This is a genomic window from Bacillus spongiae, assembly GCF_037120725.1.
In the GTDB taxonomy this organism is placed as follows: Bacteria; Bacillota; Bacilli; order Bacillales; family Bacillaceae_K; genus Bacillus_CI; species Bacillus_CI spongiae.
In genome coordinates this window covers 1-49,919 of the sequence record NZ_JBBAXC010000023.1, presented here as the reverse complement: position 1 = coordinate 49,919, position 49,919 = coordinate 1, and the positions used below count along the sequence as shown (strand labels likewise).

The 49,919-nt window shown below is 34.6% G+C and carries 48 protein-coding genes and 2 pseudogenes; 30 read left to right on the top strand and 20 right to left on the bottom strand.

Annotated features, from left to right (window positions below):
- Positions 1-689: 689 nt before the first annotated feature.
- On the top strand, positions 690-3,155 hold the full coding sequence (locus WAK64_RS19990) for a M4 family metallopeptidase (protein ID WP_336588774.1): 2,466 nt from the start codon (positions 690-692) through the stop codon (positions 3,153-3,155).
- A gap of 158 nt (positions 3,156-3,313) precedes the next feature.
- Here the strand turns inward: WAK64_RS19990 and WAK64_RS19985 are convergent, their stop codons facing one another.
- From WAK64_RS19985 to WAK64_RS19950, 8 genes are all read right to left on the bottom strand, one after another.
- Positions 3,314-4,621, bottom strand: a complete 1,308-nt coding sequence (locus WAK64_RS19985) for a glycosyltransferase family 4 protein (protein WP_336588773.1) — start codon at positions 4,619-4,621, stop codon at positions 3,314-3,316.
- A gap of 18 nt (positions 4,622-4,639) precedes the next feature.
- The gene (locus WAK64_RS19980) at positions 4,640-5,707 is read right to left on the bottom strand and encodes a protein kinase family protein (protein ID WP_336588772.1); all 1,068 of its coding nucleotides are present in this window, start codon (positions 5,705-5,707) and stop codon (positions 4,640-4,642) included.
- Positions 5,708-5,712: 5 nt separating this feature from the next.
- Positions 5,713-6,885, bottom strand: coding sequence for a carboxylate--amine ligase (locus WAK64_RS19975; protein ID WP_336588771.1), 1,173 nt, complete (start codon positions 6,883-6,885; stop codon positions 5,713-5,715).
- On the bottom strand, positions 6,878-8,188 hold the full coding sequence (locus WAK64_RS19970; protein WP_336588770.1) for a glycosyltransferase family 4 protein: 1,311 nt from the start codon (positions 8,186-8,188) through the stop codon (positions 6,878-6,880). Before WAK64_RS19970 ends, WAK64_RS19975 begins: the two co-directional genes overlap by 8 nt.
- Positions 8,185-8,841, bottom strand: a complete 657-nt coding sequence (locus WAK64_RS19965; protein ID WP_336588769.1) for a PIG-L deacetylase family protein — start codon at positions 8,839-8,841, stop codon at positions 8,185-8,187. Before WAK64_RS19965 ends, WAK64_RS19970 begins: the two co-directional genes overlap by 4 nt.
- A gap of 891 nt (positions 8,842-9,732) precedes the next feature.
- Positions 9,733-10,287 carry a kinase gene (locus tag WAK64_RS19960; RefSeq protein ID WP_336588768.1) on the bottom strand — a complete coding sequence of 185 codons (555 nt, stop codon included), beginning with the start codon at positions 10,285-10,287 and terminating at the stop codon, positions 9,733-9,735.
- 295 nt (positions 10,288-10,582) lie between these two features.
- Positions 10,583-10,978 (bottom strand): VOC family protein, encoded by a 396-nt coding sequence (locus WAK64_RS19955; protein WP_336588767.1) that lies wholly within the window; start codon positions 10,976-10,978, stop codon positions 10,583-10,585.
- Positions 10,979-11,108: 130 nt separating this feature from the next.
- Entirely contained in the window at positions 11,109-11,462 is a 354-nt protein-coding gene (locus WAK64_RS19950) for a VOC family protein (RefSeq protein ID WP_336588766.1), read from the bottom strand.
- 257 nt (positions 11,463-11,719) lie between these two features.
- On the opposite strand from WAK64_RS19950, the gene WAK64_RS19945 reads away from it, so the two are divergent.
- The 7 genes and pseudogenes from WAK64_RS19945 (at position 11,720) to WAK64_RS19915 (ending at position 19,603) form a co-directional block, all read left to right on the top strand.
- Positions 11,720-12,634, top strand: coding sequence for a hypothetical protein (locus WAK64_RS19945; RefSeq protein WP_336588765.1), 915 nt, complete (start codon positions 11,720-11,722; stop codon positions 12,632-12,634).
- A 539-nt stretch (positions 12,635-13,173) separates the two neighbouring features.
- Complete coding sequence (locus WAK64_RS19940) at positions 13,174-14,154, top strand: bile acid:sodium symporter family protein (RefSeq protein WP_336588764.1); 981 nt, start codon at positions 13,174-13,176, stop codon at positions 14,152-14,154.
- On the top strand, positions 14,138-14,638 hold the full coding sequence (locus WAK64_RS19935; protein ID WP_336588763.1) for a mismatch-specific DNA-glycosylase: 501 nt from the start codon (positions 14,138-14,140) through the stop codon (positions 14,636-14,638). Before WAK64_RS19940 ends, WAK64_RS19935 begins: the two co-directional genes overlap by 17 nt.
- 315 nt (positions 14,639-14,953) lie before the next feature.
- Positions 14,954-15,739: pseudogene (locus WAK64_RS19930) on the top strand (nucleotidyltransferase domain-containing protein).
- Positions 15,740-15,909: 170 nt separating this feature from the next.
- Positions 15,910-16,404, top strand: a complete 495-nt coding sequence (locus tag WAK64_RS19925; RefSeq protein WP_336588762.1) for a hypothetical protein — start codon at positions 15,910-15,912, stop codon at positions 16,402-16,404.
- A gap of 171 nt (positions 16,405-16,575) precedes the next feature.
- Positions 16,576-17,865, top strand: coding sequence for a neutral/alkaline non-lysosomal ceramidase N-terminal domain-containing protein (locus WAK64_RS19920; RefSeq protein ID WP_336588761.1), 1,290 nt, complete (start codon positions 16,576-16,578; stop codon positions 17,863-17,865).
- Between the two features lie 1,018 nt (positions 17,866-18,883).
- Positions 18,884-19,603: a YwiC-like family protein gene (locus WAK64_RS19915; RefSeq protein ID WP_336588760.1), complete on the top strand. Its 720-nt coding sequence runs from the start codon at positions 18,884-18,886 to the stop codon at positions 19,601-19,603.
- A gap of 620 nt (positions 19,604-20,223) precedes the next feature.
- Here the strand turns inward: WAK64_RS19915 and WAK64_RS19910 are convergent.
- Positions 20,224-20,357, bottom strand: a pseudogene (locus WAK64_RS19910) (IS1595 family transposase); the annotation flags it as partial.
- Positions 20,358-20,741: 384 nt separating this feature from the next.
- Between WAK64_RS19910 and WAK64_RS19905 the strand changes: the two are divergent.
- From WAK64_RS19905 to WAK64_RS19885, 5 genes are all read left to right on the top strand, one after another.
- A complete protein-coding gene (locus WAK64_RS19905) occupies positions 20,742-21,098 on the top strand; it encodes a hypothetical protein (RefSeq protein WP_336588759.1) in 357 nt (118 codons plus the stop codon).
- A 446-nt stretch (positions 21,099-21,544) separates the two neighbouring features.
- The gene (locus WAK64_RS19900; protein WP_336588758.1) at positions 21,545-21,724 is read left to right on the top strand and encodes a hypothetical protein; all 180 of its coding nucleotides are present in this window, start codon (positions 21,545-21,547) and stop codon (positions 21,722-21,724) included.
- A 73-nt stretch (positions 21,725-21,797) separates the two neighbouring features.
- Positions 21,798-22,253 carry a GNAT family N-acetyltransferase gene (locus tag WAK64_RS19895; RefSeq protein WP_336588757.1) on the top strand — a complete coding sequence of 152 codons (456 nt, stop codon included), beginning with the start codon at positions 21,798-21,800 and terminating at the stop codon, positions 22,251-22,253.
- A gap of 165 nt (positions 22,254-22,418) precedes the next feature.
- Positions 22,419-22,574 (top strand): hypothetical protein, encoded by a 156-nt coding sequence (locus WAK64_RS19890; protein WP_336588756.1) that lies wholly within the window; start codon positions 22,419-22,421, stop codon positions 22,572-22,574.
- Positions 22,575-24,185: 1,611 nt separating this feature from the next.
- Positions 24,186-25,283, top strand: a complete 1,098-nt coding sequence (locus tag WAK64_RS19885; RefSeq protein ID WP_336588755.1) for a GerAB/ArcD/ProY family transporter — start codon at positions 24,186-24,188, stop codon at positions 25,281-25,283.
- Between the two features lie 157 nt (positions 25,284-25,440).
- Here the strand turns inward: WAK64_RS19885 and WAK64_RS19880 are convergent, their stop codons facing one another.
- Both WAK64_RS19880 and WAK64_RS19875 read right to left on the bottom strand, forming a co-directional pair.
- The gene (locus WAK64_RS19880; RefSeq protein ID WP_336588754.1) at positions 25,441-25,695 is read right to left on the bottom strand and encodes a hypothetical protein; all 255 of its coding nucleotides are present in this window, start codon (positions 25,693-25,695) and stop codon (positions 25,441-25,443) included.
- A gap of 280 nt (positions 25,696-25,975) precedes the next feature.
- Complete coding sequence (locus WAK64_RS19875) at positions 25,976-26,860, bottom strand: GNAT family N-acetyltransferase (protein WP_336588753.1); 885 nt, start codon at positions 26,858-26,860, stop codon at positions 25,976-25,978.
- Positions 26,861-27,371: 511 nt separating this feature from the next.
- Here WAK64_RS19875 and WAK64_RS19870 point away from each other — a divergent pair.
- From WAK64_RS19870 to WAK64_RS19845, 6 genes are all read left to right on the top strand, one after another.
- Complete coding sequence (locus WAK64_RS19870; RefSeq protein WP_336588752.1) at positions 27,372-27,908, top strand: histidine phosphatase family protein; 537 nt, start codon at positions 27,372-27,374, stop codon at positions 27,906-27,908.
- A gap of 389 nt (positions 27,909-28,297) precedes the next feature.
- Entirely contained in the window at positions 28,298-29,467 is a 1,170-nt protein-coding gene (locus WAK64_RS19865) for an oxalate decarboxylase family bicupin (protein ID WP_336588777.1), read from the top strand.
- Positions 29,468-29,595: 128 nt separating this feature from the next.
- Entirely contained in the window at positions 29,596-29,727 is a 132-nt protein-coding gene (locus WAK64_RS19860; RefSeq protein WP_336588751.1) for a hypothetical protein, read from the top strand.
- Between the two features lie 195 nt (positions 29,728-29,922).
- On the top strand, positions 29,923-30,420 hold the full coding sequence (locus WAK64_RS19855; protein WP_336588750.1) for a hypothetical protein: 498 nt from the start codon (positions 29,923-29,925) through the stop codon (positions 30,418-30,420).
- 28 nt (positions 30,421-30,448) lie between these two features.
- Entirely contained in the window at positions 30,449-32,182 is a 1,734-nt protein-coding gene (locus tag WAK64_RS19850; protein WP_336588749.1) for an anti-sigma factor domain-containing protein, read from the top strand.
- A 579-nt stretch (positions 32,183-32,761) separates the two neighbouring features.
- Positions 32,762-33,694 carry a cation diffusion facilitator family transporter gene (locus WAK64_RS19845; protein ID WP_336588748.1) on the top strand — a complete coding sequence of 311 codons (933 nt, stop codon included), beginning with the start codon at positions 32,762-32,764 and terminating at the stop codon, positions 33,692-33,694.
- Positions 33,695-33,808: 114 nt separating this feature from the next.
- Here WAK64_RS19845 and WAK64_RS19840 read toward each other — a convergent pair whose 3' ends face one another.
- Together WAK64_RS19840 and WAK64_RS19835 are read right to left on the bottom strand one after the other, a co-directional pair.
- Positions 33,809-34,111: a hypothetical protein gene (locus WAK64_RS19840; RefSeq protein WP_336588747.1), complete on the bottom strand. Its 303-nt coding sequence runs from the start codon at positions 34,109-34,111 to the stop codon at positions 33,809-33,811.
- Between the two features lie 192 nt (positions 34,112-34,303).
- On the bottom strand, positions 34,304-34,963 hold the full coding sequence (locus tag WAK64_RS19835; RefSeq protein ID WP_336588746.1) for a hypothetical protein: 660 nt from the start codon (positions 34,961-34,963) through the stop codon (positions 34,304-34,306).
- A gap of 429 nt (positions 34,964-35,392) precedes the next feature.
- On the opposite strand from WAK64_RS19835, the gene WAK64_RS19830 reads away from it, so the two are divergent.
- Positions 35,393-36,424, top strand: a complete 1,032-nt coding sequence (locus WAK64_RS19830) for a serine hydrolase domain-containing protein (RefSeq protein WP_336588745.1) — start codon at positions 35,393-35,395, stop codon at positions 36,422-36,424.
- A gap of 70 nt (positions 36,425-36,494) precedes the next feature.
- Here the strand turns inward: WAK64_RS19830 and WAK64_RS19825 are convergent, their stop codons facing one another.
- Complete coding sequence (locus WAK64_RS19825; RefSeq protein ID WP_336588744.1) at positions 36,495-37,388, bottom strand: alpha/beta fold hydrolase; 894 nt, start codon at positions 37,386-37,388, stop codon at positions 36,495-36,497.
- A 567-nt stretch (positions 37,389-37,955) separates the two neighbouring features.
- Between WAK64_RS19825 and WAK64_RS19820 the strand changes: the two genes are divergently transcribed.
- Positions 37,956-38,498 carry a DUF2179 domain-containing protein gene (locus WAK64_RS19820; protein WP_336588743.1) on the top strand — a complete coding sequence of 181 codons (543 nt, stop codon included), beginning with the start codon at positions 37,956-37,958 and terminating at the stop codon, positions 38,496-38,498.
- 266 nt (positions 38,499-38,764) lie between these two features.
- Here the strand turns inward: WAK64_RS19820 and WAK64_RS19815 are convergent, their stop codons facing one another.
- Together WAK64_RS19815 and WAK64_RS19810 are read right to left on the bottom strand one after the other, a co-directional pair.
- Entirely contained in the window at positions 38,765-39,283 is a 519-nt protein-coding gene (locus WAK64_RS19815) for a DUF6143 family protein (RefSeq protein ID WP_336588742.1), read from the bottom strand.
- Positions 39,284-39,334: 51 nt separating this feature from the next.
- On the bottom strand, positions 39,335-40,360 hold the full coding sequence (locus WAK64_RS19810) for a YncE family protein (RefSeq protein WP_336588741.1): 1,026 nt from the start codon (positions 40,358-40,360) through the stop codon (positions 39,335-39,337).
- A 367-nt stretch (positions 40,361-40,727) separates the two neighbouring features.
- Between WAK64_RS19810 and WAK64_RS19805 the strand changes: the two genes are divergently transcribed.
- The 7 genes from WAK64_RS19805 to WAK64_RS19775 all read left to right on the top strand — a co-directional run bounded on the left by WAK64_RS19805 (position 40,728) and on the right by WAK64_RS19775 (position 44,779).
- Positions 40,728-41,183: a hypothetical protein gene (locus tag WAK64_RS19805; protein ID WP_336588740.1), complete on the top strand. Its 456-nt coding sequence runs from the start codon at positions 40,728-40,730 to the stop codon at positions 41,181-41,183.
- Between the two features lie 364 nt (positions 41,184-41,547).
- Complete coding sequence (locus tag WAK64_RS19800; protein ID WP_336588739.1) at positions 41,548-41,850, top strand: hypothetical protein; 303 nt, start codon at positions 41,548-41,550, stop codon at positions 41,848-41,850.
- Between the two features lie 160 nt (positions 41,851-42,010).
- Positions 42,011-42,520, top strand: a complete 510-nt coding sequence (locus WAK64_RS19795; RefSeq protein ID WP_336588776.1) for a GNAT family N-acetyltransferase — start codon at positions 42,011-42,013, stop codon at positions 42,518-42,520.
- Between the two features lie 150 nt (positions 42,521-42,670).
- Positions 42,671-43,105 carry a GNAT family N-acetyltransferase gene (locus WAK64_RS19790; RefSeq protein WP_336588738.1) on the top strand — a complete coding sequence of 145 codons (435 nt, stop codon included), beginning with the start codon at positions 42,671-42,673 and terminating at the stop codon, positions 43,103-43,105.
- Positions 43,106-43,202: 97 nt separating this feature from the next.
- Positions 43,203-43,454, top strand: a complete 252-nt coding sequence (locus WAK64_RS19785; protein ID WP_336588737.1) for a hypothetical protein — start codon at positions 43,203-43,205, stop codon at positions 43,452-43,454.
- 176 nt (positions 43,455-43,630) lie between these two features.
- Positions 43,631-44,032: a GNAT family N-acetyltransferase gene (locus WAK64_RS19780; protein WP_336588736.1), complete on the top strand. Its 402-nt coding sequence runs from the start codon at positions 43,631-43,633 to the stop codon at positions 44,030-44,032.
- 540 nt (positions 44,033-44,572) lie between these two features.
- Positions 44,573-44,779, top strand: coding sequence for an aspartyl-phosphate phosphatase Spo0E family protein (locus tag WAK64_RS19775; protein ID WP_336588735.1), 207 nt, complete (start codon positions 44,573-44,575; stop codon positions 44,777-44,779).
- Positions 44,780-45,442: 663 nt separating this feature from the next.
- Here the strand turns inward: WAK64_RS19775 and WAK64_RS19770 are convergent.
- On the bottom strand, positions 45,443-46,459 hold the full coding sequence (locus WAK64_RS19770; protein WP_336588734.1) for an LCP family protein: 1,017 nt from the start codon (positions 46,457-46,459) through the stop codon (positions 45,443-45,445).
- A 355-nt stretch (positions 46,460-46,814) separates the two neighbouring features.
- Between WAK64_RS19770 and WAK64_RS19765 the strand changes: the two genes are divergently transcribed.
- Positions 46,815-47,807 (top strand): NAD(P)-dependent alcohol dehydrogenase, encoded by a 993-nt coding sequence (locus WAK64_RS19765; RefSeq protein ID WP_336588775.1) that lies wholly within the window; start codon positions 46,815-46,817, stop codon positions 47,805-47,807.
- 158 nt (positions 47,808-47,965) lie between these two features.
- Here WAK64_RS19765 and WAK64_RS19760 read toward each other — a convergent pair whose 3' ends face one another.
- Complete coding sequence (locus WAK64_RS19760; RefSeq protein ID WP_336588733.1) at positions 47,966-48,181, bottom strand: helix-turn-helix domain-containing protein; 216 nt, start codon at positions 48,179-48,181, stop codon at positions 47,966-47,968.
- A gap of 10 nt (positions 48,182-48,191) precedes the next feature.
- Positions 48,192-48,671, bottom strand: a complete 480-nt coding sequence (locus tag WAK64_RS19755; RefSeq protein WP_336588732.1) for a DUF2975 domain-containing protein — start codon at positions 48,669-48,671, stop codon at positions 48,192-48,194.
- A 278-nt stretch (positions 48,672-48,949) separates the two neighbouring features.
- On the opposite strand from WAK64_RS19755, the gene WAK64_RS19750 reads away from it, so the two are divergent.
- Positions 48,950-49,405 (top strand): hypothetical protein, encoded by a 456-nt coding sequence (locus tag WAK64_RS19750; RefSeq protein WP_336588731.1) that lies wholly within the window; start codon positions 48,950-48,952, stop codon positions 49,403-49,405.
- Between the two features lie 166 nt (positions 49,406-49,571).
- Here the strand turns inward: WAK64_RS19750 and WAK64_RS19745 are convergent.
- Positions 49,572-49,919, bottom strand: a 348-nt coding sequence (locus WAK64_RS19745; RefSeq protein ID WP_419465974.1) for a transposase, incomplete at its 5' end; no start/stop codon positions are given.

The window sequence follows — 49,919 nt, the reverse complement described above, 5'->3', positions numbered from 1 at the left end:
CAGCTCCTATTCTACCAACTAAGTGGTCTCCAAGCTGAAGAAGAACATCGCCTGATCGGCTGCGCACTCTCGTTAACTAATTTCTAGGATTGGGTGCAAATCACAGAAAATGGTGAAGAGACTTTATTTAAAGCAATTTAAACTGGATGATCATAAGAATCGATTGTACACCACCAAAAGGGATGATACATGTTAATTTTATATTCCTTACCATATTTCTGTGGCTATTTTATTATTGTAGAATGGAAAAATAGATGAACGAAAAAATAAAAGAGTGTGATTGAAATCACACTCTTTTATATTTGAATAGTTTAAACTTTTTGAAAAATAGATAAGGAAATTGTTTTCTTTAAATCATATTATTGCCATTCGAGTTATTTGCTGCTTCTTTAAATAGAGACAATTTCTGAAGAGGTTGTGAACGGAAGCTTTCATCGACTTATAAAAGTAGAGTGAAGTACTCCTATATGCTATAAATCTTTCAAAATAATAACTGTCAACATAAAAATTTTCCTAAAATAACATCAAATGGTTGATTTAATTTTTAGAATATTGTAAAATCACAATAATATAAGAGAGGAGGTACTAACTAATATTTTTTAGTGCTTTAAACCGAGTATTACAATGTGAATATTTAAATTAAAGCATTACAAGACTAAAATCTATTGTTTATTGGAAAGGGGAAAGAAATGAAAAAGAGAAAATTTGTATCGACATTACTAGCTACTTCGCTATCTGTAGGAGCCTTTTTAACGCCAACAACAATCAGTTCGGTTTCAGCAAATTCAGTTCCAGAAACAACTTCAGCTGAAGGGAATGAAACGCTGAAGCAACAAAGTAAGCTAAAGAAAATGATTGAAAAAACAACGAAAGCAAAGAAGAAATTAAAGATTTCATGGGATGAGAAGAAAGGTGTTCCCCGCTATATTTCTGGTAAACTATCAGATGAAAATGCAGATATTTCAGCATTTCTTAAAGAGAATAAAGATCTCTTTCAAATTGAAGACGGAGAATTTAAGATTGTTGAGAGAGAAACGGATGAGCTTGGCATGACACATTATCGTACTCAGTTCACCGTAGATGGTATTCCAGTATATGGAGCTGAATTAAATGTCCATACGGACCAAAATGGTGTTGTGACATCGATAAACGGTCAAGCAGAACCAAAATTGCTTAATAAAAAATGGTCTAACTCTATTAAACTATCAAAAGAGAATGCCCTTGAAGCAGCAGAAGAACATTTAAGTTTATCACCTGAGGAAGATACGTATACGACTGAACCGAAGGTCGACCTTTATCTCTATAAGCATGAAGAAAAATGGGTGCCTGCCTATATCGTAGAGCTTCAGTTTTTAGAGCCGTATATTGGTCGCGAGCTAATCTTTATAGATGCTAAAAAGGGTGACGTATTGAAATCACAAAATCTAATTAAACATGCGACGGAAACTGGACCACAAACGGGAACAGGTACAGGCGTTTTAGGCGATAGTAAAAGCCTCAACACTTATTTTGATGCTGATAAGGGATCATATTATTTAATCGATACGACAAAATCGATGTTTAATGTGGATGAAACGGCTCCAATTTTATTGGATGGTGTGATTAGAACCTATGATTCTAACGAAATATGGAATACAGGTTCAATTGTTTCAGATAGCGATAACATCTTTGAGGACAAAGCGGCAGTAGATGCGCATTATTATGGTGGAGTCGTCTACGATTATTTTTATGATAAGCATAATCGCAATAGCTATGATGATAAAGGAAGCGATATCGTATCAAGTGTCCATGTAGAAAAGGCTTGGAATAATGCCGCTTGGGTCGGAACACAAATGGTATATGGAGATGGAGATGGAATAACTTTCAGCCCGTTATCAGGGTCTTTAGATGTAGTTGCCCATGAGTTAACACATGCCGTTACTGATTTTTCAGCCGATTTAGTGTATGAAAATGAATCAGGTGCATTAAATGAATCCTTCTCAGATGTATTTGGAATAATCGTAGAAGCAGAAAATGATACTACGGATTCTGTCGATTGGTTATTGGGTGAGGACGTCTATACGCCTAATGTAGCGGGAGATGCGTTAAGAAGTATGGAGGACCCAACGCTTTATGGACAACCTGATCATATGAATGATTTTGTTGTCCTTCCAAATACTGCTGATGGGGATCATGGCGGAGTTCATACAAATAGTGGTATTCCGAATAAGGCTTTCTACCATATTGCTAATGCAATTGACTTAAAAAATACCGTTGCCGGAGAAGATGTGAACCTTGATAAAACAGGTGAAATCTATTACCGAGCTTTAACAAAATATTTAACGTCTCAATCCCAATTTATCGATGCACGTAACGCTATATTACAGGCGACAGAGGACCTATATGGTGCGGATAGTGAAGAATACAGCGCCGTTGCGGATGGATTTGCTTCTGTTGGAATCGGTAGTGCTGCGGATTCAAATGATACATTTGAGGCAGCCTATCAATTAACAGACGATGAAGTATACACAACGACTATCTCATCTGCAACAGATAAAGATTATTACAGCTTTACTTCAGATGTTGATGGGGAGATTACAGTCAATTTAACGAATCTTACAGTAGATGTCCCGGTTGATTATGAGCTGTATTTATACGATAGTAATAAACAACTTATTGAGACATCGGTAGCTGATGAGGCCTCTAATGAGTCCATCGTCTTGTCAACTTCAGAAGCAGGAACCTATTATGTTGAAGTTGTCGGGTTAGACGACACAATCAGTGAAAGTCCATATTCTATTACGGCGACGTTCCCAGAGAACCCTGAACAAGCTGATCTAGTCGACAAAAAATGGTTTGATGAAATGGTAGAAATTCGATCTCCTCATCCATACCCAAGAAATTACAATCAAGTATTTACGTATTCAAAACCAGGAGTTGAAAAAATCAAGATTCATTTTGTTGCTATTTATACAGAACAAGGTTCTGACTTCGTCTATGTAAAAGATAAAAATGGAGATGTTGTAGCAACATATGATGGCATTAATGAAGATATTTGGGTGGAAGTCGAAGGCGATGAAGTGAATATCCAATTAGTGTCTGATCGAAAAAGACAATTGGACGGATTTTTAGTTGATCAAGTGAGTTATTTACATGACTCCTTAATCCTAGACTAATTGGTTTTCGAATCTTTGACATTTCTTAAAGAAATAGGTTAAGTCATAGAATTTTTTAATCATAATGAAAAGGAGAGACCAAATTTACATGGTCTCTCTTTCTTTAAGTAGGCTCTAGTATCTCCGGAAAATCTCCACATACGACCGTTTGACAGTGCTCATTCGTTAATCGTTTCAATATAGGATTTATAAACCTTCTCCATTTTTGTCGCCATCACACTTGAGGTAAAATGGTCGGTAGCGTAAGCTTTTGCTGCTAAGCCTAGCGTTTGGCGTGCATTTTCGTTTGAAAGGAGATAACGAATGGCGTTTGTTAACTCCTCAACATTTCCTGGCTCGCAGAGAAGTCCTGTTCTCTCATGTTGAATCATTTCTGGAATTCCTCCACAAGTCGTTGTAATAATGGCTTGCTGAGAAAGCATGGCTTCAATAAGGGCTAATGGAAAATTATCATTTAAGGTTGGGAGAACATATATATCAGAATGTGAAAGAATCTCAGCAATGTCAGTTCGTTTTCCTAAAAAAAGTACGTTTGAAAGCTGTAAATCATTCACTTGTTTGATGAGTGTCTCTTTCATTACTCCGTCTCCAATAATCCAAAGCTCAACATTAGAGGCTTCTTCTCCTAGTAAGGCAAAAGCGTGTAACAACCCTTCATGTCCTTTGCGCGGAGAAAGTCTGGCTACACAGCTAATAATGACTTTTTCTTTATGTTGTAATTTTGGAAGTGGGTTGAACTCAACTCCTGAATGTATAGTGGTCATCTGTTCTTCTTTTGCATCAAATGAAGCTAAAGGCGTACGGAAGGCATCCGCGATGATGATGATTTCATTTGCTGCTCTCAATCCTTGCTTTTCAATTTCTGTAAAATATAATTCTTCAAGAGATCCAGCTTGAATTTTTTTGAATTTTAAACGGCTTTTTGTAAATAAGCCATGTGGAGTAAAAAGCAACGGCTTCTTATATCGGTGATTTAGACTACTTAAAATAAAGAGAGCAAATAAATCTTGGGCGTGAATGACATCATAGGTGTCGATTTGTTTTCTTTCAAGAAATAACGTATAGACGTGAAGAAAGCTCAAGTTTTTGACGATTTTTTCATGAACGACACCGTACCGATTATGCATAAATGATCTTGCTTGCTCAGCTGCAAAAGGGATATGGTTATTAAATTCAGCCTGTGACATTTGGAGTGGCGAGAGGACATCTACGTGATGACCTAACTTCTCGCATCCAGATTTCAATGAGGTAATATAGTTTGAAAGTCCGCCTGTGTTTGGATATTTAAGAAATGTTACATATAAGATGTTCAATTTGTTTAAAATAGAGGAGCTTTTCCGTCCAAATGACTGCAAGTTGGACGGAATTGGACTTTTTGTTGGGACATCGTAAAATCGATCCATAACAGACAAGAGAGTGGGGTGAATGAAGAGGGGCTCCAATTGCTCATTGTTTTTTTCACTCATTTTTCTCACTCTTTCCTTCTATTTGTAAATCCCCAAATCTTTGCCCCACGTTTCAATTTTGGTAAGGTGATAAAGCAGAAGCTCCCCTCCACGATTATCAAAAAGACGACGGAGCTGAGTTTGTAGCCCTTTTTCCAGTGTCCGTTGCAAATAGGCCATCTTATACAGATCTAGTGGTTTCTCATCAAACTGAATTCCGCGTTTTTGCATTTCGTTTGCGTACACGTTAATGCAGTGCGTTCGAATTTCCTCGGCATGAGGCTGCCAATCTTTTCGGAAGCCTAATAAAATTTCCACTAACACAATCATGTCAAACCAGCCAGAAGCGAACTTTGCTCCTTCCCAATCAATCAATTGAATATCCCAGGCTCTTTCCTTGCTGACGTCTTTTGAACAAATATTTTGCATATGAAGGTCACCGTGTGTAATGGATGAACCACTTTCCATTAATTCAGGAAAAAAATCAGGTCCACGATCGTACGTTTTCATAAGTGCCTTGTAGCGAGGTGCAATAATCCTTTTTAAATGTTTATCCTTTGCTGCGTCCTGTAAAAAAACCATCGTTTTGGAGATGGATTTTCGACGCCTCGTTCTCATTTTTTTGGAATCATATATGGGAAGCCATGGTTGGAACGTACTTTCCTCTTGATGAAAATTGTCTTCATACGTGTGAGCATGCAGCTGGGAAATGGACGGGATAATGTAGTCAAAATGCTTTGGGGTAAATGTAAGCTGTCCCCGGATTTGCTGTAGACATTCCATGAAAATCCATGTTTCTCCACCGTTAATGAAAGACTCTACAACGTGGATTTTTGGTAGGAAGGATTCAAGGAAAGGGTAAGCCTTCGTATAAAGATTAATTTCAATTTCGTTTTTATAGTTTGTAGACGAATAGATTTTAAAAATGATAGGGTAGTTGCTTTTCGATGATTTGACTTGCAATTTATAAATGCTGCTGCGTTGGGTTGACTTCAAGCATTCAATTGATGACGGAACAATTCTCACTGATTCTTCTAAGGAAGTGGATAGCTTCTCCTCAATCTTATGTTTTTTGAATAAAGAATACAGTTCTTTCGGTTGGTACACACAAATCACTCCTTTTTTTTCCGATTCCATGCATTCCGTAAATGAGATAGTGAGCTTCTAATAAAAGGCATTGGATCACGCCAGGAAAAGAGAGCATAGACGTTTTTTCCTTTAAAACCTGATGTGAAATCCTTTATCTTCATGAGTCCCCGTTTCCGTTTTTCAAGGAAAGTTAGAAAATAACGAACGAGATAGATCCATTGAACCCCATCGATTTGTTCAAGTTGTGCTGACGGCTGCTGCCCTGTTAAATATTGATAATATAAATAGACAAAATCTACACCTGCTGCTCCTGTTAAACTATGTGTTAACCAAAAACGAGGATTGATCTCAATCAGCTTATATTCTCCGTCACGTGGATCTTTTTTGTATTCAATCATCCCAATCCCTTTTAGTTGGAGCGTTTCTAATAGTGGCACGCCTAAATTTACTAATTCGGGAATTCGTTTTGATACGATGTGTGCTCCTGTCCCAAATTGTATGGGAAACTGGTGATTTTTTTGGAGTGTGAATAAGGCAATTAAATTCATTTCGTCATCAAAGAAAGTGGCTAGTTTGTAAAACGTTTGATTGTCTCCTGGAATAATCTCTTGAATGACGATTTCCCCCACATTTTGATAAAGAGGAAACTCTTCTCGTAGTTGGGTCGCATTTTCGATTAAGATGGCCTTCGTATTTAAATGTTTCCGAAATTCATGACCAGCAACGGGCTTTAATATACAAGGAAATTCTAGTTCGTCTATAGTGGCTTCTAATTGGTCTTCATTTTCAACAAAAAATGTTTTGGCTGTTGGGACATTGTGTTCTTTCGCGATGTCATATGTTTTCTTTTTATCTAATAAATCTTCTACAAGGGAGTGTTCAGGAAATATAAATAGGAAATATTCAGCCAGTACACCCCGGTATTTTGAAACGAAAATAACATAATCGTCGGCTCCGACGAATAGAACAGGTTTTTCGTCAAAATCCTTGGCGAATTTAATCAAAAAGGAAAGTAGCTCTGCTTCTTCTGTTAGTGGACTTGGGCAAATAGCACATGAAGCTAAGCGAGATTTCCCTTTTTGATACGGACCTTCTGTATCAAATGCATACACATCAATTCCTTTATCCGCTAATATATGAATCATCCCTACACCATTTGCGCTTAAATCGAGAACTACGGCAGCATGTTTATTCATTGCGTTCCTCTTCCTTACTTGCCAATAGTTGTTGATATTTTTCGGAAATTTGATTGACCATCATGTCACGGGTAAGTTGTTTTTGAGCGTAGTCGTAAGCATTTTGTGCCAATTTAGCTCGGGTATCTTTTTCCAGAATGAGACGTTTAAGTTGTTTGGAAAGAGCTTTAATATCTTTAGGTTCGATGATAATACCCGTTTTATCGTGTTCGATTAATTCTGGAATACCCCCGCAGTTCGTTGTAATTACCGCAGTACGGCTATGCATCGCTTCGATAATTGACACAGGTAGGTTGTCGTTTAGTGTAGGAAGGACAAATATATCCGTATGACTTAAAATGTTGGCTATGTCGTCTCGTTTTCCTAAAATGCGGACGTTGTCTAAGTGAAGCGATTCTTTCATTTCTTCCAGTGTCGTTCTCATTTCACCATCTCCAACGATTAGAACCTCCACATGTTTCGTGTGTTTTTTTATTTTGGAAAGAGCCTTTAATAAGTCATTATGACCTTTTCGAGGACCGAGTCTAGATATGGATGAAATGATGATTTTTTTGTTTTTTTTCCTTTGTACTGCTGGAAAGTCAATTCCAGTGTAGATGGTAGTTAATTTCTTAGCTTTTGCTCCCATGTCCTTTAGAGGTTTATGAAAGGAGTCACTGATCACAATAAGATGATCAGCGTATTTTATCGCTTTCCGTTCAATTGTTTCATAGTAAATTTCTTCGACTGATCCCTTTTCAATACGATTAAATTTGATTCGATTAAAGGTAAACATCCCATGCGGGGTAAATAATAAAGGTTTATTGTATTTAGCATTAAACCTACCTAGAATATTCGCTGTAAAAAGATCTTGAGCATGAAAGATATCGTATTGATCGAGGTCCATTTTCATTAACATTTGTTCATAAATATATAAGAGACGGGTGCTTTGTAATATTTTTTTTGAGTACTCTCCGTAGCGGTTTGTAAGAAAATTCTTTAATTTAGGGACAATCTCTTTCCTTAAGGCTGCAACCTTCTCCTGAGGAAATTGATTAGGCGAAATTACATCGACTTTATGTCCCATTTCTATGAGGCCATCTCGCAATGAGGTAATATAGTTAGATAGCCCTCCTGTATGGGGGTAGTCCCAAAATGTTGCAATTAAAATGGACAGTTGTTTTTTAGAAGATCGTTTCTTTTTTCCACCTGACCCTCCACTTGGTTTTTGATTATAGTCTTTTTCTGATAAAGGTGGTGTGACGTTATAATAGTGATCTAATGCGGAGATGACATAAGGATAGGGGAATAGGAGCTCACTCATTGCCAAACCCTCCTAATCATCTCGAATGCTTCGGCATACGGAACGCCAACTGTCATGCCTCGGACATTCGCTAAATGTTTTACCCCCTCGAAAGAGCGGGGATGCGGGAAATCCCTCATTTCAACATCGTAATGCTTCAATGCTGATAGTTTATGATCAATCGTTGTAGAAATATTTACAAAATAATTTGGTTTAAAAGTATGGTCGTTTGTTTGGGTATTCCATTCACTTGAAGAAACCGTTTCAAATGCAAGGATATCGATTGGCTTATTGTTTGGCAATGGGCGCGCAGCGGTTAATACTGCCTGAAATGTCACCTGGTGATCTCGGTTTAGGTCACCGTAATGATGTGTAAAAATCGTATCAGGATTATAACGGGCAATGAACCCTTCGATTTGCTTCGTTAATAAATGCAGTGGCTGCATTTCTAGTTCAAGGTTTGGGTGTTCTAAAAAAATGAGCTCATGAATCCCGATTTCATTATTTGCTTGTCTAGCGAGCTGCTGAATATGGTGCGCTTCTTCTTTTCTGCCGAGTGCGGTAATAATCGACACAACTTTATTCCCTTGAAGAATTAGTCGTTTTAACGTTCCACCTAGCCCTAACAATTCGTCGTCTGGATGTGCTGCAATGACTAAAACCGTATTGCTCAATGTTCATTCCTCCAATCTAACACGTATTACATTACTATATGTTGAAAGGAACAAAGAGGAAATAGACAGAAGCGGAAGGGCAGTGGTAAATATGACAACTTCTTTTTAAATGAAAAATTAACGTCGTCTTTGTTGAAAATATACGAATAGGTAAACAGATAATAAGAATGGTCTTGAACGTAAACCTTCACGACCGCCGTTACAGCAACGATATAAGAAAACTGTCTATCAATGATAGTGAGAACAGACGGGTGATGAGGGACTTTTCTACTAGTGAAGAAGTTTGAAGGGTGATGTAAAGTAGTTTGAAATATCGAAAGAAGTATAAATAAACCTTATAAAAAATCTTAATTAAAGTGATATTCAACTAACTCAAGCAACTATTAAACCTAAAAATAGTGAGTTTATTTCGTGTTATCATCAATGTGCTTCTTTGACCATTTCCGGTTGTCTATAAATACAAGCTGTTGGTATCAGCCATATTCGTGATTCCATTTTCTTTTACTGTACTTAAAAAATCGTTTGAAAACATAAAGGGAGTTCTTTATCGTTAATAATCGTTTCATTAGCGCCTATAGATACTGAAATCGCGACTCTAAAATAATCACTAGGTTTGGTTTAGTATAGGTAATGTGAGTTAAAAAGAACAAAAGGAATCAAAACGACAGATGGTATAAAGGTGATTTTTCTCAAATGAAATACCTAATAATATGATGTTTCAGGGCAACTAAAAGAGCGATTTCCTTTTGGTTTCGAGGAATGGAAAAATACAATCCCTTTACGAACGGAGTCGATTCAAACGAACTATGTATCGTACGGTAATCTCTTAACCGTACAAAAGAAATCAAACATATTCAATAGAGGAAACGGAGTAGGTGAACAAAGACTAGTTCAAACCTTATCCTTCCATTCTTTATACAACGAAGGCTTTAGCGTTTTCACATGAGTTAAAAACTCTTCCATTAAGCCAAATTTACGAATTCCTTTAAAGAGTTTTTTAGGAACAGTTGTAGTCGTTGAGAATGCTCGTTTATGGTCGATGACTTTAAATTCACCTTTTATGTTTATTAGCATATGTCGAACTTCTGTATCCCATCGATTGAACCCTACACGCTTCAATTCTTCGAGTACATTTAAAATTTTTAATGTGAGTTCTTTATTCATTGTTCTATTATGCTTTAAGTAACGTGCAAGTGATATTCCTTGAACATATTCCATCACAATATAATTGTCTCCATATTCATAAAGACGAGGAAAAATAGGGGAGGATTGACCAGTTTGTAAAGCTTGTAGTTCTTTCTGTTGTGTTTCTTCATGGAAATAGTACTTAACACACTTCTTTTGCGATAATTTATAAATTTTTCCATCTTTGCCGTCCCCGATGGGGGAAAAAGGGGATAAGTCCAATTCTGTTATTTTCCGTTTCTTATGAAAATCATATTTCATTCATTTCCCTCCTTTATTCATGATACGTTAGTCGTTTATATAAACCTTCAATCGATTGCTTCTTTATAGTGTATGGCGAATGTTCCAATTATGTAATCAAACGGATTAATTCAGTTGATAAGTCTAACTGTTTATGCATTCATCGCCCATTTTACATTCGAACTATTAGAAAAAACCTTTCAATTTGAAAGGTTTTTTTGTAATGGTGTGATTTATTAGACGAGTAGAGGATGAATATTCTCGTATTTTTCAGTATCTAACTACGAGGCATTGAATCCTGCGAACGAAAAAAAGGTCAAGGTGCTACTAATTCAACCTTTATTCGATCTGGGTCTTCAAAAAATACAGCATAATAATCTTTCCCTCCTGCAAAAGGGTGTTTATCAGGGTAAAGAATGGTCACACCTTTTTCTTTTAGCTTTCTTGTTACTTCATCAACGTGTTGACGTGAACTTGCGTGGAAAGCTAAATGATTTAGGCCTACGCGACATCTATGATAGGGAACATCCATAAATCTTTCTTCTGTTTGCACGAAACATAGGTATGTTTCTCCAATGATCCAGCTTTGCCCAATTTCCCATTTTTGATAAGGTTCATATCCTAATTCCTCTAATAACCAACCCCAAAAGGCAACTGAATTTTTCAAATTAGAAACATAAATTTCTATATGATGTATAAGTCCTTGTGGCAAGTAGGAACCTCCTTTTTTATGTTTTCACATCATTGGATAACCAAGTCGTTTTATCTATTATTAGAAAAAACGCCTATTATAAAAAATGTGCATATAGGACATATGGGTACTATATGCTTGGTCGTTTTGACTAACATTTACAAATCATGAGGTGATTCCCATCTGGGTCTTTGAAAGTAAAATAATGATTATGTTCAATATTTGAGGTCATATCGACCTCTTTATTTTTCATATACGTATAAGCTTCCTCAATATTTTCTGTATTAAAGTGGAAGGTAGGAGCTTTAAATGTCTTCTCAGGGGAGTAGATTTTGCTGTCTAATACGACTTGTGTCCCTTTCATTGGAAGAACATAAATATGACCAAATTGTATTTCACCATCTGCGGGCAGGCCTAAGATTTGACTATACCACTCTCGTGCTTCCTCTATGTTTCGGACAGGAACAAAAATTGCACCAATTTCATTTAAAATAGGATTTTTCATTATACTACCTCTCCTTCTTTTTTTTATCTCCTTTCTATTCGATGTCTTCCTGTTAGATTCCTGCCTATCGTCCTTTCTAGAATGATGAGGTGCTAAACTTTAACCAAACAAGCAATTATATCAACGTACAAGCAAGGAATTAGGCATTCGCTGATTTTATGAAAAATGGGCTTTAGATTGGGTCAATGCCCTCCCGAAGAACGTATATATGGTGTAGAAATATGATTAAATCGTCTATAGAAAAGGGAGGAGTTGCTATGTCATCACCGAAAGATTCCTTTCATTCGTTCTTAGAAACATTGAAAGGAAAAGTGGTGAACATCGAACTTGGTTCGTCTGAAATTAACAGCGGCTTGTTGCTGGATGCGCCATCTGATTATATAGTTGTTTCAACGAATGTTGATCAACTTATCTATATTAACACCAACCATGTAAAAAGAATTATTGAAAAAACAGATGTGAAGATTTCACCAGAGCAAGAAGAGGAAGCAGAGCCAGAATGGAGTATCTATAGTGATTTTTCAGAATTGGTTCAATCATTTCAAAACAAATACACTTATATTAATAATGACACGAAAAGTGGATTAATACTTGGCTATGTTGAAAACTATCTCATCGTTTCTAATGAAACGAATGGAATTGTTTACTATAATATCGCTCACATCCATACAATTTATGAAGATCTTGTCAAGCAAGTAGAGGAATCCAATGCAGAGATAACTGAATTTGAACAAGTAGACAAAGTGGAACAATTACTTTGTTCATTGTTTCAGAAAGAAGTGACAATCGACCTTGGTGAGACAGATATAATAGAAGGAACGTTAATTGATTGTAGTGAAGATCACTATAAAATAGTGCGTAATGAGGAAGTCCATTTGATTAACCCTCTTTATATTCACAGCATTTGTGAAAGAATAATCGATTTACCTCAGGAAGAGGATTTAGAAGAAGTTGAAGAAACCCAACCGATAAACGAAGAAGAAATAGATGAGACCGAGTATGACCTTTTCGACGATTCCGTTGATCCAAATGAAGAAGAGTTTATTGAAGTGGAAGAGGAGTATCGAAGAGGCTATCGAGTCCGGACAAATATTAGGAGAAGATGGAAAGAAAAAGAAAAACATTCAAAAGAAACCGTTGATAAAACGATTGACTATTTCTGGAATCCTTAAATTCCACATATTGTATGAAGCAACTAGTGTAAGGGGAGTAGGAGGATTATAATAACTCGATTCAAAATTATGAACAAAAGCAGCGAGACGAACGGTTTTTAAACATCCATTTAACGCTTGGGGTACAGTGGGATTCCGAGCGTTTTTATTTTGCTACGATGTCAGTGAACGCCGTTTGACAGAGTATTCATGACTGAAGAAATTTTAAAAATAACCTTCTATTCGGTATTGGCATCTGGGTACATATGTTTAACTAATACTGTATATTGACTTTCTTCTTTCTATAAGCTCCTATACAAAAGAGGTCGATTCCTCGGGGAAGAAATCATTCAAAAACAAGGAATATATGAGATTCAAACAGGATGGACCGAAGTGAAAACTATTCTTGAACTGGGACTTTACTCATTCATTCAGCTTTAAAAAGATGACAACCTTTACGGGACAATGCAAAAAATAAGGAAATTGATTCATCATTTGAAATGACAGGATACTAGAATAAATATGATATACTTTTAAAATGAGTAAACATGAGGAGTTCCATGATGCTAGAGAAATTGAACAGGTGGCTGCAAAAACTATTACCAATTATCACACCCATTAGTGTCATCATAGGTGTTTTATTCGCGGATTATTTAGCTCAATGGACATTTATCGTGCCTTGGGTATTTGCCATGATGACTTTTTCAGGAAGTTTAAGTTCTAACTTTCATTCTGTGAAAGAAGTATTTTTACGACCGCTCCCGTTACTTTTCGTACTGATACTTCTTCATATTGTTATGCCATTATGGGCTTATGGAATAGGATCAATCGTTTTTCAAAATGCTTATACGATAACCGGTTTGGTTCTGGGAATGGCTATTCCAACTGGAATAACGAGCTTTGTTTGGGTATTAATCTATAAAGGTAATATAGGACTAGCCCTTTCGGTCATTTTAATTGACACACTATTATCTCCCATCATTGTTCCTGCTACATTGGCTCTTCTAGTTGGAGAACGGGTACCATTTCATGTTGGGCCCTTAATGAGTGGATTCTTTTTCATGATTGTGTTGCCTTCTCTCATCGGCATGACCCTGAATCAGCTTAGTTCAGGAACGATTAAAGATTCATTAGGAGCTACACTAGCCCCTTTCTCGAAGCTCGGAATTGGTATCGTTGTCTCCATTAATAGTGCTGCGGTTGCGCCTTACTTACGTCATATCGATTATGAATTAATCTTAATTGCTAGTACCGTTTTCGTGATTTCAATGAGTGGCTATTTGCTTGCATGGGTAGTAGGAATCCTAACGAAACAAAATAGAGAAAATAGAGTAACTCTATTATTTTGTGGGGGAATGAGAAATATAAGTGCAGGAGCTGTTATGGCGGTACAATATTTCCCTCCACCTGTTGCAGTGCCTGTAGTAGTAGGCATGCTTTTTCAACAAGTGCTCGCATCGATATTTGGGACAGTATTTGCTAAAACAGAAAGAAACACACTAGGAAGCAGGGAGTTGGAGAAAGTTGAACGAAGTAGTTGACCATTTGCAACCGAATCTTAAAATCGTTTTTATCGGCTACAACCCAAGTGTTCGATCATCAGAACAGGGACATCATTATGCTCATCCAAGTAATCGCTTTTGGAAAATACTCCATGCGGCTTCATTAACACCGAGAGTATTTCACCATTCAGAAGATCAAAATTTACTCTCACTAGGCTACGGTTTTACGAATATTGTCAGTAGACCTACTAAAGCGGCAGCAGATATTACATCTATCGAATACGATGAAGGGAGAGTTCTACTGCAACAAAAACTGGGTATTTATCTCCCAAAGGTAGCCTTTTATGTAGGAAAAGGAGTGTATCAGCAACTTACGAAGCGAAAGAAAATCTATTGGGGGAAGCAGGAAGAAAGTGTTGTAGGTGGTGTCATAGACTTTGTAGCCCCCTCTTCAAGTGGTTTAGTTAGAATGAATATAGATGAAATGAGTGCAATCTATCAACAATTAAATCGGTATATATAAATCAGCCTTATGACATTCAGTCATGAGGTTTTTAATATATACATGAAAAACGAACTATAATAATCGCCTCCCATCAAAAGAATATTCCTATTGTATGAGCTTACTGGGTAGACAAAAATTGAACGGAATACGATAGAGTTATTACTTCTTCAACTAATCTATTTCGTTATAATAAACACATTATAGTATTTTCTATCTAGCTGTTTGGTCAATAAAAAGTCCATTCATACACAGATGGATTCTTAATTCGTTATTGTGGAAAGATTCAAAAAATAATGAAATATTTTATACGATAGAAGCATGGAGGTTACGGTGATGAAAGAAACAATAATAAAATCCTTATTAAAAATTGAAGAAGAATATAATGTAAAGGTTCTATAGGCTGTTGAATCGGGAAGCAGAGCTTGGGAATTTCCTTCAAAAGATAGTGATTATGATGTTCGTTTTATCTATGTGCATCGAAAGAATGATTATCTAGCAATTGACCAAATGGGGATCGGGAAGAAAAGAGATGTAATTGAATTACCAATTAATGATTTATTAGATATATCTGGCTGGGAACTTACAAAGGCATTGAGGCTATTTAGAAAATCCAACCCCCCTTTACTAGAATGGCTAAGGTCAAGGATTGTCTATTATCAAGCTTTCTCTACTGTTGACAAGATGAAAGAGCTTAGTATGGATATTTTTGCTCCGAACTCCTGTTTACACCACTACTTAAATATGGCAAGTAAGAATTTTCGTGAATACTTGCAAGGGGATGAAGTAAGAATAAAAAAATATTTCTATGTATTAAGACCAGTATTAGCTGCGAAATGGATAGAAAAATATAATGAGTTTCCACCATTAGAGTTCCCAAGATTACTAGAGGATCTATTACCTGATGGGGAATTAAAGAAACAAATTCAAATCTTATTAAAAAGAAAAATAAACGGAGAAGAGCTTAATTATGAACCGAAAGTTGAAATCATAAACCAGTTTTTAAATGAGGAAATCATAAGACTAAGAGAATATTCAAAGCAAATAAATATCAATATACAAGACCCTACACATCATCTTGATCTGATATTTAGAAGTACATTAGAAAAGGTGTGGAGCTAGGATTCTTTGTTTTCTGGTAACGAATTAGGTAGTCTACTTATTACCGAATAAAGAAGGTTAGATTTTAAAGAATTGGACAAATGCTACAATAAAATATCGCTTTTATTTTTAAGAAAATGAAATATTCCTCCTTATTGTACGTATAAGTTGTTACTGAGGAGGTTGAAATTATGAAAAATATCATTAGTTTCATCAAGAATTTATTCGTTTTGGTGCCTGTTATTGTTTTACTTGTCGGTTGCTTTTCAGAAACAGTGGATGAGAAAACTATTCGAACTTTTTTGGAAAAAGAGTTCACAGGGCCTAGTGATGAACTAAAGGATGCTTTTGAACAAGATGGAGCATTTCCACCTGAACTAGAAGAGTATGTCGAAGAAAACTATAAGCCTCTCGTTGTGAATTGGGAAGAAATGATTAAATCTAATCAAATTATGCTATTTCAAACATTTGCATATGGATATGGGTTTCAATTAAAACCAACTTCTATTGAGATGAAACTAGTTCAAGATAATGCATATGATTATGAAGTAAAAGTGGAATATACAAAAGACAATCAAAAAAACACTGCAATTATCACGGCAAGAATTAATCTCAATGAAAATGGAAAGATAGTATCTATCCGAAATATGGATGATGATGGTTTATTAGAAATAATGAAACCATGAACAGGCAAATTGAACATAAAATCTAAGAAAGATCGCATTCCTCTAATAAGAAATGCGATCTTTTCCATTTTTTTAATTGTATAATTAGGTTGTATTTGAAATAATTGTAATATAATCATGATAGTTAAGTAAGCAATGAGATCAATGTCATAGGAAGATGGAGAGATTTGAATGAGTAGAGTAGGAGTGTACAAGGTGGATATTACACCACCTTTAGGGATTGACTTTATTGGATATCATAGAACAACAGGGATTACAAACGTTAATGAAAGAATATATGCGACAGCGTTTGTGTTTGAAAGCAACAAAACGAAAACGGTTTTTATTAGTGTCGATAATATTGGAATGCTCGTTGAAGATACTTTAAGAGTCCGTCAGCAAATAGCCATGGAATTAAATATTTCTATTGAAGTAATAACTATTGTCTATAGCCATACTCATTCAGGACCTGCTACAGTCAGTCATAGTGAAGTAGTAAAAGCTTATAAAACAATATTGATAAGAAATGTTGTTAAAGCGGCAGTTAATGCAAACAACAATTTGGAGCCTTCTGAGGTTGGTTGGAATGTTACAACAGGGGACATAGGTGTAAATCGAAGAGAAAATACGCCTGATGGTAAAGTAATAATGGGAACAAATGAAAATGGTATTGTTGATAAACGGATAGGCATTTTAGTAGCTCGAAATAAACATACACAAAAGCTATCCGGAGCCATTGTGTTTTGTACTGCACACCCTAATGTATTAAAGAAGGATAGTGATATCTTATCAGCAGATTATCCGGGATTAACACGCGAAATTCTAGAATCCACATTTAAATGTCCAGTAATCATTGTACAGTGTGCAACTGGAAATGTTAACGCTAAGTACCGTGGTTCAATGGAAGCGTTAAGGAAAATGGCCTATGTATTGAGTGGGAATGTTCTTACGATGATTCCATCTACTCCTTTCAAATCTATTTCCAAGCTTGAAATAATTTCTGATAAGGTGCCATTGGATTTAAAAGCAATTCCTGAACCTGATGAACTAAAAAAAATGGCGGCAGCAGCTGAAGAACAGTGGGGAGTGAATCCAAATAAGTGGCTTACGGCTATGGTAGATAAGTACAATCAGCAAAATAGACACATATCCATTGAGTTGGAAATTCAACTATTTCAACTAAACGAAGGCTTATTTTCAGGAATACCAATGGAGCCTTTTTCGGAATCTGCTCTTATTGTTCAAGAAAAGCTTAAAAGCAATCTTGCTTTTTTTGGTGGCTATACAAACGGATATCTTGGATACCTACCGACAAAGGAGGCATATCCATTTGGAGGCTATGAGGTGGAGCTTAATCCAATCGTATATGGACCCATAACAGGATTATGGATGCCTCCAGTCGAGAATACAGCTGATTTGGTGGTGAACAAAGTCTTTGAACTACACACTATAACATCTTCAACTAATAGCTGCTCTAACTAAAGATATATAACAAACCTTTTTTTTCTAAACATTACGATTCAGCATTCAGCGCAAGAATTGAAAAACATGAACGATGCAATCGATGAATTTTCATTTTAAAAACGAAACTTCTATAAAATTGGAAGTTTCGTTTTGATTTAGTTGGCTTTTTAATTAAGCTACTTTTTTATTATCTAACTATTTAGAGGATTTTAAGATTGGATATTTTGAAAAAGTGATATAGTCAGAACTACCGTTGAAAATGTATCTGCGGACATTAAAGTTATTATTTTTCCTCTGTTTTTCTCTTTTGATGATATTATAAGTTCTCGGGAAAGCGCACTCCATATAACAATAGATACGATGGCTACTATTAATAGCAACATATTTTCGCCCCTTGTATAATAATTTTGACATTTGGTAATATCAATGTATCGAAGTTTCAATATTTTGTAAAAAAATCTTTTTATAATCAAGCCTTTCATCGTGATTTCGTTCTCTGTTGCTGAAACCTTTCAAATACATGAAACCAAGCAAGGTCATTGTTGACGGTTTGGCTATATTAGAGCCACTTTATACGACTTTTTCCACCAGTATGCATTTTAAAGGAATACCAAGAATCAGTACATAAACTCTTTCAGCTGAAGGTTTATGACTGATTGCTAAGTACTATTCTCAAAGTGATCCTTCTATTAGTTTGTATAGCCTATCAATTAGATAAGTCGATTGTAGTATTCTGCTCGGCGATTAAGAATTTCTTCTTGGATTTGAGTAGTTGCTTCATTAGAATTTGTATTCTTTTTCATTTGTTGCTTCTTTTTTTTGTTTTTCATCGTTTACCCTCCGGTTTGTTCATTTATTCTATTAGTATAATCAATACGAGAAGAAACCATAACAAACGGAAGAATGGTTTTTCATCCGCCTTAAGATGGAAGGAAGGACTATTATTCAAACGCTAATATGTGATACAAATCACATATTGACGGTTCTTTGTTTGATAAAATGCTCGTATAGTCTTTATGGAATGGAAGTGACTGAAATGAAAGTAATTTTGCCTAAACAGCATGGAGCGTGGGCTATGTTGATCCTTCCCTTTTTGCTTAGTAGCATTATTGGAAACCCAAGTTTATTTCATCTTCCTTTATTTTTCGGCTGGTTGTTTTTATATTTAGCTACATATCCGCTCTTATTATTTTTAAGAAGGAAGAAGCCTAGTCTTCACGGAAAATGGGCGAGTATTTATTTAGGTTTGGCATTCCTTTTCCTTATTCCACCCCTTTTATATGAGTGGAGGTTGATTTATTTTGGTATAGCCATGATTCCCTTTTTCATCATTAATATATATTTTGCTAAAATCAATCGAGAAAGAGCTTTTTGGAATGATGTAACAGCGATTAGTTCGTTTTGTGTAGGAGGGCTTGCAAGCTATTATTTAGGGGTGGGTTCGCTTGATGAAATGGCCTGGTTTTTAGCCATATTATCGTTTCTTTTTTTCCTTGGTAGTACTTTTTATGTCAAAACAATGATTCGTGAAAAAAAGAATCCAAAGTATAAATGGTATTCATGGGGCTATCATGCGTTAATACCTATCCTTTTACTTATCACAGGGAATGGATTATTTCTAATTGCGTATATTCCAAGTGTATTAAGAGCATTTTTATTTTATGGAAAGAAAATGTCTATCAAAAAAGTAGGGATTCTGGAAATTGAAAACTCGGTGTTTTTTTTGTTAGCCATATTAATGATTATGTATATATGATGATGTTTTTTGATAAGCAAGCGGGTGATTCGTTGTGTTTTTCGTCTCTCAAGTGATCACTGGCGTAAAGGGAATTTCTTTTACTTCTCATGGTAATGCAGGAGCTCATAAGTTTGAGTTGCTGTGAAGTAAGAAATCTAGCCTTAAAAGGGTGGAATGAAATATGGCCTATTTTTTCGCATTTTGAAAAAATAGACATTCTTCTTATAACCAATAAGCAAGTCCAACATATATTGATACAAGAGCAGAGCTTCTGATACTTGTCCGTATTGTTATCACCTCCTCGAATAAACTCTGCTCGAAAGAATAGACCCTAGGAATTTACTTCGCTTAGGGTCTTTGTGTTTGGAATAAATAATTATTTTTTGGTACGGGCTTGTGTTTTATTGTTCACCCTTTGTCCTTTTAAGGGCAAAAAATCCGTGGCCTCTTTTGATTATAGCTACATCAGAAGTGTAGCATTGGCGTGGAAAATTTTTAAAAATATTTTTATTTTAAGGCTCTTTTATTTCAATTGGAATGCATCAATACGTAGTATTGGCAATTCATTCATCCCTTCATTTCCTTCTTATTCAACTACACTACTCCGTTAGTTGAATAAGAAATAACCTAAATGTATCTTATGTTTCCGCATTTGGAATTGAATTTCCTTTAATTATTATATCGTTCATTGTAACTTCATTTGATGACGAATGCTCTCTAATACATGGAACCATGCAAGGTAATGGTTTAGGGACTTGGCTGCAACACCGTTACATTGAAAGAAATGAAGGGGATTAGTAATTTTAAAATAGCGTTAGTATTCGCACTGGAATGGCAACAATTAAGTCAGGCTCAAAAAAGCAGAATCTAGAGAAATTGACGCGAAATTATATAGATTTCTGTCCGATTAACTACTCATCATTGTGATATAGAGTCAATCTATCACGTGAGGTAGAAGCTTTTCTCGAGAAGAGATATAACCAAAAAGTAAGTCGGACTTTGATAATTATGGGGGAATCTACTATTCAGATTTCAATAAAGAAGCTCCTATTTCTAGCTATCCACTAATAAATCTACCATTAACAAGATACTTGTCTATATCAAAAAATGCTAAGAAGCATAAAATATTATATCTACTAGAAAAGGAGGTGTTACTATGACTCAATCAAAATGTAGTATAAGGGAAAACTGCGGGGTTCTTCTTAAGCCGATGGATGCGACTGGTGCTGTTTATGAATTAGGAAATGGGGATTCTAAAAAAGACTGTATTGCGACAGTAACGGCGTTTAATTTAGATGATCCTCTTAAGCCTATCATCATTGATAGTCAAACTTTTGAAATTCCACCCGGGGTTCGAATTGAACTAGAAATTAATCTCGACGGGATCCGTCACCTAACAGTTTTTGTAGAAAAAGATAATCGAAATTGTATCGGAAATCTTTTCTTTGTTGATAATGATGAGAATCCACTAGGATATGTCGTACTAGCAAGTGACTTTATTAAATTAAAATAAGTATGTTCTTATAGATGAAGAAGTCAGATGAGGTTGAGTGAACGAACCTCACTTAAAGAAGTCCCAATAAGTACCGTTTGGGACTTCTTTTTTAGCTTAGAGTAAGGGTTATTAATATACATTAGGAAGAAAAAGAAGAATAAAAAATAGTTGCCGTTTCTTACAAACCCCCAATAAGTCTATTTGATTCGGTTTCTTCTATTAAAGTTTTTTTAGGAATTATTTTCTCTCATTAGTAGCATTTTAGCATTCACAACTATAAGATATAAGAAAGTATTTGAAATAGTAGGAAATTAATGAAATAGAAAATGCAATTGGTGCGTACGTTTTTCTATTGACTTTTCATGACCTTATTCACATCGGTGAAAAGGTATAGAAGTAATCGCAATAAAGTGTTTAACACCTTTGAATCAACCATATGTTTTGATAGAAGGAGAGGATGAAAGATGAAAGATGTATTCAGAAATTCAATCTTAATTTTCATTTCTACGTTGTTTTTTCTATGGGTAGTTGCTTTGATTTTGAATGCATCAACAGATGAGGAATTAATTATGACTATTTTATTAGTGGTGTTATTACATACGTCCATTATTATAAGCTTCTTGATAAGAAGGCAAACGAAGTAAACAAGAGTATTTTTTGTTTTATCAACAACCTATTGAATAGATGTAATGATAAATAAGAAAGGTGGAAATTTTAATGGAGATTAAAATAGATGACTTAACAGGACATGACGTGATTAAACTAGTGGGAGAGCATCTACAAGGAATGGGAGTTCATTCTCCACCAGAGAGTATTCACGCACTAAATCTTGAAGAATTAAAAAAACCAGATATTACTTTTTGGAGTGTCTGGGAAGAAGAACAATTAATGGGCTGCGGTGCACTTAAAGAGCTTGATGATCAACATGGAGAGATAAAATCAATGCGGACTTCTTCATTACATTTAAGGAAAGGCGTTGCAAGAGAGCTCCTTGGATTCATCATCGCAGAAGCAAAGCGAAGAGGGTACCGAAAGTTAAGTTTGGAAACAGGGTCAATGGATGCTTTCAAACCTGCTAGGAAACTATATACAAGTTTTGGTTTTCAGTATTGTAAGCCTTTTTCTGATTACAAAGAGGACCCAAACAGCCTTTTTATGTCGTTGGATTTATAAGGTAAATAGCGATAATCATGCTTTAGGTTCGTAAAATATCTAAATTGTAAAGAGTTCCCCATTGCACACGCCTTATGTAATTTGATGAAGCTTCGTATTTTGTCAAATTAATATAATGGAAATTGTGAAGCTATGGAAAATAAGAATATTTGGAGGTTCATGTAAATGTCAGTAGTTATGATCTTTGCTACGCTTGTATTGGGTTTAATTTTGTTAACACTTGGGATTGTGATAAAGAAGAAATGGTTAAAAATAATTTCTATCATTCCCCTTACGATCTTTTTATTTCAACTTGTATTTCTCCTTGGATGGTTACTTTAATAATAGATAAGGTTAAAGTATGCTAACTTTTTCATACACCTTATCATTTTGTTATTTTTACATATTAATAAAGGAAGTAACCGTTTTATTACAAGCTTACTTTCCAATGAAAAAAAACCTACTTTTATTCATTTAACGACAGCACAAACTAGGAGACTAGTTTATATGTTGCTCATAAAGGAGCGAGGAATAATAGTAGTCAATGATTAATGTATGAATAGGTAGTCTGAAAAGTATACACGATTCATGATCAAACGAGAGTTAATGGTGTATGCCGAAAAGCGAAGATAGCATTCTATTAATTGTGTTTCTTTATTGTTGAATTCATAAACCAGATAAAGGAAGAGTAGAAGGTAGGGTTAATTTACGTAATATTAAATATGTAGGTAAAGCCATAGAACCTTCTTTATGAAGTGGCTATGGCTACACTTTTTTATTTGAGAGATAAATGGTTATATTCATTGAAGGAAGGGAATTATTCAGATCGCTTACTCCTCTTATTAATGATAAGTTTTAAAGTTAGTAGTGCTATGATTAATACAATCCATGTAACAAATATTGATAAGCAATAAGTTACAGCATGGAATTGAGTAACCATCTTGATATCCGATCTAACAAAATAGGTTTGTAATTTCTCCTTTGATTCTTCAGGTAACTCAATTCCGTGAGGAAAAACCTCTGTGAGAAAATTAAATGGAAGGCCAACATCTAAGACCACTCTACCTTGCTGATCAGAATATACATCTTTATAAAACTCTCCATCTATAACAGCCGAAAAACTTACTATTACAATACTAATCACTAATAAAAAAAATATTTTTCTTATAACTATCACCTCTAAAAACATATTATCCAAGTTGAATTATAACAAAATATACCAATAAATAGTTCTCAAAGGAAAAAATAGTAAATATTTACTGTTTCGAAAAATCATTTAGGTTTATTTTTACTAATAAAATGTATAGTATTAAACTTTGTCTATTTTGAATCACCTTAATGTTGTAATTTTAATAACTGATTCAATATCTCTATTTCGTATTCTTTTATGTGAAGTTCTCTTTTAATTCGTTCTTTTTCTCACTTTTCCTCAATCACTCTATTCATGTAGCGAGAACGATGATATTCTTCACGTTCACATTCATAGCAAACATGCTTTTTCTTCATTTTTCCGTCTGCCCAAAAAATATTAAAGCACAAAGTAATGGTGTTCCAATCCACACAATGGACATTTTTTTACATGTTTGTAGCTTTCATTCTTTCTCAATTCATATTTCTTAGAGAAATATTTTACTTTTCTGATCTCTCCTACTATTAACAGTTGAGGTAAAGAAATACCTTTCTATCCTTATCCTCTCCATATTCAAAGTCTGTTTAGCCAGTATCGGTTTTCCCTCTCAAAACAATTCCTTATGAAATATCAAAAGAATTCCTCCTTGTTCAAAATTATCTATTTAGTAACAGGATTATAACCAACCATGTCGTTTATCTAATATCATCAGATTGTCGAAACTATTAATAGTTAACGTAAAAGAAGTCAATAGGAATAATTTCTAATGAGTGGAAAATACTACAAAAAAAACGAAAAGACATTTGGATGGATAGGTGCCAATTATGCAGGAAAAGCTTCATTCTTATCAAGTATTGATGCTACTTTATATGATCCAAATTGGAGTAGGTATTTTTAGTATCCCTCGCCTTACAGCCGAAGCCTTCGGTACAAATGGTTGGAGTGGCATTCTCATTGTCTCCATCATTTTGTTTATCAATATTTTATTAATCGGATTAGTGTTTCATTTTGGAAAGGGAAGAACCATTTTTCAACTAATGAATGATGTCCTACCTAAGTTTATTTCACGTCCTCTCTATGTTTGTTTAGCATTGCTCTTTAGTGCCCTAGCCGTTATTATTGCACGTGATTTTGAACTGCTGATTTTGATGCTTTATTATCCTACAATGCCAAAGTCAGTCTTTATCCTTATCACTTTGTTTATATCGTACTGGCTTGTTCGTGGCGGAATTGTTCACATTGGTAAATTTGCGGTCATTTTTTTTTCGACAATCCTCATTGCCTTTTTATTAGGATTTCACATCCCGGAATTTGAATTTAAGCGACTATCTCCTTTCTTTTTTGAGGGGGAAAAGGATTTATTGCGGAGTGGCTTACGAGTAGCCTTTGCCTTTTTAGGATACGAGCTCTCCTTACTTTTTGTCCCATACATGGCAAAAAATCAGTCGTTAATTAAACCATTAGTTTATGCCCATCTATTACTTTCGTTTATTTACTTAGTTACATGTTTCATTGCGTTTGGCTTTTTTAGCTTTAATCAACTTTTAAACGATATGTTTCCTGTCATAACCATGCTCGAATATGTTGAGTTTCCATTTATGGAAAGGACTGAAAATTTTGTAACTCACCTTTTTATTGGAGAAATCCTCATTACAATTGTCTCGTTTTATTGGGGAGCAGATCAATTTCTTAGGCAAGCAATGCCAAACATATCCCCGCGAATTTCAATTGCAAGTTTATTACTCCTTTCATTTGGTTTCTCATTCTTTGTACAGATTGCAAGAAGTGTGGAAGAGTGGCTTTTTATACTAAGGTCAATGGAGTTGATTGTTGCGATTCTTTTACCGTTACTACTATTATTCCTGATGTGGATTATTAAGTTACGTCATAAAGATAAAGTGGTGAAACCTGGTCAGGGTTGATTTTAGAGGAATAGTTATCAACTGGAAAGATATGTTTGAACTACTTCCTTCGTAAAAAGAATCATTTTTAAATCTTAATACATTTTCGCTAACAAAAAGAATCCATTTTGAAAATGATCATCAAAATGGATTCTTTTTAAAACGATTACTTTTCTCATTAGCTTAAGACTTGAAATAGTGCGTAGATAGCTATAATTTCAATACTTAATCCTAATAAAAATAAAAGTATCCTTCTTATGATAGACGGGGATAGTTTATAAATTAATATTAGAAACAAGTCAAAATAGTCCGCTGGTATATCGGGTCCAATATCTTCAATATCTTTATTTTTACCAAAAATAGCCATCCATAAAAAGAATAAGCCTAAACATAATAATAAAATTAAGAATATAATGATCCCCATGATCCCCATCTTTGTATCCTCATTCCTCATTGTAACGATGTTTCTTAAATAAAATATAATAAAAATGAGTTCAAATTTCACTTAGTAAATAAACCCACATTTAGCATTAACTTAGGCTCTTCATACACTGCAAATCATTCTTCTTTATGCCCGGGTGCAAAAAGAAAAGAGCTTTTCTATTACAGAAAAGCTCCAGTTATGGAGTAAAGACTATTTTTCTTATATTTCTATTATTTGTTTACTTATAATCGTCATGTTAATCAACTCTAGCGCTGTATTAGAATAATTCTTAAGCTTTAGAAGTAAGAGGGTGCTTAATGCTTGATGGAAACTGATTATTATGACTAGGTTTAACGAATAGTACATCATCTCCGGCGAAATTATCACATTTAGTATTAATCTCATTAAAATTAGGGGTGTAGTGAAACACTATGTTTAGATCACTTCCATTAGTAATCTTATTAATTATTTTATGAATCTGAACATCATTTTTGCTGATAATATCATATATATCTATTTTATTACCTTTTTGCTCATAAATGATAATGATGTCTTCATCTTTCAAATAATAAATATGATCATTAAAGACATATATACAATAAAACATCAGGAGTCCTTGAGCATTAATTGTACTAAAATAATTTGAAGTTGGTACTCTCTCAGAAGCAAAACGAGATATAAAGTTTAGGTCATCAGGATTTTTCCCATCAAGCTTCTGAATATCATGTTGTGAAATGGTTTGAGTTGAAGAAGACTGCATGGAATATTGGTACTCATTAACCGTTTCAAATCCAAACTTAGGATAGAATTCTAGAACATCTTGATTGGCAAATAAATAAAAAAAATCACATTTATCTTCATACTCTTGTAAGACCTTGTTCATTAAGCTAGTTGAAAGACCTTGATTTCGGTAATGAGGATGCGTCATAACAGTACCTATTTGTATTACATTCTTTACCTCACCTTGTACCACCATATCCAGAATATTGACTGAAACATTTGCAATCACTTTATCTTCTTCAACATAAGAAAATGGAATGTAACGGTCGTTCCAGAACCCTTTTTGATACCATTCTTCAAAATTAATCCCAAAAATTTGTGTAGCTAAATCATTAAAGCTATGTCTTAGTGTCGGATTCTTCTTAAAATCTTTAATAAAAGTTAAGCTTTTCATATAAAATTCCTACATCCTTCAATAAAATTATTTTGAAAATTATCTTTTTATAAAATTATCTTAACGAATGGATGCTTCATATTCTACCTAATAATTACTTATAAATTAATCTTTAGAAAAAACGACCTTACTCAAAGCAGAGTAATGGCAGTATATAGGTAATATTCTTCTATTTCTTTCATCTGACTTTCTTTTCGTACCATTTTTAAATTTCCAAGGTGACCTTTCTACCGTTGTTAGAAAATCCAGTATAAAATTAGAATGATAATTGATTAGTGTAGGATTGATAAATTGATGAAACAGAGTGAAATTCAAAAGGTATTTGAGCCAATCGTATCAACGGAGTAAAACGAGCAAGTAGTATAGTCTTTAGTGAAGGGAAGCGGCGTTAATTGTAACAATGAGGTCCCAATTTGGTAGCGGTTCATTTTCATAAATTAAAAGGGAAGCTTTCTATTTTAGTTGAATAAGAACAGTATACAATTTTTAGAGGAAAGGAAATGAATCATTTATGAAAGTTGGACTAATTCGTCATTTCAAAGTGACGAGAGGGTACCCAAGTAAAATGGTTACGTCTGATGAATTAATGAGTTGGGTTACCGAATATGACGAATCGGATGTTGAGGAAATAGAGGTGAACTTATGTAATATTCAATGGGAAAAATGTTTCTCTAGCGATTTATCGAGAGCTAAAGCGACAGCAGAGAAGTGTTTCGATGGAACTATCGTCTATGTTGATGAATTACGAGAGATTTCTCTTTCACCTATCTTTCAGTCAAAAATTAAACTCCCTCTATTTGTTCATTTATTCTGTATAAGGTTGGCATGGCTCTTGAACCATAAGTCACAACTAGAAAAAAAGAGTGAGGTGTTAAATCGATTGAACAAAGCTTTGGATATAGCCTTACATTCAAAGGATAACGTACTTATTGTTAGTCATGGAGGCACTATGTTTTATTTAAGGAGGGAGTTACGAAAGAGAGGCTTTAAGGGACCAAAATTTAATCGACCTAGAAATGGCGTTGTTTATCTATTTGGAGATGATTAAAGAGGGTCAAAGAATTTTAAGCTTTGTGTAACAATATCTTAAGGTGGCCTTTATAGAAGTTAGAGAGAAGCAGTAGCGACGTACCCTCAAAAAGATGTTTTATATATTGAACATCTATTATTTTTCACTACATAACAAAATTCCTTTTCAATGAAGTGTTTTTTACTTATATAGGCCGTCAAAACCTCTCATTTATCTCATGATGATGCTCGTTGTCGCCATTTACTCTTACCGGTTTTCTTATTGTGAAAACACTCCTTACTTAATATCTATAAAAGAGCTCATGATTTCTTTCACTTGGCATATACTCCGGGGTACAGAATAAATTGGAGGTAAAGGAACGACGAAGGAAAGGAGTTATCCATGTGAAGAAACGAGAGAAAAAACAGATGGAGATACCGCAACCAATAAGAGAAGACGGAGCTGGTTTTGTAGATCTTGGTCCACGTGACGTCATGCGAGACAAGGAAAATCCAGATATGCTAGTCCCTCCTATGACAGATGCTGGAACAATCCCAAATTTGAAGTTTTCTTTTTCTGACACGTATATGAACTTAGATAAGGGAGGCTGGTCTAGGCAAATCACGGAAAGAGAGCTTCCCATTGCGACACAGCTTGCGGGTGTAAACATGTCGCTAACGGAAGGAGGGGTTCGTGAACTTCATTGGCACAAGGAGTCGGAATGGGCTTATATGATTTGGGGGCATGCTCGCATCACAGCAGTGGATCAAAAGGGTAGAAACTTTATAGCAGACGTTGGCCCGGGTGATTTATGGTATTTTCCTTCAGGCATTCCACATTCAATTCAAGGATTGAAAGGGGGCTGTGAGTTTTTACTCGTTTTTGATGACGGGAGCTTTTCTGACCTTGACACATTTTCGGTCTCAGATTGGTTTGCACATACTCCAAAAGAGGTACTTTCTGCAAACTTTGGTGTCCCGATAAGTTCTTTAGCAGGTATCCCGAAAAAACAGCGCTATATTTATCAATCCACGGTTCCTGGATCTATAGAAAGTGATCGCGTGCTCTCCCCAAATGGAACCGTGCCGTTAACCTTTACTCATCGATTACTTGCACAAAAGCCAATTGAATCTAGTGGAGGAACAGTAAGAATTGTAGATTCTACTACCTTTAAAGTATCCAAAACGACAGCGGCAGCGTTAGTGGAAGTGAAGCCAGGTGGAATTCGTGAAATGCATTGGCATCCAAATGCTGATGAATGGCAATATTATTTAACGGGAAAGGCACGAATGTCTGTGTTTGCATCCAATGGTACTTCTCGAACATTTAATTATCGTGCAGGAGATGTCGGATATGTACCTAGAGTGTTTGGGCATTACATTCAAAACATTGGTACAGAAACACTGTGGTTTTTGGCTATTTTTAGAACAGATCAATATATGGATATTTCACTTAATCAATGGTTGGCGTTAACTCCCCATGAGCTCGTACAGCAAAATTTAAACGCATCTCAAGAATTAATGAAATCCTTACAAAAGCAGTACTCCCCTGTTAATAAATTCCTAGGATTTTCAACTTATCCAAAGACAAATGGCTAGGGTGTTGACCCTTACCAATCAAAAAGAAAAGGTATAGCTCTTTTAGTTCATAGCTTTAATATCATTCGTTTGAATTTGTTATTTAGTCTTTGAAGGATAATAGTAACTAATTATACAGGAGAAGTAGGATGAACTGGAGGTATATGGATCATGGATTTCTCATCTTTATGGAAGTGTTTAAGGAACTTAACATTCAAAAAGATTGGCTATTGAAGGACCTTCTATCTCCTTTTTCTTCTCAACGTTCCTTCTTAGTTTAAAGCAATTTTAGGAAAGGTAGCTATCTATCATGCGTAGTGAAGAAAAAAATAAATAAAAATTTGTGTATTTTAGAAATATTTCCTTTTTCATAGCGGGGAAATAGTAGTAATATAGGAATACACTAATAAATAAAATGTTACAATACCCAAAAAAACTGTAACATGTTCGTAATATTTAGAGTAGAGGTAATGATTATGTTTAAACATCTTAGAAATAAAGGCACACCAACCTCCTTTTTAATGGATTACATAAAAGTTAATGCGAAAAATCTTAAACGTCCTTCTTTTAACGATGCTCCAAATAAAAAAGGAGAAAGAGTGGGAAGTTTAACTGAGGTTGAAGGTTCAATGAAACGAGATAAAGCAAAACAGGCTCCAGAAAAAAGAAGGGAAGAAATAGCGGAGTACAGCAAAGCTCTTAAAAAATTTGGACTAACTTTCGCAGATGTGGTTGCCTCTTCGCCGAAACATCAACATTCACGTGAAAAAATGAAAGAAATTGCTGTGACGATTATAGATGATCTAGAGATTAAAAATAAGCTTATGAAAACAGGTAAATTACCTCCTAAAGAGTTAATGGAGAAAACCGATATTAAAAAGGGAAAGTTTGAAAGGAATGGTAAATATATCATTGCGGTAGTTCTATTGCTAGAAGGGGATTACCCTCACTTACAAAACTATTTTATGAACTAACTCAAGAGATGATAAGAGGAGTCGCATCATGAATAAAGGTATAGTATTAGAGAAACACAAAAACTATTTAATTATCTTAAATTCATCAGGAGTATTTGTTAAAGCAGAACGATTAGATTGTCAAATAGGAGAAGAAATTACCTATACTGAACTGAAGCAGAAGAAAGTACGAAGTTTTTTACGTACATACCAAAAGGTCGCAATAGTTGTCGCAACAATCACCTTATTGTTTAACCTCTCCAATCCTTTTCAGAATGGACATGCATCTGCATATGTTTCTCTTGATATGAATTTTAGTGCAGAGTTTATAATGAATGATGAGGGTCAAATTATTGACATAGTATCATATAACGACAAAGCTGACCCAATCTTAAAAGAATTAAGTGATTGGAAATATAAAGAATTTGATGAAGTATTTCCTCAATTAATGAAAATTGCTCAAGATGAAGGGGTAATAAATTCTTCCCAAGAAATCTTAGTGGCAATGACTTTTGAAGATAAGGAAATCAAGAATTTACTACAAAATAAAATATATTCAACTGTTACCTCTACTAATTCAGAGAGAAAAGGGAAAATTTATGTTGTAAACGTACCTAAAGAAGTAAGAGTAGATGCTCAAAAAGAAGGCGTCTCCCTAGGGAAATACATGATTTCTCAAATAAGCTCTTTTGATGAAGATGTTTTAACTGTTGACGAAATTAAGTCAAAATCGATAAATGAATTAGATGAAAATATTGAGAAGTTAAGCTTTTTAATAGAGAATGAAATTACTGAAGAAGATTATAAAGTTATCAAATCACTATACAAAAAAAGGATGAATAACAATTCGGGAAATCGTGATACTGCTGTCAATGAGATAGATTTTGAACAAGTCGTTTTACAACACACCAAAATGAAAAATAGAGAGAATGGGAACAAAGATGAGACTTGGACAAAAGAGACTGACGCTCACGTTAATGATCAAATTCAAGAATATGATCGTCCTAAAAAAAGAGATAGAGATTCAACAGAGGCATTATCACCATTTAGCCTGATAGAAGGGCAAGATCGATTAGATACAGTGCAATCACAAGACCCAATAAAAAAACCTGATCGGGAATATCCAGTAGTAAAACCTGAACCGGAATACCCAGTTAAAGAGCCGAAGCCAGAAGAACCGGTAGAAGAGCCGGTAGAAGAGCCGAAGCCACAAGAACCAGTAGAAGAGCCGAAGCCACAAGAACCGGTAGAAGAGCCGAAACCAGAAGAACCAGTAGAAGAGCCGAAGCCAGAAGAACCGGTAGAAGAGCCGAAGCCAGAAGAACCGGTAGAAGAGCCGAAGCCAGAAGAACCAGTAGAAGAGCCGAAGCCGGAAGAACCGGTAGAAGAGCCGAAGCCAGAAGAGCCGGTAGAAGAGCCGAAGCCAGAAGAACCGGTAGAAGAGCCGAAGCCAGAAGAGCCGGTAGAAGAGCCGAAGCCAGAAGAGCCGGTAGAAGAGCCGAAGCCAGAAGAACCAGTAGAAGAGCCGAAGCCAGAAGAACCGGTAGAAGAGCCGAAGCCAGAAGAACCGGTAGAAGAGCCGAAGCCGGAAGAACCGGTAGAAGAGCCAAAACTAAGCACTCTCGAAGAGGTAATAAAGGATCTAATCAATAAAATAATAAAGAATGACATTTCAATCGGCGATATATACGATTTTATCGTTCGTCAGCTTTCGAATAGTGATTTTATTTGGGAAATCTACCTTAAAGTAAGTAACTTTTTTTGGGAATTAAGAAATGATTAGTCCTATTGAAATTTATAGGAAATGTCGTTTTATATTTTAAGGTGATTACTAACTAATAGTCTAATAGTATAACGTATTCATTTTTAATAATAAAACCACAATGAAATCACTTTCATTGTGGTTTTATGCGATTTTTTATTATTTTCAATGGAGAAAACTTGATTCATTCTTTTTAAATAGTGGATGTTAAGGTTTAATAACGAAGGTATACAAATAAGTATACATGTTAACCTGCTAGCTTTGTAACATCCATTTAGAGTTACGAAGCTTAGTTAAAGGGGAGACTAGAAAGATACTTACCTTAATAGAAGTTTAAATGGATTTCATGGGAAGCTGGCATTTAGTCAATGTTTCAGTTTTTTGAAATGACTAAAGACGCGTAAAGTAGCTGCACGCCGTTCATTTGTTGAGGAATTCCTTTCAACCATCCTAATAATTAAAAAATTGAAAGAAACCATTTAAATGTTTATATGAATATATGTTCATATATGTTATATTTGAAATATACATTCATAAATAAGGGTTTAGCATTCAATTTTATAGTGCCAAAGAGAAAAAATAGGTAAAGGGGGAATGAATATGGGGCATCAGCATGGACATGAGCATTCGCATCATGGTCACCATCATCATTTCGAAGAAACAAGAGAGGGAAATAAAAAAGGATTAATTATTGCTTTATTTATTACTACGGGGATAATGCTAGTAGAGTTTTTCGGGGGACTTATAACGAATAGTTTGGCGCTATTATCCGATTCTGGCCATATGTTAAGTGATGCAAGCTCGTTATTTTTAAGCCTAGTAGCCATTTGGTTTGCGGCACGTCCTCCATCAGCTAATAAAACGTATGGATTTTATCGCTTTGAGATTTTAGCAGCCCTTTTTAATGGAGCAACTCTCTTTGTGATTGCTGGTTTTATTGTATGGGAAGCATATGACCGATTAATAAACCCACCAACGGTAGCGAGTGGCTCAATGATCTTAATTGCGTCTGTCGGATTAGTAGCAAATGTAGTGAGTGCCTGGACATTGATGAGAAAAGGGGATGTCAAAAATAACGTTAATTTACGAAGCTCCTATTTACACGTTATTGGAGATGCATTAGGATCCATCGGGGCAATTATAGCCGGAATCGTAATGTTAGTATTCTCATGGTATATTGCAGATCCGATTATCTCAGTACTTGTTGCTTTATTAATTTTAAAAAGTGCTTGGGGTGTTATTAAAAGCTCTGTTCATATATTAATGGAGGGAACACCCATTACAATTGACCAAAATAAAGTGAAAACAGTCTTGCTGGAAATTGAAGGAGTAAAGGATGTCCACGACCTACACATTTGGACGATTACATCTGGATTAGACACTTTAACGTGTCATATGGTAATTGAAGATGATCTTGATAGCCAAAAAATATTACAGTTAGCTATAAATAAAATAAATAGTGAGTTTAAAATTGAACACACAACGATTCAAATAGAGCATTCTTCTATAGATCATAGTGACTTAAAAATATAAAGAGAGATCTACCCAGTCGCCACGGACTGGGTATTTTTTTGCTTAAATGGACTGTCATGAGTATCTGATTATTTCCTATTACATTATATAAATTTATATTATTGCTAAAATATTTTATTGTAGTAGCCAATTCTTAACTTGTTCTTCAAAGTCTGATTCTTTCCAAGCAATTATAGCCTTTGTTTCACCAAATTTCTTTATTTGGTTCTGAAAAAACATATCACCAATAAAATAGCCTAGTCTGCTATATCCAAATTTTTTCCCACCATTTATTGAAAACCACTCCCGAAATACTTCAATTGGTGTGACAGTAGAGACATCCTTCGTAAACTCAGTTTTGATATTTTCCCAATTAGATTCAGCAAATGAAAGCATCATTAAAATGAGAGTAACGTTTTTGCATTTATATTTTAACATAAGTTGTAAAAACCTAATTGAACTATAAAAAAATAGCAACGCCATCAGCGTTACTATTTTAATGGGCAGATATTTATGGTGAGAAACTTAGTTTTTCCCTCGATAACGGAATCTCTTTCGTTTTGGCCCTAGTTTTCTCAATCATACAAGTGAGGCATACCTTATCGAGAGGAAGCCATATCATTCTCCCCATTACTTTTTACTATTTTTAATAAAGTATAACATTACTCCCAATACTCCTAAGAGAACAATAGGATTAATTAGACTCAATAAACCTATAATATTCGTATTTTCCTCAAGCGTAACAGAGGAGATTATCCCAAATGCAACTCCAGCGATTGCTAGCACACCTGAAAAACAACACAAACCTTGACATTTTTTTAGTGATATCACAATGACAAGAATTGCAACGATTAAAACGACAAGGAAAAGGATAGTTAATAAAAAGAGGAGTACCTCATTAATATCATTGCTAAGTTGACCAATATTTGAAAGAATTAAACCAATCCCCAATCCTATTCCTGTGAAAGCAATCCCTCCACCTAAACAACAAAATTCTTTTTTCTTAATCGTAGCTAGCAACGTAAAAATGGACACAAAAGCTGTAATCAAAATTAAAATAATTACTGATATGACAGTAAACATTTGTTGAAACACATCGCTAGTTTGTTGAATAGCAGTCCAAGCAAGAAACCCTAAAGCAGCAGATAGAAGACCAAGTGCTAACCCACCGCCTAAACAACAAATACGATTATCCTTTGCAAAGGATAGGATCAAAGTGATTGCAGCAATGATGACAGCAATCACTAAAACAATAAGCAGGGCTGTAAATTGCATTTCTTCAAAATTCACATTCTTACCTCCTTTTTAATACACTTTATGAAAAAGGGAGTAAAATCATAACTAATTGGAAGGTTAGTAGGTTGAAAAAAATAAGCATTCTCGAAATGGTGCTTAATTCACGTTATTTACATAGACCATCTGGATTACTTGTATCCCATTTATGGGAGGTGTAATAGTTTGATCGTTAATCTCAAAGGATGTCGTTCCGTCACCAATTACTAATTTAATCAGTATCAAATGTTTATCACGAGTCAGGAGGAGGTCCATAATCAACAGCCGTTCTACTTGACTCTCTTTACTATATTTCAAAAAGGAAAAAAGGATTCTGCCAGTAAAAAAGAGAATAAGATAATAATAGATAATAAAGTATGGACGGTGAAGAGTGATGATATAGAACCTTTCCAAAAACGCTATAAATAGAAGAAGGGAAGGATTAAATTGAAAAAAAATCATGTAAAAAGAAGTTCAGTTATAGATAATACAGTACGTGATCTTGATTTTTCAGGAGTTATTTTAGTAAAAGGTGAGAAGGAGATGATGCTGGAAAGTGTACATGGTTTTGCGAACCGATCTGAGGAAATTGTCAATACCTTTCAGACACGATTTGGTATTGCCTCCGGATGTAAACTTTTTACATCGATTGCTATCGCCCAACTAGTTGATAAAGGGATGTTGACCTTTCAGACACGTCTAAAAGATTGCCTGGATATCGATTTTCCTCATTTTGATGAGTCGATTACCATTCATCATCTTTTAACACATAGCTCAGGTATTCCAGATTATTTTGATGAAGCCGTGATGGAATATGAAGAAATATGGAAAGAAAAACCGATGTATACAGTCAACCAGTTACAAGACTTTTTGCCTATGTTTCAGTATAACAGCATGATGTTCACACCTGGTGAGAGGTTTCATTATAATAATTCCGGATTTATTATTCTCGGCTTAATCGTCGAGCAGCAAACAGGACTTGAGTTTTCTGAATATGTGGAAGCAGAGATTTTTAAGCGGTGCGACATGAAGGATTCAGGCTATTTTTCGCTAGACAGGCTACCTAAACATACGGCAGTTGGTTATATAGATAATGAGAAAGATGGTACGTGGCGAACAAATGTCTATTCCATTCCCATTAAGGGTGGAGCGGATGGCGGAGCCTATGTCACAGCTTCTGATTATCTGAAACTGTGGGAAGGACTTATGAGTCATAAGCTCTTAAGTGAGGGAACAACGAAAGTTTTGTTAACACCTCATATTTGTGAGAAGGATGAGGAGTATTATGGATACGGAATTTGGATTCGAAAACGAAATGGCGAGATATATAAATATCACGTAATGGGCTATGACCCAGGCGTATCCTTTCATTCCTCCTTTTATCCAAAGACAGGTGTTAAAGTTGTGATCCCTTCCAATAAAGAATATGGACCGTATAAAGTGACATTGGCGATAGAAGAAGAGTGGTTAATGGATTGACTCCTAACCTCTTTGTTGCAAGAAAGCCCATTCAAAAAAGAATGGGCTTTTCATGCATGGTCACAGAGATTTACCCATCATTTAATAAAAAGTTGATCATTTCATGATTGATTATTTCCGGTTGGTCTTGATTAATGGAGTGACCTGCTCTTTTTATGATTTTATAATGAAACTCATAATCTTGAAAAAATTGAATATAGGAAGAGTGGTAAGCAATTGGGTCGGAATTACCGATTAAAAACAGTGCTTTTTCTTTAAAGGTTGATAAAGCACTCAGTTCATACGTTGTAAATTTCCTTCTTTCAGGCTGACTATATTTTAAAATGTAGAGGAAATGTTTGAAGGTCTCATTATTTTCAGTGTTTTCTTCAGAAAGGGGGCTTCCGAGTTTACGAAGAAGCTTTAAGGCGTTTTTTTCATTAGGACGTAATACTTCAGGAAAGAAGGTTAAAATGCTTCTCATTCCGAGTAAAGTATACTTTATACTTAACCCTTTTACAGGGAGAAAACTGGCCATACAAATGATTTTCTCGACTCGGTCGGGATTGTAGATTTCATAGGATAGTGTCAAGTAAACTCCATAGGATACACCAGCCATATGTGTTTTATGAATGGCTAAAGTATTTAAAATGTCGTCGATCCATAAATGAGGGACAAAGTCTTTACTATAGTGCTCATTCGGTTCACTTTTTCCTGCACCACCTAATGTATCGACAGCGATAACGTAGAACTTTTTGGACAATGCCTGAATATTATAGATCCACATAATAGCTGAATTATCACCTGTACCGTGAAAAAGAACTAATGGAGGATTGTGCTCATCTCCTGTAATAATTAAGTGAGTTTGACCATATCTAGTCTCGATATCTCGTTCCTCATATGGAACATCCCATAAATGCAATAATTGATCATAAGAGTCGTAGAGTGCTTGCTTTCCTTCCAGCGTTTTAAAACGGCTTTTCACAATACCAGCTCCTCTTTTTATTTTTCGGGAGTATGTTGTTAAACACTGTATGTATAGTACTTACTATAAGTATACTGAATCATCCCTTTATCAATTAAAGAGTATGTTACAATTTTGTGTAAGGCAAGCATCTTTCTGAACTTTATGAATCTATCCATTAAGCAGTCAGTTAACGATACATAGAAAATAAACGTATAATTCTTTTGTGAATCAAATTAGAAAAAAAACTCTTTATTTTATGCCGAAATTCGATTACTATAGTATCAACAAAATTAAATATTGCCGTGTAAAGGGAAGGCAAATGGTGAGCCACCAGCAGTGTCTGGTTCTAGTGGGTTCGATTCCCACCCCGGAATTTTTTTGATGCTTAAAAAATTTCGAGGGTGGGAGAGACCTACTTTGAAGTCAATTCTATCCTCATTAGGAGGGGGTAATAGGAGAATTGGGCGTCCATATGTCTTTTCTTTTTTTATGGAGAAATAGAATAGCAAAACAAACTTATTTTCTACTTTTTTAAGCTGTTAAGCCAATAAAACAAATTACGAAACAGAAAGAAAGGGACAGAATATGTTATCAGCATTGCTTATTTTTTTACTACAAATTATTTATGTTCCTATTTTGACACTAAGAACGATTTTTCTTGTGAAAAATAGAACGAAAACAGCGGCAGGAATGGGAGCATTAGAAGCTACTATTTACATTGTAAGTCTTGGAATTGTCTTTAAAGATTTAACGAATCTATATAATATCTCTGCCTATATCATCGGGTTTAGTGTTGGACTATTATTAGGAGGAGCGTTAGAACAAAAGCTTGCAATCGGGTATATTACGTATCAAGTCAGTTTGCTTACAAAAAATGATGAACTCGTCAACATACTTAGAACATCAGGGTTTGGTGTCACAGTCTTTGAGGGAAAAGGAATTGAATCTAACATAAGGTATCGCCTAGATATTATCTCTCAGCGCTCAAGAGAAGAAGAATTGCTAACAATCATAAATGATATTGTGCCTAAAGCATTTTTAACATCATACGAAATCCGTTCTTTCAAAGGTGGATTTATGACATCATCAATGAAAACTAGGTGGAAATTATTTAAGAACAAGAAATAGGTAGAAGAGGATTTCATGGAAATTAGAGGATCAAGAGATTTTCATCTTCACATATAATTTGTCTAAGTCAGTTATGTTTAGAATGGCGAACGGTTCAAAGAAGGAACAAGAATCGCTTTTTCCTCTATATGTATGTTTACTAGTATAAAGGAGTATTTCCATTAAACTTGCTTTCAGTTAACTTTGAAGATTGGAAAGGCATGAGCTAAAAAACTCATGCCATTACTCTAAAGCCCTTTCTCTCTAGTCCTGGTATTAAGTCAAAATTAGAAAATATTTTCTCCTTCCCACCACTCAAACCCAATTCTGGCCTTTACTACTGCATCACTTGATAAAAAGAAAAGAATAGAATTGCCAGGTGCAATAATAATTTTTCCGCTAATCTGCCCACTAGTTATCGTTTCATTAGCTGGAACTCGTCTGAGGGCGGTATTTACTCCTCCGATAAGCTCTCCTTGAACCGATGGATTAAATTGTAATTTTCCCATTGGAGTTCTGTTGAAATTTGTGTTTAAATTGCCTACATTAGAAGAAGTGAATATTTCTCCAGGAGGGATGGCATCCACGAATAAATTGGCTGTATACGGAGAGGTAGAGAAATTAGTGAGTGTAAAAAAGTCAAAAAATAAATCTATTTTTGAATTAGGAGGGTTCAAAAGACGACCCCAAGCTACTGTTCCATCTCCAAATGTTAAAAGGTCAGTTAAGCCTGCAAAATTTCTTCCCTTTGAAGATTGAAAAGCTGAATTAATGATATTGGCAACTGGCTTAATATTGTTTCCCATCCAATCTCCTCCTTTCCATTGAATTACTCCAATAACTCTCTTCAAGTAAGGCTACTCTGTTGAAAGGAAGAAAGCCTGTTCCGGTAATTTTCCTACTTTTATTTTTTTCAGTTCTTTTAGCTTAGCTGTATCGATAAGGGAGACTGTATCTGACCCAGAGTTTGGGATATAAAAACGAGTTCCATCTGAAGTGAATCTGCCAACTGCGGGATTCTCTCCCACTTTAATTCTTTTAATTTCTTTCAATGTCGCTACATCTAAGACAGAAATTGATCTTCCACCTGTATTGCTGACATAATAAAATTGTCCATCAGGAGTAAACATTGCAAAGAATGGTCCCTTACCAACTTTTATTTCCTTTATGACCTTTAAGCTAGCAATATCAATAACGGAGACACTATTAGATCCCGTATTACTTACAAATACTAATCTGTTATCTCTCGAAACAAAGGTTCTAGAAGGTTGTTTTCCGACTTTAATTTGTTTGATTTCTTTGTTTGATTTTGTATCAATGACGGAAACGGTATTAGAACCATTATTAGGAACATATACTTGTTCATTATTTCGCGAAACACGAGCTTGAAATGGTTGTTTGCCCACTTTGATTTGTTTGATTTCTTTTAGTTTTTTGGCGTCAATAACTGAAACGCTATTAGATCCCGTATTACACGCATAATAAAAATCACCGTTTGTAGTAAAACTTGATGTGAATGGCTGCTTGCCAACCTTAATTTCCTTCACAACTTTGTTCTTGATCGTGTTTATGACAGAGATATTATTAGAGCCATTATTAACGGAAAAGTTTAACTCCCCACCAGGCTGAAAGTCTATATCAATCGGTACTTTCCCTACCTTAATGGTTTTAGCTACTTTATTTTTTTTCACCTTTATAACGGTAATATCATCTGAACATCTATTCGCGACATAAAGGAACTTCCCATTTTGTGTAATATCGATATCAAAAGGACGTTGCCCTACAGGAATTTGTTTAATTTCTTTATTGGTTGCAACATCAATAACAGAAACAGTATCTGAACCACGATTACTTACATAAATTAATCCTTGCTCTTTACACATCCGTTCAGTCACCTCCTTTCTTTATTGTTAATAAGACTCTACCAATTATCGTATAAGGTAGAACCAACACCTTTTGTAAGTGTGTCACTATTATTTTATGAAATAGTGCTGAAGGTGACTGTACTCGTGTACTAGAAATAATAGATTAGTTGTAAAATGGGTATTAAAACTTATTTTAAAGAAACCAGAATTTTATCATTGCTAGGGAGAAGCCTTTAAAACCATTGCTATAATAGGGTAAGATGGAATTAATAACGAATGTTATGAGATTAAGTACATAATGTTAGCGTTACGAAAGAAAGGATATACAACAATAGAAGACATACAGAACCTAAAAGATTGATTAAGATACTAAAGGAGAAAGAGAATGAGGATTTATTTACCACCGCTTTTCTGCGGAGAAAATGCAAAATTACGTTTGAAAAAAAACTTAGAATGGAGAGATTTATTTATTCAAGAAGGGGAGATTTGTACAGTTAAAGAGACGATTGGTTATACACACGTGCTTATTTTTAATAACCTAAATGTCTCCCATAGGATGAAAAATAGTATTATGAAGGAATATTTCGATATAATGGATGAGGGAGTCAAAGATTGGATTGAGCCAAATACGAAATTAATTAGAGAAGCAAAGGCAAAAATAGTAACACTTAAAAAGGACTTGGTGATAAAAGGATATACTACCATAGAAGAAGGAAAAGAATTTTACCCAATTGACTATCAAAAGCACGATGGGCGAAAATATTGGAATTTATATGACGCGACGACAAAAGAACGAATTTTAAATTTACGTGATGATGATTTTACTCAATACTTCATGTGAAAGAACCGATAAATAACTTTGATTGAAGCTGTAATTTTTGTACTAATGTTGTAGCCATTTTATCTTGCCATTGGGTTTCATCGATATTGCTTTATCAATTTGTGCTATTGCTACTAGCGTTTTTGGTGCTGAAATGGTTGTATTTTTAAGAATCGCAAAATTAGCTAAGATTACGGCATAAAGTTTTCCCGTTCCAAATGATAAATAAAATTATTCCAATGGCCATCAGCCATAGTTCTACATTACTTTAATTCCATTTAATTATATATTCCATCGCGAGTATCCCCTTAAAAGAATGAGAAAATAGTATTTTTGGGATATTAGTATTTATTACTGGAGAAAATAGTAGCAGGAGGAAGATTTAGTGGGTAGAAATTATTTAGTTTTATTGGCCTATATACTAACGATTTTTTTATTAGAATATCTCCTTTTTCAAATTTTATTAAATTTAGCAATGAAACCTGCACCTGAATTCCCCTTCATTCAATTTAGCCTCATTCTATTTTTAGGGTTTTCGTTAATTTCGGGAGTAGCGTATTTAGTAAAAAAATATATCCATCATGCTTCTAATGGTAATAAGAAACTAGAATCTAACTTAAAGAGGCTGTTTGGTTCTGGAACTGTTATTGCGGTATGGGGGGCGTTTGCTTTTTTTACTAGTAGGTGATTTCATAGAGTCGTAATACCGACTTTTTCACGAAAAGGCTAACTTATAGTACCAAAAGTAATGTATCGATAAGAATGTAATCGTTTAGATAGTTATATTATTATAACAATCTAATTTCTCTCATGGTATAATCTTCTAAAAAAGGGAAGTAGTGAATGATTTGATCCGGTTAGCAACAGAATTTGACGCTGCAACAATAATTGATATTAAAAAAGAAATTATTTTATCTGAAACGACGACGAAATTTTTTATCTCTTCTCCTAATAAAATACCCGATAATGTGAATAAAGAAAAAGAAAAAATCCAAAAAAGTAATGAAAAAGGAAACCTTTATATAGTCTTTGAAAAAGACGGTAAAGTGGTAGGGTTTTTGGTTTTTTATCGATATGACATGGATCGATTAAAGCACGCAGGGTCATTGGGGATGGGAATCAGAGAGGAATACTGCAATCAGGGAATTGGCACTAAACTACTAGAGTTCCTCATCAAGTGGGCTAAAAATCAAAAGGATTTAGAAAAAATTTGCTTAGGAGTCGTTTCAGTCAATGATAGAGCCATAAAAGTATATAAGCGCATGGGTTTTGTAGAAGAAGGTAGGCAAAGAAAGCAAATAAAATATGAAGATGGTTCTTATGGAGATGATATTTTAATGGCTTATTATCTTAAATAGAGTTCAATTAATCTCTTATCTTATATAATCGGGTGCGTTCATGAACGAACGCACTTATTTGTTTTACTAGTAAAATAATGGAATACTCCTTGTGGAAATTAAAGACATTTGAAATAATGATTAGTAAGTTTATAAGTAGGAGGAAGGAAAGTGAAAATTGTATATAGAAGAGCAGAATTTGATGACATGGATCAATTATTTCCATTAGCAGAAAGTTTAGCTACTAGTTTTCAACTAAATCGAACGGATTTTTCTAGTGTTTTTTTAGAATTACTGAAAGATCCCAATGCAGATATTCTATTAGCAGAGATAGATTCTAAATTAATTGGTTATGTACTAGCATTTCACCATGCTACGTTTTATGCAAATGGGGAGGTAACTTGGGTGGAGGAAGTGTTTGTCTCTGCTGAATATAGGGGAGATGGCGTTGGTAAAAGGCTGATGGATAAAGTAGAGGAACTCTCATTAAAACGAGGTTCTAAATTGGTTGCCTTAGCAACGAGAAGAGCCCATCAGTTTTATTCAGCCATTGGATACGAAGAATCTGCTACCTATTATAAAAAGACATTAGTAGATGAAAAGTAAATATCGCTATCGTTTATTCCTTTATACAATGACAGCACCCTATTAAGAAATTAATTTAATTACATAATAAATAAAAGACAAAGGGGGGAGTGAGAGCATGCTACTAGATCGTACACACAAATGGAAATGGATTTTCAAAGTGGCCTTATACTATTCACTACTCGTATCTATTTTTATTCAAGTCGTAGATTTTATAAGAAATGTATCATCTCCTGATCATACCATTTTACAATTAATAATCGGTGGAACCTTCGCAGTGTTGATCGGAGTCCTCATTTTATTCCCATTTGGAATTTTGTCAGGCTTTTTATTGTGGAACCGTGAAAATAAAAAGTCTGTTAATGAATGAATTTAATCGAGAGAGAATATAAAGCAGAGAAAATCTTCGAACAAGTATACGTAAAATGATAGTTAGGAGGGGCTATAGGTGAAGGTCGTTGTTACAAAGGCAACGTTGGATAACAAAATCGTAGTGAAGAATTTATTGCAATTATACAAAAATATGATTTTAGTGAATTTGATCAAATGGATGTAGATGAAAACGGATTATATCGATACAACTATTTTGATCAGTACTGGACAGAAAATGAACGTTTTCCTTTTCTAATTAAAGTGAATGAGAAATATGGTGGTTTTGCTTTTGTTCGTAAACTAAAACATGAAACGGGGAGCAGTTATTATTCAATGGCGGAATTTTTTATTTTGAAGAAGTATCGAAAAATCGGTGTAGGGAAACAATCCGCCTTTCAGTTATTCAATTTTTTTCCTGGAGAATGGGAAATTTCAGAAGTTGAGGAGAATATTCCGTCACAGTGGTTTTGGCGACGGATCATTTCTGAATATACGAATGGGCGGTATATAGAAACTGAAAAAAAGAATGGGAGAGGACCGGTTCAACGTTTTTATTCAATGGAAGACACTATGTAAAATAATTCAATTGATAAAAAAGGTTGTCGCTCTCTAATATGACCCCTAATTTAATTTAGTTAACGATTCAAGTGTGATTTAAATCACACTTGAATATGATAGAAACTTTTATAATTTTTACCATAAACAGAGTATACTAGTTAAATTGAAAAGAAAGAGAGGGTTGATTAGTAAATATTATTTGTCATTAGAGGAATTTATATTTATAATGTTTGTAAGTACTAACTATTATATAATCTATCTAACTTTTGGTTGTGTCATTATTTAGTAGAGCTCTCGGAGCGTTTACCAAGAAGACATGTTTTGGAGTATCATAAGTTATTCATAATGCGGAAGAAAGAGACAATGTTAAGCTTTCTGAATATTGAACGATATAAATAATATAGGGATTATTTTGTCTTTCAGCTCAATGGGAATAGAAATTAAAGGAAAAACAGACGGCCTAAAGAGTTTATCATAAAGATTTTTGTGTAAATGGTGAAAATTGTATAGAGAAATAGAAAAATAGCATATTATGTCTATTCTAAGGGGGCATTTCTCGTGTTTACTGTAAATCAGCAAGAGCGGTTGTTGGAAGAAAAAGTTGTATTGGAGATTGAAAAATTACGGTCGCAAATGTATTTTTCTGCTAAACAGCATGGGATTACGAATCAAATGACCGTAAAATATAGTCAATTATTAGATCAAGCCATTTTAAAGGCTCAAACTCGACAAATGCAAGTGACTCGTAATATCCGCTCGATGTAGGTGAGTTTCTTCACATTGTTTAATAAAGACTTAGTTATAGGGGATGCTTCTGAATTTTTGGTAATTAAGAAGGGGAATAGGGTATTTTTTATTTATAAGGAAGGAAAGTATTCCGATAAAAAAGGTAGTAAAGAATGGAGGAGATGTTGTAATGTTAGATCCTCGTAAACTAGTTACTACCTTTTTCGCATTCATTTTGCTTACTTTTATATTTGGTGTTGTCTCTACCTATATTAGTTCATAAGTGGGAATTTTGTATAGGAATTGGATAGGACCCAGTGGAATGTGAAGAAAAATAGTTTTTCTAAATCCAAAAAAAGTAATGTTCCTTATTGTTTACTATTCAATTTGGTAATATTTTAAAGATATAATAAAATCCAAATCAATAGGTGAGGTTGTTACATCGAAAAAGATGATCAGGTCTTCCTCGGTTTTATTGTACATGATCTCAGGTTCTAATCTATTACAAGTGCTTCGAAAACAAGTAAATTAACGGGGCGAAGTCTACAATAATTGAGATGAAACGAAAATACTCACTATAGATGTTTATCGAAATTAATTTCACAATAGGCACCTCTTCAACAAAGTAAAGGCATTCACTTTCAACCTATTAACGTTTAAGTATCATAAAAAGGAGTTGTGAGAATCACAACTCCTTTTTTACTATTCTATAGTAGATGCATTTTCATTTTCTTGATCTGTGTCGAGGGAGTCGTTTGTCATCTCATTTGGCTGTTCGCCATTTAAAAAGGATTTTAAAGCAGAACGATTTTCTTCGAAATCGATTTCTAAAACAGCTCCTGCACGTTCATACCTTTTATCCTCATAGGAACCATCAATTGGAATTTTCAATGTTTCGATCGTTTCAGCTGGGTTCAATAAAAATTGAGTAGCTAAACCAACCCGATCCTTTATTCCCATATTGGTTTGAATGTACGGTGTCAGTGCACCTAATAATTCAGGAATTTTTATAATAGAATTTAGAGAAAGTACTTCGTCTTTTAGTGCCGTTACAACTTTCTGTTGTCGTTCAACTCGACCAAAATCCCCCAAAGCATCTTGACGGAAACGGGCATAGCCTAATAATTCTTCCCCATTTAATTTTTGAAGTCCAGGTTCAAGTTGTACGCCTATGTTTTTAGACATTGGCTTTTCCACATCCATTTCAATTCCATCAGGAGCGATGATATCGACGGCGGTTTGGAATCCGGTAAAGTCTACGAGAGCGTAATATTGAACATCGATATCAAAATTTTCTTTAATCGTCTGTCGTAATAATTCAGGTCCACCTAGATAATTGGCAGTATTTAGCTTCCAACTATCATGATCTGGAATGTCAACATAAATATCCCGCATTAAGGAGACTAATCTAGCCTTTTCATTTTTAGGGTCGTATTGCGCAATCATAATAGTATCTGTTCTAGATTTTTCTTCACCCCTAGTATCAATCCCAAGCAACAGCACATTTATTCTTCCCTGTTCATCTTTTATTCCATTAAACTCAGCAACTTCCTCTGTCGAGATATTCGCTCCTCCAGCTTGTTTAACCCCTTTTTGGTACTGAAAAAAAACATATCCAGCAATGAGTGAAAGAGATAATAATGCACCAATAAGAAATCGTTTTATCCATTTTGTCTTTCTTTTTCTTTTCAGCTTTTTATATTTTTGTCGTGATATCATGATTGAATTCACCTTTCAGTATAGAGTTTCCTATAAAAGATAATTTTACCATATATTTCACTGGTAGAGTGAAAATTCAATAAGTTTTCAACGTTTATCATACTATTATATTTCATTGGATTAACTTGTTAATAGGGTAATATAAATTGTGGGTAAATGATATAAATAAATGAGAAATTTTTCGAGAGTGGGCATTGAGAATAATAGACTCGAGGTAATCGCTAGTAAGTTGAAAGAATGAGGATTACGAACTAGTCATTCACAGAATATTATCGTAAGGATTTGAATAATATAGAATGCTCAAATTTAATAAGGTAGACATTACATTTTGATGTATTAAAGGGGATGATTAGAAATAAAAACGGTAGTATATGAAAAATACGGTTCACCGGATGTTTTGGTTCTAAAAGATGTGAATAAACCTATTCCAAAGGACAACGAAATCTTAATTCGAATCTATGCAACATCTGTAAATTACGGAGATATATTAACGCGAAATTTCAAGGGAATCTCCCCTCGTAAATTTAATATGCCATTGCTCTTCTGGCTCTTCGCAAAAATATTTTTTGGATTTAGGAAGCCAAAGATAACTACTCTTGGAAGTGAGTTTACTGGACAGATTGAATTAGTAGGAAAAGATGTCAAAACATTTAAGCAAGGAGACCAGGTTTTTGGGTATCTCGGTCAACAGATGGGTGCTTATGCAGAGTATATTTGTATAACAGGAAAAGAGAAGCTAGCAACAAAACCAACAAACATGACTTATGAGGAAGCTGCTGTCGTCCCTTATGGTGCCATGACGGCGTTGAATTTACTTAGAAGAATAGATGTTCGTAGTGGACAAAAAGTTCTTATCAATGGTGCATCAGGGGGAATAGGATCAGCTGCAGTACAGCTTGCAAAGTACTTTGGGGCAGAAGTTACGGGAGTATGTAGTACTCGGAGAGTAGAAATGGTGAAATCTCTAGGTGCTGATAAGGTCATCGATTACACTAAAGATGATTTTACTCAAAGTGGCGAAACTTACGATCTTATTTTTGACATATTAGGCAAGAGTTCGTTTATTGAGTGTAAAGATTCACTAAAACAAAATGGACAATATCTTTTAGCCAGCTTTAAGGTAAAGCAGCTTTTTCAAATGCTGTGGACTTCAATGTTCAGCCGTAAGAAAGTAATCTGTGCGTTGTCAAATGAAAAGACAGAGGATTTAATTTTTCTAAAGGAGCTTATTGAAAAGCGAAAGATAAAATCCGTCATAGATAAATCCTTTCCTTTAGAACAAACTGTCGATGCTCATAAGTATGTTGAGTCAGGACAAAAAAAGGGAAGTGTTGTGATAACGATTTAATAAGTTTTATAACCCTATGTCTATAGAAACTCCTTTGCATTCAATAATTCCAGCTAAAAATAACCATATAATTATGTATGGTATACGAATGGTCAAAGACAAATAACCTTCCGAATGCAAGGATTGGAAGGTTATTTATTTTATTTAAACGGTGAGTTTTACTTTTCCGTTTCGTTTTGATATTCAAGTATATCCCCAGGCTGACAGTCTAGGGCTTTACAAATAGCTTCTAAAGTTGAAAAGCGCACTGCCTTAGCCTTCCCATTCTTCAAAATAGAAAGGTTAGCCATTGTAATTCCAACTCTTTCAGATAGTTCAGTAACACTCATTTTTCTTTTAGCTAACATTACATCAATATTAATGATAATTGCCAATGTTTTCACCTCAAACCGTTAACTCATTTTCTAATTTTATTTCGATGGCATTTTTTAATAATTTTTGTAGAACCGCAGCAAACACAGCAATAACAGCGGAAGCAAAAATGATGGTCAATCCCATGAGGGCTATTCCAGGGTGTAATGCACTTTGTGATAACAGAAACAGACTTCCTATTACATATATTATACTAATGGCAATAGCACAGTATTTTATATGCTTTAATGCTTTTACTGACAGGTTTGAGAAAGCATTATTTTTCGTAATGTAGCTTAAAATTTGAAAAGCTTGATACAATGCAAAGAAAAACGGAATCGAAGTAGTATACATGCCGATTAAGACTGGGTATTGCAAATAAGAATATTCTGGATACATTTCTACTGACAGATTAGCTAACCAAGGTAACCAAAAAAGAAACAGAGCAAGTATGACCAAACCGATTAGGCAAATCGCTGTTTTTAAAAATGTTGTTGTTGGTTCAAGTCTCATGAAATTTTACACCTCTCTTTTTAATAATTATATTGTAGCGGATAATTTATTGATTAACAATAAATATTTATCATTAAATATAGTTTTATAAAATAATATCAGAGCGAAAATGTTTGTTTCTAGTTGAGAAGGATAGAGTATGGAGAGGTTTTTTTATCCACGAGCAACTCCTTATATTTTTTTAGGAAGAAAGATTATGTCAACTTTTCCTATATTGGTGAATAGAAGTAGCCATTTAGGAAAAGGGTATTATTAGACGATTTAAAGTGGAGGTAGTAATGAAAAAGAGAATGGTAATCTTTTTTATTTGTGTTCCTTTCTTATTGTTATTGGGTATGAATGTCCCGCAAAAATTGACTATATCCCATATTGAAATAACTGCGAAAGGTCAAGTCCTAATATATAAAGTAAATCTATCAGCAGTGGATGGTTCGAAAGTTGAAAGTCAATTTGATTATCAAGGAAACCACATTCATGGTTTTGAATTGGCCGTGAAACCAAGTGAATCTTTAGCCAAGCATATGGAGATGAATACGAAGTCAAAATTAATGAAAATGTGCCCAAAGAGGAGTGGAGGGAGCATGGCTTCAAATGGTGGATGGAATTTAGAAGTTCAGTATTACATAAAAGAGGAATCTAACCAAAAGAAAGTGGAAAAGCTAGCAAGGAAAGAATCGACTTTGTATATATTTGATGGTACAGACAAAATAATAGAGCATTCTTTGAAGGATTAAATGAAAGGCTGGAACAGTTTTTAATGGGAAAGATAAAATGGTTTAGGAAGCCCAAGATAATAAAATGAGGCTGGGACATAACTACCTTCAAAAAGTGAGAAAGGTGAATTTGAGAGTTCTCAAATTCACCTTTCTTTTATTTTTGGGTTTGATTACTTGTATAACCTTAGTTAATGGCAGTGAATTTTCTTAAATTCACTGCCATTAACGCGAGACCCATTTCGTTTTCTACCTTCGATTTTCCACGTACAGAAAATCGGGAGAAACACAAATTCGCTTTCAAGAATCCAAAAACTGGTTCCACATCGATTTTCCGTTTTCGATAAATGGCCCTCGTTTTTTCTTCTGAAAGCTTCGCTCTTACATATTCTTTTTGCTGTTCCCAATTTTTATTCACCATTAGTTTTCGATTATTGCCTTCTTTTGCTTTTGTGCATGATGAACGAAATGGGCATGAGGAACAGTCTTCACACTCATAGATTTTGAACTTCCGTTCAAATCCTGTACGATCATG

Excerpts from the sequence above, each read along its gene's own strand:
- WAK64_RS19990 (WP_336588774.1), top strand. The coding sequence starts at position 690 with ATGAAAAAGAGAAAATTTGTATCGACATTACTAGCTACTTCGCTATCT.
- WAK64_RS19985 (WP_336588773.1), bottom strand. The coding sequence starts at position 4,621 with ATGAGTGAAAAAAACAATGAGCAATTGGAGCCCCTCTTCATTCACCCC.
- WAK64_RS19975 (WP_336588771.1), bottom strand. The coding sequence starts at position 6,885 with ATGAATAAACATGCTGCCGTAGTTCTCGATTTAAGCGCAAATGGTGTA.
- WAK64_RS19970 (WP_336588770.1), bottom strand. The coding sequence starts at position 8,188 with ATGAGTGAGCTCCTATTCCCCTATCCTTATGTCATCTCCGCATTAGAT.
- WAK64_RS19960 (WP_336588768.1), bottom strand. The coding sequence starts at position 10,287 with ATGAAATATGATTTTCATAAGAAACGGAAAATAACAGAATTGGACTTA.
- WAK64_RS19950 (WP_336588766.1), bottom strand. The coding sequence starts at position 11,462 with ATGAAAAATCCTATTTTAAATGAAATTGGTGCAATTTTTGTTCCTGTC.
- WAK64_RS19945 (WP_336588765.1), top strand. The coding sequence starts at position 11,720 with ATGTCATCACCGAAAGATTCCTTTCATTCGTTCTTAGAAACATTGAAA.
- WAK64_RS19940 (WP_336588764.1), top strand. The coding sequence starts at position 13,174 with ATGATGCTAGAGAAATTGAACAGGTGGCTGCAAAAACTATTACCAATT.
- WAK64_RS19925 (WP_336588762.1), top strand. The coding sequence starts at position 15,910 with ATGAAAAATATCATTAGTTTCATCAAGAATTTATTCGTTTTGGTGCCT.
- WAK64_RS19920 (WP_336588761.1), top strand. The coding sequence starts at position 16,576 with ATGAGTAGAGTAGGAGTGTACAAGGTGGATATTACACCACCTTTAGGG.
- WAK64_RS19915 (WP_336588760.1), top strand. The coding sequence starts at position 18,884 with ATGAAAGTAATTTTGCCTAAACAGCATGGAGCGTGGGCTATGTTGATC.
- WAK64_RS19905 (WP_336588759.1), top strand. The coding sequence starts at position 20,742 with ATGACTCAATCAAAATGTAGTATAAGGGAAAACTGCGGGGTTCTTCTT.
- WAK64_RS19900 (WP_336588758.1), top strand. The coding sequence starts at position 21,545 with ATGAAAGATGTATTCAGAAATTCAATCTTAATTTTCATTTCTACGTTG.
- WAK64_RS19895 (WP_336588757.1), top strand. The coding sequence starts at position 21,798 with ATGGAGATTAAAATAGATGACTTAACAGGACATGACGTGATTAAACTA.
- WAK64_RS19890 (WP_336588756.1), top strand. The coding sequence starts at position 22,419 with ATGTCAGTAGTTATGATCTTTGCTACGCTTGTATTGGGTTTAATTTTG.
- WAK64_RS19885 (WP_336588755.1), top strand. The coding sequence starts at position 24,186 with ATGCAGGAAAAGCTTCATTCTTATCAAGTATTGATGCTACTTTATATG.
- WAK64_RS19880 (WP_336588754.1), bottom strand. The coding sequence starts at position 25,695 with ATGGGGATCATGGGGATCATTATATTCTTAATTTTATTATTATGTTTA.
- WAK64_RS19875 (WP_336588753.1), bottom strand. The coding sequence starts at position 26,860 with ATGAAAAGCTTAACTTTTATTAAAGATTTTAAGAAGAATCCGACACTA.
- WAK64_RS19870 (WP_336588752.1), top strand. The coding sequence starts at position 27,372 with ATGAAAGTTGGACTAATTCGTCATTTCAAAGTGACGAGAGGGTACCCA.
- WAK64_RS19865 (WP_336588777.1), top strand. The coding sequence starts at position 28,298 with ATGGAGATACCGCAACCAATAAGAGAAGACGGAGCTGGTTTTGTAGAT.
- WAK64_RS19860 (WP_336588751.1), top strand. The coding sequence starts at position 29,596 with ATGAACTGGAGGTATATGGATCATGGATTTCTCATCTTTATGGAAGTG.
- WAK64_RS19855 (WP_336588750.1), top strand. The coding sequence starts at position 29,923 with ATGTTTAAACATCTTAGAAATAAAGGCACACCAACCTCCTTTTTAATG.
- WAK64_RS19850 (WP_336588749.1), top strand. The coding sequence starts at position 30,449 with ATGAATAAAGGTATAGTATTAGAGAAACACAAAAACTATTTAATTATC.
- WAK64_RS19845 (WP_336588748.1), top strand. The coding sequence starts at position 32,762 with ATGGGGCATCAGCATGGACATGAGCATTCGCATCATGGTCACCATCAT.
- WAK64_RS19840 (WP_336588747.1), bottom strand. The coding sequence starts at position 34,111 with ATGTTAAAATATAAATGCAAAAACGTTACTCTCATTTTAATGATGCTT.
- WAK64_RS19820 (WP_336588743.1), top strand. The coding sequence starts at position 37,956 with ATGTTATCAGCATTGCTTATTTTTTTACTACAAATTATTTATGTTCCT.
- WAK64_RS19815 (WP_336588742.1), bottom strand. The coding sequence starts at position 39,283 with ATGGGAAACAATATTAAGCCAGTTGCCAATATCATTAATTCAGCTTTT.
- WAK64_RS19810 (WP_336588741.1), bottom strand. The coding sequence starts at position 40,360 with ATGTGTAAAGAGCAAGGATTAATTTATGTAAGTAATCGTGGTTCAGAT.
- WAK64_RS19805 (WP_336588740.1), top strand. The coding sequence starts at position 40,728 with ATGAGGATTTATTTACCACCGCTTTTCTGCGGAGAAAATGCAAAATTA.
- WAK64_RS19785 (WP_336588737.1), top strand. The coding sequence starts at position 43,203 with ATGCTACTAGATCGTACACACAAATGGAAATGGATTTTCAAAGTGGCC.
- WAK64_RS19780 (WP_336588736.1), top strand. The coding sequence starts at position 43,631 with ATGGATGTAGATGAAAACGGATTATATCGATACAACTATTTTGATCAG.
- WAK64_RS19770 (WP_336588734.1), bottom strand. The coding sequence starts at position 46,459 with ATGATATCACGACAAAAATATAAAAAGCTGAAAAGAAAAAGAAAGACA.
- WAK64_RS19755 (WP_336588732.1), bottom strand. The coding sequence starts at position 48,671 with ATGAGACTTGAACCAACAACAACATTTTTAAAAACAGCGATTTGCCTA.
- WAK64_RS19750 (WP_336588731.1), top strand. The coding sequence starts at position 48,950 with ATGAAAAAGAGAATGGTAATCTTTTTTATTTGTGTTCCTTTCTTATTG.